The 57,671-nt window shown below is 53.2% G+C and carries 50 protein-coding genes and 3 pseudogenes (1 of these 53 running past the window's edge); 25 read left to right on the top strand and 28 right to left on the bottom strand.

From position 1 onward, the window contains the following. The 5 genes from sapD to pspF all read right to left on the bottom strand — a co-directional run. Positions 1-615 carry the 5' portion of a putrescine export ABC transporter ATP-binding protein SapD gene (gene sapD / locus ACS603_RS01780; protein WP_182061294.1) on the bottom strand. Its footprint begins 378 nt before the window's first position, so the window shows 615 of its 993 coding nt (coding positions 1-615); the start codon lies at positions 613-615; its stop codon lies beyond the left edge, outside the window. Beyond that, positions 615-1,505 carry a putrescine export ABC transporter permease SapC gene (gene sapC / locus ACS603_RS01775; RefSeq protein WP_182061293.1) on the bottom strand — a complete coding sequence of 297 codons (891 nt, stop codon included), beginning with the start codon at positions 1,503-1,505 and terminating at the stop codon, positions 615-617. The genes sapD and sapC overlap by 1 nt, the downstream gene beginning before the upstream one ends. Continuing rightward, a complete protein-coding gene (gene sapB, locus ACS603_RS01770) occupies positions 1,492-2,457 on the bottom strand; it encodes a putrescine export ABC transporter permease SapB (RefSeq protein ID WP_182061292.1) in 966 nt (321 codons plus the stop codon). Before sapB ends, sapC begins: the two co-directional genes overlap by 14 nt. Beyond that, positions 2,454-4,094, bottom strand: coding sequence for an ABC transporter substrate-binding protein SapA (gene sapA / locus ACS603_RS01765; RefSeq protein ID WP_182061291.1), 1,641 nt, complete (start codon positions 4,092-4,094; stop codon positions 2,454-2,456). The genes sapB and sapA overlap by 4 nt, the downstream gene beginning before the upstream one ends. Positions 4,095-4,182: 88 nt before the next feature. After that, positions 4,183-5,160, bottom strand: coding sequence for a phage shock protein operon transcriptional activator (pspF, locus tag ACS603_RS01760; RefSeq protein ID WP_474943646.1), 978 nt, complete (start codon positions 5,158-5,160; stop codon positions 4,183-4,185). Between the two features lie 166 nt (positions 5,161-5,326). Between pspF and pspA the strand changes: the two genes are divergently transcribed. The 7 genes from pspA to tyrR all read left to right on the top strand — a co-directional run bounded on the left by pspA (position 5,327) and on the right by tyrR (position 11,082). Then, positions 5,327-5,995: a phage shock protein PspA gene (pspA, locus tag ACS603_RS01755; RefSeq protein WP_182061289.1), complete on the top strand. Its 669-nt coding sequence runs from the start codon at positions 5,327-5,329 to the stop codon at positions 5,993-5,995. 54 nt (positions 5,996-6,049) lie between these two features. Beyond that, positions 6,050-6,274 (top strand): envelope stress response membrane protein PspB, encoded by a 225-nt coding sequence (pspB, locus tag ACS603_RS01750; RefSeq protein WP_014070476.1) that lies wholly within the window; start codon positions 6,050-6,052, stop codon positions 6,272-6,274. Then, a complete protein-coding gene (pspC, locus tag ACS603_RS01745) occupies positions 6,274-6,633 on the top strand; it encodes an envelope stress response membrane protein PspC (RefSeq protein ID WP_166715505.1) in 360 nt (119 codons plus the stop codon). Before pspB ends, pspC begins: the two co-directional genes overlap by 1 nt. Before the next feature lie 12 nt (positions 6,634-6,645). Further along, positions 6,646-6,864 carry a phage shock protein PspD gene (gene pspD / locus ACS603_RS01740; protein ID WP_014070474.1) on the top strand — a complete coding sequence of 73 codons (219 nt, stop codon included), beginning with the start codon at positions 6,646-6,648 and terminating at the stop codon, positions 6,862-6,864. 115 nt (positions 6,865-6,979) lie between these two features. After that, on the top strand, positions 6,980-8,377 hold the full coding sequence (locus tag ACS603_RS01735) for a YcjX family GTP-binding protein (protein WP_182061288.1): 1,398 nt from the start codon (positions 6,980-6,982) through the stop codon (positions 8,375-8,377). After that, positions 8,374-9,420 carry a TIGR01620 family protein gene (locus ACS603_RS01730; protein ID WP_315685911.1) on the top strand — a complete coding sequence of 349 codons (1,047 nt, stop codon included), beginning with the start codon at positions 8,374-8,376 and terminating at the stop codon, positions 9,418-9,420. Before ACS603_RS01735 ends, ACS603_RS01730 begins: the two co-directional genes overlap by 4 nt. A 120-nt stretch (positions 9,421-9,540) precedes the next feature. Continuing rightward, positions 9,541-11,082: a transcriptional regulator TyrR gene (gene tyrR, locus ACS603_RS01725; protein ID WP_182061286.1), complete on the top strand. Its 1,542-nt coding sequence runs from the start codon at positions 9,541-9,543 to the stop codon at positions 11,080-11,082. 71 nt (positions 11,083-11,153) lie between these two features. Here tyrR and ACS603_RS01720 read toward each other — a convergent pair whose 3' ends face one another. Both ACS603_RS01720 and tpx read right to left on the bottom strand, forming a co-directional pair. Continuing rightward, on the bottom strand, positions 11,154-12,362 hold the full coding sequence (locus ACS603_RS01720; protein WP_315685910.1) for an aldose 1-epimerase family protein: 1,209 nt from the start codon (positions 12,360-12,362) through the stop codon (positions 11,154-11,156). Between the two features lie 275 nt (positions 12,363-12,637). Continuing rightward, positions 12,638-13,144, bottom strand: a complete 507-nt coding sequence (gene tpx, locus ACS603_RS01715; RefSeq protein ID WP_182061284.1) for a thiol peroxidase — start codon at positions 13,142-13,144, stop codon at positions 12,638-12,640. A gap of 108 nt (positions 13,145-13,252) precedes the next feature. Between tpx and ycjG the strand changes: the two genes are divergently transcribed. Then, the gene (gene ycjG / locus ACS603_RS01710) at positions 13,253-14,218 is read left to right on the top strand and encodes an L-Ala-D/L-Glu epimerase (protein ID WP_182061283.1); all 966 of its coding nucleotides are present in this window, start codon (positions 13,253-13,255) and stop codon (positions 14,216-14,218) included. Here the strand turns inward: ycjG and mpaA are convergent. Next, positions 14,209-14,922, bottom strand: a complete 714-nt coding sequence (mpaA, locus tag ACS603_RS01705; protein ID WP_182061282.1) for a murein tripeptide amidase MpaA — start codon at positions 14,920-14,922, stop codon at positions 14,209-14,211. The two genes, ycjG and mpaA, sit on opposite strands and share 10 nt — an antisense overlap. A 181-nt stretch (positions 14,923-15,103) precedes the next feature. Here mpaA and ACS603_RS01700 point away from each other — a divergent pair, with 181 nt between their 5' ends. Beyond that, positions 15,104-16,720, top strand: a complete 1,617-nt coding sequence (locus tag ACS603_RS01700) for a peptide ABC transporter substrate-binding protein (protein ID WP_474943645.1) — start codon at positions 15,104-15,106, stop codon at positions 16,718-16,720. 205 nt (positions 16,721-16,925) lie between these two features. On the opposite strand, the gene ACS603_RS01695 is transcribed toward ACS603_RS01700, so the two are convergent. From ACS603_RS01695 to ACS603_RS01685, 3 genes are all read right to left on the bottom strand, one after another. Beyond that, complete coding sequence (locus ACS603_RS01695; RefSeq protein ID WP_166715499.1) at positions 16,926-17,066, bottom strand: Ecr family regulatory small membrane protein; 141 nt, start codon at positions 17,064-17,066, stop codon at positions 16,926-16,928. A gap of 75 nt (positions 17,067-17,141) precedes the next feature. Further along, positions 17,142-18,374, bottom strand: coding sequence for a GGDEF domain-containing protein (locus ACS603_RS01690; RefSeq protein ID WP_182061280.1), 1,233 nt, complete (start codon positions 18,372-18,374; stop codon positions 17,142-17,144). A 92-nt stretch (positions 18,375-18,466) separates the two neighbouring features. Next, positions 18,467-20,596 (bottom strand): putative bifunctional diguanylate cyclase/phosphodiesterase, encoded by a 2,130-nt coding sequence (locus ACS603_RS01685; protein ID WP_182061279.1) that lies wholly within the window; start codon positions 20,594-20,596, stop codon positions 18,467-18,469. Between the two features lie 613 nt (positions 20,597-21,209). Here ACS603_RS01685 and ACS603_RS01680 point away from each other — a divergent pair. Then, positions 21,210-22,205 carry a methyl-accepting chemotaxis protein gene (locus tag ACS603_RS01680; RefSeq protein ID WP_474943644.1) on the top strand — a complete coding sequence of 332 codons (996 nt, stop codon included), beginning with the start codon at positions 21,210-21,212 and terminating at the stop codon, positions 22,203-22,205. A gap of 34 nt (positions 22,206-22,239) precedes the next feature. Here ACS603_RS01680 and ACS603_RS01675 read toward each other — a convergent pair whose 3' ends face one another. After that, positions 22,240-23,367 (bottom strand): GGDEF domain-containing protein, encoded by a 1,128-nt coding sequence (locus ACS603_RS01675; RefSeq protein WP_474943643.1) that lies wholly within the window; start codon positions 23,365-23,367, stop codon positions 22,240-22,242. 197 nt (positions 23,368-23,564) lie between these two features. Here ACS603_RS01675 and zntB point away from each other — a divergent pair, with 197 nt between their 5' ends. From zntB to dbpA, 3 genes are all read left to right on the top strand, one after another. Next, positions 23,565-24,548, top strand: coding sequence for a zinc transporter ZntB (gene zntB, locus ACS603_RS01670; RefSeq protein ID WP_182061276.1), 984 nt, complete (start codon positions 23,565-23,567; stop codon positions 24,546-24,548). A gap of 274 nt (positions 24,549-24,822) precedes the next feature. Then, a complete protein-coding gene (gene ynaL, locus ACS603_RS01665) occupies positions 24,823-25,005 on the top strand; it encodes a proline-rich small protein YnaL (protein ID WP_435581009.1) in 183 nt (60 codons plus the stop codon). 27 nt (positions 25,006-25,032) lie between these two features. Continuing rightward, positions 25,033-26,406, top strand: coding sequence for an ATP-dependent RNA helicase DbpA (gene dbpA / locus ACS603_RS01660; RefSeq protein ID WP_446493256.1), 1,374 nt, complete (start codon positions 25,033-25,035; stop codon positions 26,404-26,406). A gap of 46 nt (positions 26,407-26,452) precedes the next feature. Here the strand turns inward: dbpA and ttcA are convergent, their stop codons facing one another. The 7 genes and pseudogenes from ttcA to nifJ form a co-directional block, all read right to left on the bottom strand. Next, a complete protein-coding gene (gene ttcA, locus ACS603_RS01655; RefSeq protein WP_182061274.1) occupies positions 26,453-27,388 on the bottom strand; it encodes a tRNA 2-thiocytidine(32) synthetase TtcA in 936 nt (311 codons plus the stop codon). Positions 27,389-27,394: 6 nt separating this feature from the next. After that, a pseudogene (locus ACS603_RS01650) lies at positions 27,395-27,637 on the bottom strand (tyrosine-type recombinase/integrase); the annotation flags it as partial. A gap of 77 nt (positions 27,638-27,714) precedes the next feature. Further along, complete coding sequence (locus ACS603_RS01645; protein WP_474943642.1) at positions 27,715-29,328, bottom strand: mechanosensitive ion channel family protein; 1,614 nt, start codon at positions 29,326-29,328, stop codon at positions 27,715-27,717. Positions 29,329-29,520: 192 nt separating this feature from the next. Then, entirely contained in the window at positions 29,521-29,646 is a 126-nt protein-coding gene (locus tag ACS603_RS01640) for a hypothetical protein (protein ID WP_259349660.1), read from the bottom strand. 34 nt (positions 29,647-29,680) lie between these two features. Further along, a complete protein-coding gene (locus ACS603_RS01635) occupies positions 29,681-29,893 on the bottom strand; it encodes a KTSC domain-containing protein (protein ID WP_474943641.1) in 213 nt (70 codons plus the stop codon). Between the two features lie 201 nt (positions 29,894-30,094). Continuing rightward, a complete protein-coding gene (gene ompC / locus ACS603_RS01630; protein ID WP_182061271.1) occupies positions 30,095-31,204 on the bottom strand; it encodes a porin OmpC in 1,110 nt (369 codons plus the stop codon). A gap of 410 nt (positions 31,205-31,614) precedes the next feature. Continuing rightward, positions 31,615-35,139: a pyruvate:ferredoxin (flavodoxin) oxidoreductase gene (gene nifJ / locus ACS603_RS01625; protein WP_474943640.1), complete on the bottom strand. Its 3,525-nt coding sequence runs from the start codon at positions 35,137-35,139 to the stop codon at positions 31,615-31,617. A gap of 270 nt (positions 35,140-35,409) precedes the next feature. Here nifJ and ACS603_RS01620 point away from each other — a divergent pair, with 270 nt between their 5' ends. After that, entirely contained in the window at positions 35,410-35,676 is a 267-nt protein-coding gene (locus ACS603_RS01620; RefSeq protein WP_182061269.1) for a putative hemolysin, read from the top strand. Here ACS603_RS01620 and hslJ read toward each other — a convergent pair whose 3' ends face one another. From hslJ to ACS603_RS01600, 4 genes are all read right to left on the bottom strand, one after another. Continuing rightward, on the bottom strand, positions 35,677-36,117 hold the full coding sequence (gene hslJ, locus ACS603_RS01615) for a heat shock protein HslJ (protein WP_315685900.1): 441 nt from the start codon (positions 36,115-36,117) through the stop codon (positions 35,677-35,679). A gap of 125 nt (positions 36,118-36,242) precedes the next feature. Beyond that, positions 36,243-36,371: a DUF2474 domain-containing protein gene (locus ACS603_RS01610; RefSeq protein ID WP_182061267.1), complete on the bottom strand. Its 129-nt coding sequence runs from the start codon at positions 36,369-36,371 to the stop codon at positions 36,243-36,245. Beyond that, complete coding sequence (gene cydB, locus ACS603_RS01605) at positions 36,371-37,381, bottom strand: cytochrome d ubiquinol oxidase subunit II (protein ID WP_474943639.1); 1,011 nt, start codon at positions 37,379-37,381, stop codon at positions 36,371-36,373. The genes ACS603_RS01610 and cydB overlap by 1 nt, the downstream gene beginning before the upstream one ends. After that, the gene (locus tag ACS603_RS01600; protein ID WP_474943638.1) at positions 37,381-38,778 is read right to left on the bottom strand and encodes a cytochrome ubiquinol oxidase subunit I; all 1,398 of its coding nucleotides are present in this window, start codon (positions 38,776-38,778) and stop codon (positions 37,381-37,383) included. The genes cydB and ACS603_RS01600 overlap by 1 nt, the downstream gene beginning before the upstream one ends. 432 nt (positions 38,779-39,210) lie before the next feature. Here ACS603_RS01600 and ymcF point away from each other — a divergent pair, with 432 nt between their 5' ends. From ymcF to ACS603_RS01560, 8 genes are all read left to right on the top strand, one after another. Further along, entirely contained in the window at positions 39,211-39,399 is a 189-nt protein-coding gene (gene ymcF / locus ACS603_RS01595) for a cold shock small protein YmcF (protein WP_182061264.1), read from the top strand. A gap of 83 nt (positions 39,400-39,482) precedes the next feature. After that, complete coding sequence (locus tag ACS603_RS01590) at positions 39,483-40,892, top strand: aminotransferase-like domain-containing protein (RefSeq protein ID WP_474943637.1); 1,410 nt, start codon at positions 39,483-39,485, stop codon at positions 40,890-40,892. A 303-nt stretch (positions 40,893-41,195) separates the two neighbouring features. After that, positions 41,196-42,341: a putative ABC transporter substrate-binding protein YdcS gene (gene ydcS, locus ACS603_RS01585; protein WP_474943636.1), complete on the top strand. Its 1,146-nt coding sequence runs from the start codon at positions 41,196-41,198 to the stop codon at positions 42,339-42,341. A 17-nt stretch (positions 42,342-42,358) separates the two neighbouring features. After that, positions 42,359-43,372: an ABC transporter ATP-binding protein gene (locus ACS603_RS01580; protein WP_182061261.1), complete on the top strand. Its 1,014-nt coding sequence runs from the start codon at positions 42,359-42,361 to the stop codon at positions 43,370-43,372. Position 43,373: 1 nt separating this feature from the next. Further along, positions 43,374-44,318 carry an ABC transporter permease gene (locus ACS603_RS01575; RefSeq protein WP_182061260.1) on the top strand — a complete coding sequence of 315 codons (945 nt, stop codon included), beginning with the start codon at positions 43,374-43,376 and terminating at the stop codon, positions 44,316-44,318. Further along, positions 44,308-45,114, top strand: coding sequence for an ABC transporter permease (locus ACS603_RS01570; protein ID WP_182061259.1), 807 nt, complete (start codon positions 44,308-44,310; stop codon positions 45,112-45,114). The genes ACS603_RS01575 and ACS603_RS01570 overlap by 11 nt, the downstream gene beginning before the upstream one ends. Before the next feature lie 24 nt (positions 45,115-45,138). Continuing rightward, complete coding sequence (patD, locus tag ACS603_RS01565) at positions 45,139-46,563, top strand: aminobutyraldehyde dehydrogenase (RefSeq protein WP_474943635.1); 1,425 nt, start codon at positions 45,139-45,141, stop codon at positions 46,561-46,563. Positions 46,564-46,666: 103 nt separating this feature from the next. After that, complete coding sequence (locus ACS603_RS01560; RefSeq protein ID WP_474943634.1) at positions 46,667-47,647, top strand: acyltransferase; 981 nt, start codon at positions 46,667-46,669, stop codon at positions 47,645-47,647. Between the two features lie 41 nt (positions 47,648-47,688). Here ACS603_RS01560 and ACS603_RS01555 read toward each other — a convergent pair. Continuing rightward, a pseudogene (locus ACS603_RS01555) lies at positions 47,689-47,763 on the bottom strand (DUF1869 domain-containing protein); the annotation flags it as partial. After that, positions 47,755-48,010, bottom strand: a pseudogene (locus tag ACS603_RS01550) (TehB family protein); the annotation flags it as partial. The pseudogenes ACS603_RS01555 and ACS603_RS01550, both read right to left, overlap by 9 nt. A 206-nt stretch (positions 48,011-48,216) precedes the next feature. On the opposite strand from ACS603_RS01550, the gene ACS603_RS01545 reads away from it, so the two are divergent. Both ACS603_RS01545 and ACS603_RS01540 read left to right on the top strand, forming a co-directional pair. Continuing rightward, positions 48,217-48,390: a GhoT/OrtT family toxin gene (locus ACS603_RS01545; protein WP_182061256.1), complete on the top strand. Its 174-nt coding sequence runs from the start codon at positions 48,217-48,219 to the stop codon at positions 48,388-48,390. An 86-nt stretch (positions 48,391-48,476) separates the two neighbouring features. Further along, a complete protein-coding gene (locus ACS603_RS01540) occupies positions 48,477-49,235 on the top strand; it encodes an alpha/beta fold hydrolase (protein ID WP_315685893.1) in 759 nt (252 codons plus the stop codon). A 29-nt stretch (positions 49,236-49,264) separates the two neighbouring features. Here ACS603_RS01540 and ACS603_RS01535 read toward each other — a convergent pair whose 3' ends face one another. Genes ACS603_RS01535 through ACS603_RS01525 form a run of 3 tightly spaced genes read right to left on the bottom strand, consistent with a single transcriptional unit; the run spans position 49,265 to position 55,768 of the window. Next, positions 49,265-51,439 (bottom strand): virulence factor SrfC family protein, encoded by a 2,175-nt coding sequence (locus tag ACS603_RS01535; RefSeq protein ID WP_474943633.1) that lies wholly within the window; start codon positions 51,437-51,439, stop codon positions 49,265-49,267. Continuing rightward, positions 51,436-54,417, bottom strand: a complete 2,982-nt coding sequence (locus ACS603_RS01530) for a virulence factor SrfB (protein ID WP_474943632.1) — start codon at positions 54,415-54,417, stop codon at positions 51,436-51,438. The genes ACS603_RS01535 and ACS603_RS01530 overlap by 4 nt, the downstream gene beginning before the upstream one ends. A gap of 4 nt (positions 54,418-54,421) precedes the next feature. After that, complete coding sequence (locus ACS603_RS01525) at positions 54,422-55,768, bottom strand: SrfA family protein (RefSeq protein WP_182061252.1); 1,347 nt, start codon at positions 55,766-55,768, stop codon at positions 54,422-54,424. A gap of 283 nt (positions 55,769-56,051) precedes the next feature. On the opposite strand from ACS603_RS01525, the gene ACS603_RS01520 reads away from it, so the two are divergent. Further along, positions 56,052-57,650 carry an ABC transporter substrate-binding protein gene (locus tag ACS603_RS01520; RefSeq protein ID WP_182061251.1) on the top strand — a complete coding sequence of 533 codons (1,599 nt, stop codon included), beginning with the start codon at positions 56,052-56,054 and terminating at the stop codon, positions 57,648-57,650. The last annotated feature ends 21 nt before the right edge of the window (positions 57,651-57,671 follow it).

The following is a 57,671-nucleotide window of genomic DNA, read 5'->3' as shown; positions in this document are numbered from 1 at the left end:
ATTAAGACGCGTCAGCAGGCGGAAAATCTGTGCCTGGGTGGTGGGTTCCATCGCGTTTGTGGGTTCATCGGCAATCAGCAGACGCGGCTGGTTCGCCAGGGCGATGGCAATCATCACTTTCTGGCATTCGCCGTCGGTCAGTTCGTAAGGGAAACTGCGCATCGCATCTTTGTGATCTTTGATGCCGACCCTGTGCAGCAGTTCGATGGCACGGCGCTTGCGCCAGCCAACGCGTTGCCACCAGCGGCCCTTGTACGTCCAGCCGGGGATATTTTGCATCAGCTGTTTACCCACACGCTCGGAGGGATCAAGACAGGATTGTGGCTCCTGAAAAATCATCGACACGTTATGTCCCACCAGCTTGCGGCGTTCACGCGGAGAAAGACGTAGCAGGTCAATATCATCAAAACGCATACGGTCAGCGGTAACGCGCCAGTTGTCTTTCGCAACACCACAGATGGCCTTCGCAATCAGGCTTTTACCGGAACCGGATTCACCCACCAGCCCCCGGATTTCACCTTCCGCAAGCGTGATGCTGATGCGGTCAACGGCTTTTACCCAACCTTCACCGGTCTTGAATTCAATCGTCAGGTTGCGGATATCGAGTAACGGCATTATTGCACTCCCGCATTAATTGCCCGGCGAATACCATCCCCAAGCAGGTTGACCAGTAACACACTGACCATAATCGCGGCTCCGGGTAACATCACGGTCCAGGGGGCGACGTAGATAAGTTCCAGCGCGTCGCCCAGCATTGCTCCCCATTCGGGTGACGGAAGCTGAGCGCCAAGATCGAGGAAGCCCAGCGCGGCGATATCGAGAATCGCCATCGACAGGGCGCGGGTGATCTCCGTGACCAGCCCGGACGCAATATTTGGCAGCACGGCAAACCACAAGATATTGAATGTGGTTGCACCATCCAGACGCGCGGCTACCACATACTCTTTTTCCAGCTCGTCATGCACCATGCTATAGACCGAACGTACCAGACGCGGAAGGATAGCCAGCCAGACGGCGAACATGGCATGAGTCAGATGCGGGCCAGCAAAGGCCACGACGATAATGGCCAGCAGCAGGGAAGGAATAGAGAGCAGCGTATCCAGAATGTGATTCATCACGGCGGAGCGCAAGCCGTGGGTTGAACCGGCAAAAATCCCCAGCGCCAGGCCGCAAATGGTTGCAGCCAGCGTAACCACAAACGCACCACCCACCGTTGGTGCTGCGCCGCTCAGCAGGCGGCTTAATACATCGCGGCCCAGATCGTCAGTGCCTAAAAAGAAGGACACTTCACCATAACGCGACCAGGAAGGCGGTAAAAGCTGATAACCGAGAAACTGCTGGTCGATTCCATAAGGCGCAAACCACGAACCAAAAATGCACAACAACACCAGAGCGCCACAGCCATACAGGCCAATCATAGCTGTGGTGTCACCATAGAATTTACGCCACACGGTACGCAGCACACCGGGTGTGCGCTTTTCGCTGTATACGTTATCGTAAGGCATACCATTCCTTATGCTTCAGTGGGTTAGCCATTGCACCCAAAATATCGGAAATAACGTTAACGATGATGACCAGCGAGCCAATCACCATGACGCCTGCGGAAATAGCCGCATAGTCTTGCTGACGAATGGCGTTAATCAGCCAGCGGCCAAGTCCTGGCCAGCTAAAGACCATCTCTGTGATCATCGCCAGGGTCAGCATGGTCGAAAATTGCAGCCCAAGACGCGGGATGACCGGCGGCAGGGCGTTATGCAGTACGTGACGGCGCAGGATCGTCAGACGAGACAGCCCGCGAGTGGCCGCCGCTTTAACGTAGTTTTGATCAAACACGTCGATAGTGCTGATACGCATAAGGCGGATCACTTCGGTTGTGGGCGCAACGGCCAGCGTCAACACCGGCAGCACCATATGGCGCAGAGCACTGATGATCATTTCATGGCGCCAGACCGAATCTGAAAGCCAGGCGTCAATAATCGCGAACCCGGTCACCGTTTTTACCGTATAGAGCAGGTCGAAACGACCCGACACCGGCAGCCAGCCCAGAGTCAGCGAAAAGAACAGGGTCAGCAGCAGCGCCAGCCAGAAGATAGGGATCGAGAAGCCAAGCAGGGCGAGGGCGCTGATAAATTTGTCCTGCCATTTATTGCGATAAATCCCCGCCAGCATCCCCACCGGAATGCCGACCAGCAGGGCAAATCCGAAGGCCAGAATACACAGCTCCATGGTGGCCGGGAAAACCTCTTTCAGCTGTTCGGAGATCAACTGCCCGTTGATGCTGGATACACCAAAGTCCCAGTGCAGCACGCCGTTAAACCAGAACGACCAGGCATCCCACAGTGAGGAACCCTGAAGCGGCGCGTGCGGCGTGAAATAACTCAGGCTGAAGCCCACAAAGGTCAGGAAGAAGAGGGTTACCAGCAACAGTAACAGGCGACGCAAGGTAAAAATAATCACGGTTTTTTCACCTCTTGTTCTTTTTCACGCGAGACGCCCGCGAAGGAGGCGTTACCAAACGGACTCAGCACCAGCCCTTTGATGTCATAGCGATAAGCCTGAAGGCGCAGGGACGAGGCGAGCGGCAACACGGGAAGTTCATTCGCCAGAATGTTTTGCGCTTCATCGTAGGCGTCGATACGGGAGGCCAGTTGTTGTGACGCGAGGGCCTTTTGCAGCACGGCATCAAATTCGCGGTTACACCAGTGGGCATAGTTGGTTTGCGAGTTGATCGCCGCACAGCTCAGGAGCGGGCGGAAGAAGCTGTCCGGGTCATTACTGTCGGTCGCCCAGCCTGCCAGCGTTAAATCATGGTTCATGTCCATCAGTCGCGCCTCCTGGAAACGCCCCTCGACCGGCACGATCACCACTTTGACGCCCACCTGAGCCATATCGGCCTGGAGCAGTTCAGCGGTTTTCAGCGGGCTTGGGTTCCATGCCTGTGAACTGGTTGGCACCCAGAGCTGGAGCGTCAGGTTTTCTACCCCCAGAGCTTTTAGCTGCTCACGCGATTTTGCCGGATTGTATTCCGTAATTTTAGCTTCACCGTCATAGGCCCAGGAAGCTCGCGGTAAAATAGAAGCCGCAGTCTCTGCTGTACCGTAGTAAATCGACTGCATCAGGCGCTGGTTGTTAATCGCTAAGGCCAGCGCATGACGCACGGCCGGGTTATTGAGCGGTGGTTTATCCGTATTAAAGGCCAGATAGGCGATATTCATGCCCGGACGCAGTGTTAAACGCAAACGCGGGTCGTCACGCAGAATGGTTAACTGGCTGGCGGCAGGCCATGCGAGCACGTCGCATTCGCCGGTAAGCAGTTTAGAGAGTCGGCCCGTACCGCCGGAGCCGAGGTCCACCACCACCTGAGGCATCAGCGGTGTGCCGCGCCAGAAGTGTTCGTGGCGTTGCAGGCGAATGTACTGACCCGAACGATACTCCGCCATCTGGAATGGCCCTGTTCCGACGGGCTGCCTGTCGAGCAGCTCCTGACGATCCTGACTGGTGAGTTTCGCCGCGTATTCTGCCGACATCACTGAGGCATAGTGAGTTGCCAGGTGCCATAAGAAAGAGGCATCCGGGCGCGCCAGGCTAAATTCAACCGTTCTGTTGTCGAGCTTACGTACGCTTTTGACGGTATCGGCAAACTGCAAACTGTCGAAATAGGGGAAGCTCCCGCCATTAACGTTATGCCACGGATGATTGCGGTTAAAGATGCGCTGGAAGGTAAAGACCACATCATCCGCGTTCAGTTTGCGTGTTGGCGTAAACCAGGGCGTGCGCTGGAAAGAGACATCGTCGCGCAGATGGAAGCGGTAGGTCGCGCCGTTATCAAGCACTTCCCAGCTTTCGGCCAGTTCCGGCACCAGGCGGTAAGTATAAGGGTCGACATCCAGCAGGCGGTCGTAAAGCTGTGCGGCAAGGGTGTCGACAATCAGGCCGCTGCCCGCTTTTTGAGGGTTAAAGGTGTCAACTTGCCCGCTGACACAATAGACAAAGCCGCTATCGCGAATATCAGGGAGCGTAGCACGCTCAGGCGCAGCAAAGACCGTATTGCTGAACAGGCCGAGCGCAAACAGGGACGATAAAACCAGACGCATAATTTTTAAGGTTTTTAGGTTCGATCTGCAAAGTGTATCGCACTTACGCCTGCTTCGTAAAAATGTCTGCGGGTAAGTGCTGATATTGTCAGCGCATTTGATGCTTTTTGAGCAATGCCCTTAATTGATGGTAGGTCAGACCCAGCAGTTCAGCCGCTCGTTTCTGGTTATATTTTGCCTGTTTCAGGCTCTGTTCCAGCAACTGTTGTTCCTGATGATGCTGGAACTGACGCAGATCCAGCGGCAGCGTCGGTGAATTGTTGCTGATGGCAGGCGTTATGTGTGCCGGTTCCGCGTGCTGGAAAGGATCGAGAATAATGTTATCCAGCTCCATTTCACTGCTTCCATGGCGATAAACAGACCGTTCCACCACGTTTTTCAGCTCACGGATATTCCCCGGCCAGTGGTATCCCAGCAGCGTTTCCCGGGCGTAATCGCTAAAACCGGGGAACAGTGGCAACCCAAGTTCACGACACATCTGTATGGCGAATTGTTCAGCCAACAACATGATGTCGCTTTGGCGCTCACGCAGTGGCGGCAATTGCACAACATCAAACGCCAGCCTGTCCAGCAGGTCGGCGCGGAATTTGTCCTGCGCAACCATCTGCGGCAGGTCAGCATTGGTGGCACAGACCAGACGCACGTTGACCTGTAATGGCTGGCTCCCGCCAACACGCTCCAGCTCACCATATTCAATAACGCGCAGCAGTTTTTCCTGTACCAGCATTGGCGCAGTTGCCAGCTCATCCAGAAACAGTGTGCCACCATCCGCACGCTCAAAACGGCCGGGGTGGCGCTTTTGTGCGCCGGTAAATGCCCCGGCTTCGTGGCCGAACAGCTCTGAATCCAGCAGGTTTTCATTCAGCGCTGCGCAGTTCAGGGAGATAAAAGGGCCATCCCAGCGTCCGGATAAAAAATGTAATCGGTTGGCGATAAGCTCTTTACCCGTTCCGCGCTCCCCAATGATGAGCACCGGTTTATTGAGTGGTGCCAGGCGCGATACCTGCTCCAGGACCTCAAGAAAGCTGTTTGCTTCACCAAGGAGGTTATCTTTAAATTCGGCCATAGTTAAATTCACCACTCGTTAGCGATATTCACCAGGTGAGAGTAGAGTGTTGTTGGTTTCAAATCAAACAGAATCAGTTAAATCAACAAGATAAAAAGTTGGCATGGGATTTGTATTATCTGTTCAGCAGGGCATTGCCCGATAACAGAACTATGAGGATCGAATTATGGGTATTTTTTCTCGTTTTGCCGACATCGTGAACGCCAACATCAACACTCTGCTGGAGAAAGCAGAAGATCCGCAGAAGCTGGTGCGCCTGATGATTCAGGAAATGGAAGACACGCTGGTGGAAGTCCGCTCAACGTCTGCACGCGCGCTGGCTGAGAAAAAACAGCTGACACGTCGTATTGAACAGGCTACCGCGCAGCTCAATGAATGGCAGGAAAAAGCCGAGCTGGCACTGCGTAAAGATAAAGAAGACCTGGCTCGCGCCGCGTTGATTGAAAAGCAGAAACTTGCGGATCTCATCACCGCGCTTGAGCATGAAGCTACGCTTGTCGACGACACGCTTACGCGTATGAAGAAAGAGATTGGCGAGCTTGAAAACAAGCTCAGCGAAACCCGAGCCCGCCAGCAGGCGCTGACGTTACGCCATCAGGCGGCCAGTTCATCACGCGATGTGCGCCGTCAGCTGGACAGCGGCAAGCTGGATGAAGCAATGGCTCGTTTTGAATCCTTCGAACGTCGTATCGATCAGATGGAAGCGGAAGCCGAGAGCCACGGCATTGGCAAACAAAAGACGCTGGACCAGCAGTTTGCAGATTTGAAAGCGGATGACGAAATCAGCGAGCAACTGGCGGCGCTTAAAGCCAAAATGAAGCAAGACAACCAATAATAAATTATGCGGCACATGAGTGTGCCGCCACGCATCATAAAAAAAGGAGTACCTATGAGCGCGCTTTTTCTGGCCATTCCCCTGACTATTTTCGTGCTGTTTGTTCTGCCGATTTGGTTATGGCTGCACTACAGCAACCGTTCTTCTCGTGGTGAGCTTTCCCAGAGTGAACAACAGCGTCTGGTGCAGCTTTCGGCAGACGCAAACAAAATGGGCGAACGCATTCAGGCGCTGGAAGCGATCCTTGATGCGGAACATCCAAACTGGAGGGATCGTTAATGTCCGGGCTGAACCTGAATAAAAAATTGTGGCGAATCCCCCAGCAGGGCATGGTTCGCGGTGTATGTGCCGGGCTGGCTCATTATCTCGATGTGCCAGTGAAACTGGTGCGTGTGGTAACGGTACTGTCGATTTTCTTTGGCCTGGCGTTTATTACGCTGGTGGCGTACATCATTTTATCGTTTGTGCTCGACCCGATGCCGGAAGGTGAGCTGGCAAGCGAAAATGCGCCAACCACCAACGATTTGCTCAATGCGGTGGATGCCCAGTTGGCCGCCGGTGAGACGCGCTTGCGCGAGATGGAGCGCTATGTCACGTCTGATACCTTTACGTTGCGAAGCCGTTTTCGTCAGCTTTAAGAGAGAATACGAATGAATCACTCCTGGCAACAGGCGGGGCAAAAGGTGAAACCCGGCCTGAAGTTAGCAGGGAAGCTGGTTTTGTTTACTGCCTTACGTTACGGCCCGGCAGGTGTGGCTGGCTGGGCGGTGAAATCCGTGGCCCGCAGGCCGGTCAAAATGTTACTGGCCGTGGCGCTGGAGCCGTTGCTGAGAAAATTAGCCGGGCGGCTCTCAGGAAAACTGAAATAATCTCCAGACGGCACGCTGACTGGCGTGTCGTTTTGCTCTAAGGTTTTATTCCTTTCATTTTGTCCCCATGTCATATTTTTAAGAATATAAACGCCTTCAGGCAAAAAGGACGGCGATGAAGCGACTTAAAAACGAACTCAACTCACTGGTGAACCGTGGCGTCGATCGCCATTTGCGACTTGCTGTGACAGGACTCAGCCGCAGCGGCAAGACGGCTTTTATCACGGCGATGGTAAACCAACTGCTTAACCTGCACGCGGGTGCACGGCTACCGCTGCTCAGTGCGGTACGGGAAGAGCGGTTGCTTGGCGTAAAGCGTGTTCCGCAGCGAGATTTTGGCATCCCGCGTTTTACCTACGACGAAGGGCTGGCGCAGCTGTATGGCGACCCTCCCGCCTGGCCGACGCCCACGCGCGGGGTCAGTGAAATTCGTCTCGCGCTGCGTTTTCGTTCGAATGATTCCCTGATGCGCCACTTTAAGGATACCTCCACGCTGTATCTCGAAATTGTGGATTATCCGGGCGAGTGGCTGCTGGATTTACCCATGCTGGCCCAGGATTATCTGAGCTGGTCACGGCAAATGACCGGTTTGTTACAGGGTCACCGCGCGGAATGGTCGGCAAAATGGCGGCAGCTTTGCGAAGGGCTCGATCCACTGGCGCCTGCGGATGAAAACCGCCTGGCGGTAATTGCTGAAGCCTGGACCGACTATCTGCACCAATGTAAGCAGGAAGGGCTGCATTTTATTCAGCCAGGGCGTTTTGTCCTGCCGGGCGATCTGGCGGGTGCGCCGGCGTTGCAGTTTTTCCCATGGCCGGATGTCGACGCAAGCGGGGAGTCGAAACTGGCGCAGGCCGATAAACACACCAATGCCGGGATGCTGCGCGAACGTTACAGCTACTACTGCGAAAAAGTGGTGAAAGGTTTTTATAAAAATCACTTTTTACGTTTCGACCGCCAGATTGTGCTGGTGGATTGTCTTCAGCCGCTCAACAGCGGGCCGCAAGCATTTAATGATATGCGCCTGGCGCTGACGCAGCTGATGCAAAGTTTCCATTACGGACAACGCACGCTGTTTCGTCGGCTGTTTTCACCGGTTATCGACAAGCTGCTGTTTGCCGCCACCAAGGCCGATCATGTCACTGTCGACCAGCACGCCAATATGGTCTCGTTGTTGCAGCAACTGGTACAGGATGCGTGGCAAAACGCAGCGTTTGAAGGAATTAGCATGGACTGCCTGGGGCTTGCGTCGGTTCAGGCGACCCAGAGTGGATTAATTGACGTGAATGGCGAGAAGATCCCGGCGCTGCGCGGCAACCGCTTAAGCGATGGCGAGCCGCTGACGGTCTATCCCGGCGAAGTGCCTGCGCGTCTGCCCGGGCAGGCGTTCTGGCAAAACCAGGGATTCCAGTTTGAAGCGTTTCGCCCGCAGGCAATGAACGTTGACCAGCCATTACCGCATATTCGTCTTGATGCGGCGCTGGAATTTTTGATTGGAGATAAATTGCGATGACGGAACCGTTAAAACCGCGCATTGATTTTACGGGCCAGCTAGAGAAAGAGCCGCTCGACGCATTCAGGACCGCGCAAACATTCAGCGGGACTCAGGCCGATAATTTTGCGCCTGTGCTGTCGGAAGAGCCGCTTGCTGATGAAGGGCAGGCAGAAGCAGTCGTTGAATCCGCGCTGCGCCCTAAACGTAGCCTGTGGCGCAAAATGGTGACCGCCGGGCTGGCACTGTTTGGTGTCAGCGTGGTTGGGCAGGGTGTCCAGTGGGCTGTAAATGCCTGGCAAACCCAGGACTGGGTGGCGATGGGCGGCTGCGCTGCGGGAGCGCTGATCATCGGTGCGGGCGTCGGCTCGCTGGTCACAGAGTGGCGTCGTCTGTGGCGCTTACGCCAGCGCGCACATGAGCGCGATGAGGCACGGGATCTGCTGCACAGCCACGCCACCGGTAAAGGGCGTGCATTTTGTGAAAAACTGGCAAGCCAGGCGGGTATCGATCAGTCACATCCGGCGCTCCAGCGCTGGTACGCCGCTATCCATGAAACCCAAAACGATCGGGAAGTGGTCACACTCTATTCCCATATGGTGCAACCGGTACTGGATGCGCAGGCCCGTCGGGAAATCAGCCGGTCGGCCGCGGAATCCACACTGATGATTGCCGTCAGCCCGCTGGCGCTGGTGGACATGGCGTTTATTGCGTGGCGCAATTTGCGCCTGATTAACCGTATCGCCACGCTTTATGGCATTGAGCTAGGGTATTACAGCCGCCTGCGTTTATTCCGCCTGGTCTTGCTGAATATTGCCTTTGCCGGTGCCAGCGAACTGGTGCGGGAAGTCGGTATGGACTGGATGTCTCAGGATCTGGCCGCGCGCTTGTCGGCACGAGCCGCGCAGGGGCTGGGGGCCGGTTTACTGACGGCACGTCTGGGGATCAAAGCGATGGAAATTTGTCGTCCGCTGCCGTGGATAGACGGCGACAAACCCCGGTTGGGTGATTTCCGCCGCGAGTTAATTGGCCAGCTTAAAGATACGCTGAGCAAAAAAGCGTAATTGGCTCACATCATCGGCTAATTAACCAACAGGCTGTCAATATTTGTTGACAGCCATCTTCCCGATCACCGCTTTCTGACATATTATTTTAATGTTATTGGCTTAAACGGTGAATTTCCCATGCGTCTGGAAGTCTTTTGTGAAGACCGACTCGGTCTGACCCGCGAATTACTCGATCTGCTTGTTTTACGTAGTATTGATCTGCGTGGCATTGAGATCGATCCTATCGGGCGAATTTACCTCAACTTTGCCGAAATTGAATTCAATACATTCAGTAGTCTTATGGCTGAGATCCGCCGTATCGCTGGCGTTACGGATGTCCGAACCATTCCGTGGATGCCATCAGAGCGTGAACACCTGGCGCTGAGCGCCTTGCTTGAAGCGATGCCAGAGCCATTCTTATCCCTGGATCTGAAAAGTAAGGTCGAACGTGTAAACCAGGCCAGCTGTCAGTTGTTTGCACAGGGCCAGGAGAAGCTGAGCACTCATCATGCAACGCAGCTTATCCCCGGCTTTAACTTCCAGCGCTGGCTGGAAAGCAACCCGCAAAACACCCACAGCGAACACGTGGTGATCAACGGGCAGAATTTCCTGATGGAAATCACCCCCGTGTACCTGAAAGGGGAAAACGATGCCCGCGTGCTGACCGGGGCGGTGATCATGCTGCGTTCTACCGTACGGATGGGCCGTCAGCTGCAAAATCTCTCAAGTCAGGATGTTGGCGCGTTTAGCCAGATAATCGCTGTCAGCCCGAAAATGCGCCATGTGGTCGATCAGGCGCGCAAGCTTGCGAATCTGACGGCTCCGCTGCTGATTACCGGGGATACCGGAACCGGGAAAGACCTGCTGGCTCATGCCGTGCATCTGTCCAGCCCGCGGGCAGCAAAACCATATCTGGCACTGAACTGCGCCTCAATTCCTGAAGATGCGGTTGAGAGCGAGCTTTTCGGTCATGCGCCTGAAGGTAAAAAAGGTTTCTTCGAGCAGGCAAATGGCGGCTCGGTTCTGCTGGATGAGATCGGCGAAATGTCGCCACGGATGCAGGCTAAACTGCTGCGTTTCCTCAATGACGGAACCTTCCGTCGCGTAGGGGAAGATCATGAAGTCCATGTGGATGTGCGCGTGATTTGCGCCACGCAGAAAAACCTGGTGGAGCTGGTGCAGAAAGGGGTATTCCGCGAGGATCTCTACTATCGCCTGAACGTGCTGACTCTCAATATTCCGCCGCTGCGGGATTGTCCTCAGGATATTATGCCGCTGACCGAGCTGTTTGTGGCACGCTTCGCCGACGAACAAGGTGTTCCGCGCCCGAAACTGTCCGCCGACCTGGGGACAGTGCTCACGCGTTACGGCTGGCCGGGTAACATTCGCCAGCTTAAGAACGCCGTTTATCGCGCGCTGACTCAGCTGGAAGGGTACGAGCTGCGTCCACAGGATATCTTATTACCGGATTATGATGCCGGGACGGTGTCGGTAGGTGAAGAGGCGATGGAAGGCTCTCTGGATGATATTACCAGCCGTTTCGAGCGTTCGGTGCTGACGCAGCTTTATCGCAGTTACCCGAGTACACGTAAACTGGCGAAACGTCTTGGCGTCTCGCACACCGCGATTGCGAATAAGCTCCGTGAGTACGGTTTGAATCATAAGAAGGGTGACGAATAACAAAAAGCCTCTGTAATGGACTGTCCAACTTTGTGGGGGTCAGTCCATAAAGAGGCTTTTTTACTTTATGCTTATTCCTTCGCCAGAGGCGTGGTCACGATTTCTGTTTTTGTCTCTCCCTGAATCGACGCAATCCTGCTTTCGACGTCTTTTACCTGCTGCGGGCTGTGAAGCAGGGTATACGTCAGGTCAAACTGCGCGCTGGCACCAGGCTGTAGCTGCTTAACGCGCTTCTGCTCGCGTTCAATCGTGACGGGGTAGGCGTAACTTGTACCTGGCTCAATACCCGTGACATACCCCTGCTTCAGCGTGTCGGTATTTTTCCATAATGTCAGCACGGGCAGCTGGCGGGTATCAAACTGGATTGACGCGCCTTTATCTCCGGCTTTATTGACTACTGCCGCGAGCGTTTCATGGTTATTGTCCGCAAGCGGTTTGATGTTAAAGACCATCTCATCAAAGCCTTTTGTCGGCCCGGCATAGGTTTGCCAGTCGTTAACGCCTGCTTTGGCGTAGTCATTGAACGGGCTAACGCTCACCGCCGGCGCAAGGAAACGAGCGCCTTCTTCGAGGATCGGCGTTCCGAAGTTGCTGTGATAGATTATCTGGTAATCATGAGGGTAATCTGCATGGTTTGTCAGCACATCGTGCAGGCTGAACTGGTTGGTTCCAGGAACGTAGCGCAGTTCGGTCATGGTTTGCAGATCCGCTTTTTTAAACGTGCTCTCTTTGATTAAACCCCTAACGCGGATTTCATAAGGGGCGGTGTCTGCGACCTCGACTTCTACCTGCGATACAGGGGTATTACCGGCCTTGCCGTGAAGGGTGTAAATTTGCCCGTCCGCAGTGACCGGGTGTCCTGTCCACTCGTAGCCGCAGCGCACCATCATCTCGTTGAAACCATCCAGCCAGCCAAGACCGTTTCGACTTTCCAGATTAATATAAGCCGGGTTCACAACTTCTTTGACGGGAGAATTCCACCCCAGTCGGGTGCCAAAACCTTCAACGTGCAGAAGGTTCATTCCGCGCGTCGGGCTCAGGGTTATGGTCAGGCCATCTTTGCTGCTAATCACGATGATTTTACTGCCTTCCTGTTTACCGCCGTGCAAGACCTTTTGCTCAATGCTGAACGGGTGAGTCTTAACGTTCAGCTCATCACTGGAAATCTTCCAGTTTCCTTTTTCTACGCTGCTTTCAGCGTTTGTCAGCACCCAGGTTTTAGCCACTGCATTGCCAGAAATCAGTACCGCAAGGAGCGTGAAAGCGAATTTAATCTTCATATTTTATCCTTTTTGCTGAAACGATTATTGTCTTTCACAAGAAAATTTAATGTTTAGGGAAAAAGGGAAATGTGATGTGCTTCACTTGGGACAAAAATAGGGATTTTTAACGATTATAATGTGCTAAATATCACGTTAATGTTGCGCATTACATTTTTTATTGCATCATTAATGTGATTTATGACTATTGTTGCTTTAACGATTCAGCTTTTGATTAATAAAAAACCCCGCTGTGGCGAGGTTGATAAATAATTGTATAGAATGCTCAGTACTTATTATGCTTTCAGCACATCAAGCGCAGCGGTGTAATCTGGTTCGGTGGTGATTTCGTTAACCAGTTCGCTGAAGACGATGTTGTCATTCTCATCGATAACCAGCACCGCGCGTGCTGCCAGGCCTTTCAGAGCGCCTTCAGAAATACCCACGCCGTATTTCTCGAGAAAGTCCGGGCTACGCAGGGTTGAAAGGGTGATCACGTTGCTCAGGCCTTCTGCACCGCAGAAGCGAGACTGGGCAAACGGCAGGTCCGCAGAAATGCACAGCACAACGGTGTTGTCCATTTCGGTTGCCAGTTGGTTGAATTTGCGCACAGACGCGGCACAAACACCGGTATCAATGCTTGGGAAAATGTTCAGGACTTTACGTTTGCCAGCAAACTGGGCCAGCGTGACGTCAGACAGATCTTTAGCCACCAGAGTGAATGCCTGTGCTTTGCTACCAGCCTGCGGAATGGAACCTGCAACAGCAACCGGGTTGCCCTGGAAATGAACGAGTTGTGACATAGATATCTTCCTGTTTACATATAGTTAACGTCAGGGCTAGTGTATGCCAACTGCGGACAGCACGGCAAACCAAATTTAGCGCCTCACCGGGCCGAAAGGAGACAGTCAATGAGAAGCGTGAAAGTCTATGAAGAAGCCTGGCCATTGCATTCCCCATTTGTCATTTCACGTGGCAGTCGCAGCGAAGCCTGCGTTGTGGTGGTTGAAATAGAAGAAGACGGGGTGAAAGGCGTGGGGGAATGTACCCCGTATCCGCGTTATGGAGAGAGCCTTGCATCTGTGATGGCTCAGGTGATGGCGCTGGTTCCTGAGCTGCAAAAAGGACTAACCCGAGCGGCATTGCAACAGCATCTGGCGGCGGGGGCTGCGCGTAACGCGATTGATTGTGCACTCTGGAATCTGGAGGCTGCGCAACAGCACCGCTCTTTGCCATCGCTTCTGGATATCACGTTACCGGCATCAGTTGTTACGGCGCAAACGGTAGTGATTGGTGAGCCAGAACAGATGGCTGCCAGCGCAAAAGCACTGTTCGCCTCCGGGGCAACCTTATTAAAGGTGAAGCTTGATGACCGGCTAATCAGCGAGCGAATGGTTGCCATTCGCGCTGCCGTGCCGGACGCCACGCTGATTGTCGATGCGAACGAATCCTGGCATAGCGAAGGGCTGGCAGCCCGCTGTCAGCTGCTGGCAGATCTGGGTGTGGCCATGCTGGAACAACCGCTTCCGGCAAAGGACGACGCCGTGCTGGAAAACTTTATCCATCCGCTGCCCGTATGTGCCGATGAAAGCTGCCATACGCGCGAAAGCCTCGCAGGCTTAAAAGGCCGCTATGAGATGGTGAATGTTAAACTCGATAAGACGGGTGGGCTGACCGAAGCGCTGGCTCTGGCGAAAGAGGCGCGTGCGCAAGGGTTCTCGTTGATGCTGGGCTGTATGCTGTGCACATCACGGGCAATTAGTGCCGCGTTACCTTTGGTTCAACAGGTGAGTTTTGCCGATCTGGATGGCCCGACATGGCTGGCGGTGGACGTCTCGCCAGCCCTGCATTTCACCACCGGCACGCTTCATCTCTGAGGCTGCCAGCGGAGAAGACCGACCATCGCTTTGAGGTACTTTTCGCTCGCTTCGTCGGATGAGATTGGGGGGAATTCTGCAGTGATGCAGTGTAACCCCAGATCGGCACACCAGCTCCCAAACGAGCCGGGCGTCTCATAACCCACGCTCGTGACCAGCGGAAGAGCAAAGGCATCGGCCAGCCACTGCCCAAGCGCGGTGTGGCGGGGATCTTCGATGCAGGCAAGCGGATCGTGAAACGAAACGACCCAGGCCGGATGTAATCGATGGATCAACTGACACAGGGCGTGTGTTTCCGGCTCTGAACCCGGCTTTTCTCCCGTCAGTAACACCACGTCGCGCTCTTCTGCGGAGCTGTTCCAGCGATACACCGTTTCTCCCGCGCGCCAGTTAGCCGCCGGGAAATTACGATTTAAGTCGATGCCTCGCGCATTTGCCCGAAGCCCAAGCTGACAACCATCCGGGTTAACGGTCAAAATGACGTGATGGCGGCGTAATTCAGGTGCCAGGGTACGTAGCGCACAGGACAACGTCACAATCGAGGAGTTCTCGTCACCATGCGTGCCTGCGATGATTAACCCGCTATTGCGGTCGGCCTCCGGGGCGGGAAACCAGATTAACGGCGCGCCTAAAAATGAATGGCCATAGTGTTCGGTTCCTGGCGGGAAAGCGCCACGTTCCGTTCTTGGTCGGGTGAGTGACATAGGAAATCCTGATGAAGAAGTCTCTACTGGCAGTGTTGTGCAAAACTCGCGGTTAATCAAATAGTTTCCGTCGCTGTGGAAAATTGCCAGATATCAACTTTCCGATTTAAGGTATTTGCATTTCTCCGTTTCGAAACAAATAATTACGCATCTGTGTTACCTGACATCTTAAGGGGATCTCATGAAGCATCCTGTTTCGCTGCTTTGTTCTGCACTTTGGCTGTGCGGACTTTCTTCACTTTCTTATGCTGCTGACATCCCAAAGGGAACCGTTCTGGCACAAAAGCAGGAACTTGTACGTCATATAAAAGATGAACCTGCCTCGCTTGATCCCGCAAAAGCCGTGGGTTTGCCCGAAATCCAGGTAATTCGCGATCTCTTTGAGGGGCTGGTCAATCAAAATGAAAAAGGGGAGTTAGCGCCGGGTGTCGCGACGCGCTGGCAGAGTAACGACAACCGCGTCTGGACGTTCAGCTTGCGTGATAATGCAAAATGGTCGGATGGCTCCCCCGTTACCGCACAGGATTTTGTTTATAGCTGGCAGCGTCTGGTTGATCCGAAAACCACATCGCCTTTCGCCTGGTTTGCGGCCCTGGCGGGCATTAACAATGCCCAGGCCATTATTGATGGTAAAGCGGCACCCGATACGCTTGGCGTAACGGCCGTCGATGATAAAACCCTGCGCGTACAGTTGGATAAACCGCTGCCGTGGTTTGCCAGCCTGACGGCGAGCTTTGCGTTTTATCCGGTGCAAAAAGCAAATGTTGAAAGCGGGAAAGAGTGGACTCGCCCGGGTGCCCTGGTGGGTAACGGTGCCTACGTCCTGAAAGACCGCGTGGTGAATGAAAAGCTGGTTGTCGAACCTAATACGCACTACTGGGATAACGCCAAAACGGTACTGAAAAAAGTCACCTTTGTGCCCATTAATCAGGAGTCTTCCGCGACCAAGCGCTACCTGGCAGGTGATATCGATATCACTGAATCTTTCCCGAAAAACATGTACCAGAAACTGCTGAAAGATATTCCGGGACAGGTTTACACCCCACCTCAGCTCGGGACCTACTATTACGCCTTTAATACCCAAAAAGGGCCAACCGCAGATGCACGCGTGCGTCTGGCGCTGAGTATGACCATCGATCGCCGAATCATGGCAGAAAAAGTGTTAGGCACGGGTGAGAAACCGGCCTGGCACTTTACACCTGACGTGACCGCCGGGTTTACCCCGGAAGCGTCCGTGTTTGAACAGATGTCGCAGCAGGAGCTGAATGCGCAGGCGAAGATGTTGTTGCAGGCGGCAGGTTATGGACCTCAGCGCCCTCTGACCCTGAATCTGCTGTACAACACCTCAGAGAACCATCAGAAGATAGCGATCGCCGTGGCGTCGATGTGGAAGAAAAATCTGGGTGTTGACGTCAAACTGCAAAACCAGGAGTGGAAGACCTACATTGATAGCCGTAATACCGGGAATTTCGACGTGATCCGTGCGTCCTGGGTTGGGGACTACAATGAGCCGTCCACTTTCCTGTCGCTACTGACCTCTAAACACAGCGGCAATATCTCCCGGTTTAACGATCCGGCGTACGATAAGATAATCAATCAGGCGACGCTTGAGACAACCGAGAAAGCGCGTAATGCGGATTACAATAAAGCCGAGAAGATCCTCGCCGAAAAAGCCCCTATTGCGCCGATTTACCAGTACACCAATGGCCGTCTGATTAAACCGTGGGTCAAGGGCTATCCTGTTAATAACCCGGAAGATGTTGCTTACAGCCGTACGATGTATATCGAGAAACATTAATTAATGTCGGGCGGGACATAACCTAAATTACTGTTCCGCTCATCAAAAAAATAAAAAAAGCCCGTCAGAGAACGGGCGAAATAAGCAAATGATTTATTGATTCGTTATCCGCCATCACGGTGGCTAACAGCGCGTATATTACGCGTCAGTTATGTTTGCGTGTAGCTGACAAATTCGGTAGGTGAAACAAAGCATTAAACATGCGTTACGGGGCTTCAATGGACGGGTACACACTGTTTTCAAGATATTCTACAAGCTGCCAAATCTCACCGCTGAAGATAAACCAATAGCCAAAAATAATAAGGCTTAAAATAATTAAGATGAGTATTAATTCTGTCTTTCCCATTGCTGGATACTACCCACCTGAAGTCTGTTTCTTCGAGGCGGGCATTGTAGCGAGGCTTGAATAAATACTCCAGTTTCACGCAGCCAGCACCTTATTGCGCCCATTGTTCTTGGCGCGGTACAGCGCATCATCGACACGTTTAAACAGGTCGTCGATACTCTCTCCCGGATTATGGCGCGCGACGCCGATACTGACCGTGAAGCGCGGAAGCCCCGGGATGGTAATGTGCGCAACGGCGGCGCGGATCGTTTCGGCGACCTGCATGGCGGCATCAAGCGAGGTTCTGGGTAGCAAAATCACAAACTCCTCACCCCCCCAGCGAAAAACAAAGTCGTCTTTACGGCTACAGGCCTCCAGCGTACGGGAGAGCGAGATCAGGACTTCATCACCTTTGAGGTGGCCAAAAACATCGTTGATATTTTTAAAATGGTCGGTATCCACCAGCAACAGGCTGAACTGCTCCTGAGCGGGCAGGTGAGAAGGGTTTGTTTGTTCGGTGATAATGTAAAACTGACGACGATTAAGCAGACCTGTCATGGAATCTCGCAGTGCCGCATGTTCCAGTTCCTGTTCTAACCGCTTTTGCTCCGTAATATCGTGAATGATGCACAGCATCAGCTTATCGCCGTAAATTTCAATTGGCCCGGCATATGTCTGCACATGCCGGGTTGAGCCATCGGCGAGTCGGTGGACAAAGTTAAGCGGTTTATGCCCACCAGGCAGGCTCGCTATCTCTGTCATTACCGGCATGATGTCACGACCGAGGGTATTAATTTCCCAGGTATGTTTGCTGCACAATTCATCGTGCTGATAACCGTAAAAATTCAATGCGGCCAGGTTCGCATCCACAATTTGACCATCCCGCGCCGGATCGATAAGCAGCATTGGCGCGCTGTTCGTCAGGAAAAATCGTGCGTAAAAACCCTGTTTTTTTCGTTGATAGGTTGCCGAGCGACTGGCTTTAAGGCCCGCTGTGGTTTGCTGGGCGAGCCCCTCAAAAATGATGACATCACCGTAAGGCTCACACTGGATGAGTGACAGGCGGCAGATTAATGTTGATTCTTGCTCATTACGCCAGACCGTCCAGATTTCGATTATTTCCTGGTCGGTTTTGAGATCCGGAACATACATTGAAAGTGCGGATTGCGCATTAGCGGAGTAGACCCCCGTACGCATTTCATTGACTGTTTTAGTCCGCATGACATCGGTAGCTGCGGCGTTTGCAAATATAATTTGTTCTGAGACGGGGGAAATCAGCCACACTGGCGTTTTTATGTAATTCAGTGCATCGAAGCAATTTAGCGACATAGGGAATTCCTATCCATCGACACTGTGTGCCTGACGATCACGACGGAATTGACTCGCGTGGGCTCCTTTGAAACATACTCTACTTCACCACATCAGGCATGATTTTTTTGTGAAACAAATGGGGATTCCGTATGAATTTTACCGATTGGTATAATCTGTTTGGCGGATTTTTTTTGTAACAACAACCAGGGGACTTGTTCCGCAGGTAACGGGCGAGAGAAAAGAAAACCCTGAAGGAAATCACAGCCTAAATCGGTAAGCGCTGCCTGTTGTTCTTCTGTTTCAATTCCTTCCGCCACGACATTCATCTCCATCGTGCGCGCGATATTTATGATGGTTTCCACCAGTTTCCGGCTTTTCTCATTTTCCAGCATTGAGCTCACAAAACTTTTATCGATTTTAAGTTCTTTCGCAGGAAGCACGCTGAGCATCAGCAGGTTTGAATAGCCTGTGCCAAAGTCATCGATAGAAACCGTTATTCCGGCATGGTTAAAGGCGGTGAGTAACTCAATACTGCGATCGAGATTTTTGAGCGCGGTGCTTTCGGTCACCTCAAGAATCAATCTGGACGGTGCCAGATTGTATTTTTCCAGCATGGACGAAATAACATGGAATATATCCTGTTGCTCAAACTGGATTGGCGACAAGTTAAAGGATAACGTCCACTGACTGAAGCCTTGTTCTGTCCAGAAATTGAGCTGACGGCACGCTGCTTCAATTGCCCAGTTTCCCACCGGGATAATTAAGCCGGTTTGCTCAAGAGAAGGTAAAAACACATTCGGCAGTAAAACACCTTGTTCCGGGTGGCGCCAGCGAATAAGCGCCTCAAAACCGTGGATGGTATTCTCTTCGGCGATATAGGTCGGCTGATACCAAAGTTCAAACTGATCGCGTTCGAGGGCCTGGGTCAGCTCCTGCAAGAAACCCGGCTCTGCTGGCGCGGTGGTGGACATCTCACGGCGGTAGACGGCCCAGTCATTGCGTCCTTCTTGCTTGACGTACTGCATGGCGGCATCAGCCTTGAGCTTGAGCTCATGCAATGTTTCACCGTGTTGAGGATAGAGACTGACACCTACGCTGAGTGTGGTACTCAGCGCGTGTCCGCAGATCGGCTGGCGACGGCGCATATCTTCAACCAGCGTCGATAGCAGGGTGTTTAATTTATCGTCATCGCATTCCGGGACCAGCAACATAAACGAATCGCCACCCAGCCTCGCCAGCGTCATTTCGCGGGTCAGCCTGGCCGTAATACGCTGGGCAACGTTAATCAGCAGTTCATCACCAACCTGATGTCCCCAGGTGTCATTCACCCGCCTGAAGTGGTCGACATCGAAGAAAATCAGCGCAAATTGCTTCTTGTTCAGTAATGAACTGCGCAAACAATCCTGTAACCGAATATCCATCTGATGCCGGTTAGCAAGCCCGGTGAGGGTATCAAAACGCGCCTGCAACTCTAGCTGGCGGTTAAGCTGGCGCAGATTGTCCGTCAGCCGCGTTGTACGCCAGTGGGAATCCACCAGGGAGATAATAAGCATCAGACCAAGCAGGCACAGGGTCGTGACCGACACCCAAATCGACAGCCCCAGCTCGCTGACCCCGCCTGACCGGGTCTGTTCCATTTCATGAATATGGGCGGCACTCATCCCGGTGTAGTGCATGGCACAAATAGCGACAGCCATCACCAGCGCGGCCATTACGCGATTAATAAAGATACCTTTGCGATTTTCCCGCAGGTGGAATGCTAACCACAGGGCAACACCTGAGGCGATAACGGCAATCACCACCGACAACAGCACAATACGATGATCCCAGATAATTCCGTCTTCAAGCATCAATGCAGCCATGCCGATATAGTGCATGGAAGCCACGCCTGCGCTCAGGATGAGCGTGGCAAGGATCAACCGGAAAGGGGAAAGGGTTTTAGCGGTGACGGCAATATAAATGGCTACGGTAGAAGCCAGGACGGCAGCGCCCATTGAGGCGAGTGTGAGCCACAGGTCATAGCTCATGGTCATCGGCATTTCCATCGACAACATGCCAATGAAATGCATTGACCAGACCCCGATACCCAGCGTTACGCCTCCGGCAATCCGCCAGAATAACGCGGCTTTTCGGCTGGAAAGGGGGATTTTACCCGCGCTGTCCAGTGCAACAAATGAGGCGATAAACGCCACCAGAAAAGAGATGGCAATTAACACTGGGTCCCAAGATACATTGAGCATTATGCAATCCCAAGCCAAAAAGGTTACTGAGGTCGCCTGCGGACGCCCTGCATCAGCTAGCTGCGAACTCGTTCAAACAATATTAGTTATTAATCGCGAAAAAAGACCAGGGGCATTGCTTTTTTCACTCATATCAAAGAACAGAATATATTCTTTTATTATTTAGTTAAGTTTCGCTAAACACTGATGCAGTAGAGCAATACTGTTCCTTAAAATACGAGTGCGATCATATTAGTTCACAAAAAAAGATGCTATCGCTTTAGTGTCATAAAAACCAGTGTTTCGGGATGAAGTTCATAACATTTATCATAATATGGGTTTTTATATCAACTTAAGTGAAATTACTGACCGCAAGATGCAAAACAAAAGGAGTTGGGGGATAGTGATGAAAAAGTGCTGAGGCAATGCTATATATTTTAATGCCGACAAAAATATCAAGTAGTGGGAAAAAAACATGCTAAAAAATATTAGTGTCAGAACTTTTATTATCTATTTTCTGGCGAGCACTTTTTTGTTAATTGATGGTTTGATTGTGTTGTTATCTCATAACACTACTCTTTTTGTTTCTGTAATTATTGTTAATTTACTTGCATTGTTTTTACTTTGGACCTACATGACAAAATATCTTGTGACGCCCATCAACACGGTGAAAAAAAGTATTGAAGAAGTGATGTCAGGCAATCTTGCCATCTCTATCCCCGAGTTTGGCAATAACTGTGCCGGGCGTCTGATCCCGGGTATTAATACATTGTCGAGCAACATCGCAACGCTGGTGCGGGAAATTAGGGCATCGTCCGAATCGGCTATGACGTTGTCCGGGCAGCTTTCAGAGCGCAGCGCACAACTTTCTGTGAAAACAGAACAGCAGTCAGCCTCGCTGGTGCAAACTGCAGCCAGTATGGAACAGATGGCCGCAAGCACGAAAAACAACGCCGATAACACCCGTTTAGCCAGTGAGCAGGCTAATGCCGCAACGTTGCAGGCGCGTAAGGGCGGAGAGCTGATGGGGCAGGTTGCCCACAACATGCAATCCATCACCGAATGCGCGCAACAAATGAAAGAGATTATCACGCTGATTGACGGTATTGCGTTCCAGACCAATATCCTGGCTCTGAATGCAGCCGTTGAAGCGGCACGCGCAGGTGAACACGGTAAAGGTTTTGCCGTGGTGGCCGGTGAGGTCAGAAATCTGGCGCATCGCAGTGCAGAAGCGGCGAAAAACATAAAATCCCTGATCGACGAGACAAGCTCTAACGTCACGCAGGGCGTTACCGTGGTTGCACAAGCTGAAAAAAACATGCACGAAATTGTGGCGGGTTCGGGCCAGGTGAGCAGACTGATGGACGATATCTCTTCATCAACATCAGAGCAGGAGAAAGGGATCTCGCAAATTACGCTGGCACTTTCTGAGCTTGAACAAGTTACCCAGAGTAACGTTGCGATGGTGGAGGAGCTGAGTGGTTCATCAGATGTGCTGAAAAATCAGGTCATTGAATTACAGGCCCGGACACGAAATTTCAGGCTCGAAGAGGGATTCCAGAAACCCCTGTACTCGCCGCAACCTCACCATTCCCCGATGTTTGCACCGCATGCTAAGCACTCCCTCTAACCGTAAAAAAGAGCCTGGATCCCAGGCTCTTTTTTTATTGCGCCAACACCCAGCGATTTCGTCCCTGCTGCTTAGCGCTGTAAAGCGCCTTGTCAGCCCTTGCAATTACCGACTGGGCCGTTTGCCCAACTTTCCATGTCGCTAACCCCTGGCTTACTGTAACAAGTGAGCTGACCGGGGAAAGGGCATGGGCTTGTGCCTGAGATTGCAGCGTATTGGCTATCGCCGCCGCTGTGCTCTGCAACTGGCCGGGATCGGGCAATAGCACTATAAACTCCTCGCCGCCAAAACGCCCGACAACGCCGTGGCTATCCTGCGTGGCGCTTTCAAGTACGCGGGCAATCATCATCAGGCAGCGGTCACCGCCCTGGTGACCGTAATAGTCGTTGTAAAGCTTGAAATGATCGACATCGAGCATAATCAGCCCGAATTCGGTGCCGTCACGCTGGTGGCCGATAATTTCCTGATCCATGCGTGTTTCAAATGTGCGGCGGTTTGCGATACCGGTTAAGGGGTCTTTGCTGGCAAGCTGCCCCAGTTGTTGAATGAGATCCGCATTTTCCTGCTCGCGGCGTAGTGCGAGGATAAACCAGCTGTTGAGGATCCGGCGGCCGGATTCAATCATCCCTGCCAGCAGTATCCACAACAGCGCGTTCAGCACGGTAAGGTTGGAGGGATGAAAAAGGCTGGTGACCAGGATGGTAAGCCACACTGGCGCGATAAAGCTCAATAACACTTTCGGGTCGAAATAGAGCGAAATAAGCGCAGTAAAAAGCAGCAGGGCAGCAAACGGAAATATTAAACGCATATCTCCGCTGGCAATCAGAACGTAAAAACAGACCGACCAACAGAGGCTTATCCCGACGACGACGCCTTTTGCCAGATTTCGAAGCCAGGACGCGTTCTGCAGTGGCGCCATTCTCAGGATAAAAAGGACCCCTGCTGAAAGCGTAAGATCAATAACCATCATGGTTTCCAGCAATCCGGCTGGATTCAGGGGCGTAGTTAAGGTATCGAAAGTAGAAAAATAGCGCCGTCCCAGCAGGAACAACGAGAATAAAATGTTCACCCACAGGAACCAGGTCATGCTGGTTTTGATCGCAATTGCACGCATTTCAGCCAGGCGTACATCGAATGCAGCACAGGTCTTTTTTGTTGTCACCAGCTCACTCCGGGATACATTTAGATCAAAACGGCAGCATTTCATTAACTCTAACGATTTACATGTACCTGTCTACTGAAACCTGAAGGATAATGAGCAATTCCTGAGCTAATTCAGCGCGATGCTGGACATAGTTATTGCTTAACGTTAGGCGAAAGCTAGACTGACAACCAAAGAGTCAAAAAGGTGGAGGTGCTGTGGATAGCATTAAAGGGTCTGAGGTTAACGTTCCTGACGCGGTTTTTGCGTGGCTGCTCGATGGTCGCGGCGGCGCGAGGCCGCTGGAAAACGGTGATGACATCGACAATGAGCATCCTTGCTGGCTGCACCTGAACTACACCCACCCGGATAGCGCTCAGTGGCTGGCGACGACCCCGTTGTTGCCGAACAACGTGCGGGATGCTCTGTCGGGAGAGAGTCTGCGTCCACGAGTCAGCAGGATGGGCGAAGGTACGCTGATTACGCTGCGCTGCATTAACGGCAGTACCGATGAACGCCCCGACCAGCTGGTGGCGATGCGCGTGTATATGGATGAACGAATGATTGTCTCTACGCGCCAGCGCAAAGTGCTGGCGCTGGATGATGTGGTTAACGATCTGAAAGAGGGCACTGGTCCGGCGGATTGTGGTGGATGGCTGGTAGATGTCTGTGATGCCCTGACCGATCACGCCAGTGAGTTTATCGAGGAACTGCACGATAAAATTATCGACCTGGAAGATAATTTGCTCGATCAGCAGATACCCCCGCGCGGTTTTCTCGCGCTGCTGCGAAAGCAGCTGATTGTGATGCGCCGCTACATGACGCCCCAGCGAGATGTCTACGCGCGTCTGGCCAGCGAGCGCCTTAACTGGATGAACGATGATCAGCGCCGCAGGATGCAGGATATCGCTGACAGGCTAGGGCGAGGTCTGGACGAAATTGACTCCTGTATCGCCAGAACGGCGGTGATGGCCGATGAAATCGCACAGGTGATGCAAGAATCCCTGGCAAGAAGAACCTATACGATGTCGTTAATGGCGATGGTCTTTTTGCCGAGTACCTTCCTGACCGGGCTGTTTGGTGTGAACCTGGGCGGGATCCCCGGCGGCGCCTACCCGTACGGATTTATTACGTTTTGCATCATGTTAGTCGTTTTGATAGGCGGTGTTGCGTGGTGGTTGCATCGTAGTAAATGGTTGTAAAATTACGTTTTTTCGCTTCGTTGAGCGCCTCAAAACGCTATTTTATTTGAGCGAAGTCAATAAACACATACCCCGTAAGGTGCAATATTACTCCCGCAGGTGAATGCAACGTCAAGCGATGGGCGTTGCGCTCCATATTGTCTTACTTCCTTTTTTGAATTACTGCATAGCACAATTGATTCGTACGACGCCGACTTAATAGTCGGCTTTTTTTTGCCTCCTGTTCTTCAGCGTCTACCCTAAAAAGGGAGAACGCCCAAACCTGGAGGGAAAGATGAGCATCCTACCCACACTTCAACGATTAAATTCCATTCCGATTGGCCCTGAACCTAACGATCCTATACCGATGCCGGACCCCATCCCACGTCCGCAGCCGATGCCAGACCCGCCACCCGATGAAGAACCGATTAAAATGTCGCATCAAACCCCGAGATCTGCGAGGATACGCGCCATCTGACTGCAAAGATGACCGCGAGAGTATATTGTGACCGCATTTTCTACCCTGAATGTTCTGCCCGCTGCCCAACTCGATAACCTTAACGAGTTGGGTTACCTCACTATGACCCCTGTTCAGGCGGCTGCGCTGCCCGCCATTCTTGAAGGCCGTGATGTACGCGTACAGGCAAAAACGGGCAGTGGAAAAACGGCTGCATTTGGTCTTGGGCTGTTGCAGCATATTGATGTCGCACTGTTTAAGACCCAGTCTTTAGTGCTGTGCCCGACCCGTGAACTGGCGGATCAAGTCGCCGGTGAACTGCGTCGACTGGCGCGTTTTCTGCCGAACACTAAAATTCTGACGCTGTGCGGTGGACAACCTTTCGGTGCCCAGCGCGATTCGCTCCAGCACGCTCCGCACATTATCGTGGCAACCCCGGGGCGTTTACTGGATCACCTGCAAAAAGGCACCGTATCCCTTGATGCGCTGCAAACGCTGGTTATGGATGAAGCCGATCGTATGCTGGATATGGGCTTTAGCGACGCCATCGATGAGGTTATTCGCTTTGCGCCTGCCGATCGTCAGACGCTGCTGTTTTCTGCGACCTGGCCTGAAGCTATTGCGGCTATCAGCGGCCGGGTACAGAAAAATCCATTAACCATTGAAATTGATAGCGTCGATGCGTTGCCCGCTATTGAGCAACAGTTTTTCGAAACCTCGCAGCAGGGCAAAATTTCGCTACTGCAAAAGCTGCTGAGCCAGCATAAGCCTGCGTCCTGCGTGGTGTTCTGTAATACCAAAAAAGATTGTCAGTCCGTATGCGATGCACTGAATGCTGCCGGGCAGAGTGCGTTATCGCTGCATGGCGATCTTGAGCAACGCGACCGCGATCAAACGCTGGTGCGTTTTGCCAATGGCAGTGCGCGCGTGCTGGTGGCGACCGATGTTGCGGCTCGTGGCCTGGACATCAAATCACTGGAGCTGGTTGTTAACTTTGAGCTGGCCTGGGACCCTGAAGTGCATGTACATCGTATCGGACGTACTGCCCGCGCCGGGAACAGTGGCCTGGCAATCAGCTTCTGCGCGCCGGAAGAGGCGCAGCGCGCAAACATTCTGTCTGAAATGCTGCAGCTGAAGCTGAACTGGGTCAGTGCGCCGGGCAATGTCAGCATTGTGCCGCTGGATGCTGAAATGGCTACGCTGTGCATTGATGGCGGTAAAAAAGCCAAAATGCGTCCGGGTGATGTGTTGGGTGCGCTGACCGGGGATATTGGTCTGGACGGGGCTGATATCGGGAAGATTGCCGTGCATCCGGCACATGTCTATGTCGCTGTTCGCCAGTCAGTGGCGCACAAAGCCTGGAAGCAGTTGCAGAACGGCAAAATTAAAGGCAAAGCCTGTCGGGTTCGCCTGCTTAAGTAAGCGGCAGAAAGATAGCGTCCCGAAACCTGTTCGGGACGCTAACGGATTACTTCACTTCGACGACGTTCAGACGCAGTTCATCAAGCTGGGCGTCATCTTCTTCCGGTTGCCAGCCAGCAGGCTGCATTGGGATCTCTTCACGATCAAAGGCCAGATCGCCGCCATTCACCACTTCTGACTCGTGGTTAATCCCTTTAAAGTCAAACAGCTCTATGTCCGCCAGATGCGAAGGCACAACGTTCTGCATGGCGCTGAACATGGTTTCGATACGGCCAGGATAGCGTTTGTCCCAGTCACGCAGCATGTCGCCAATCACCTGACGTTGCAGGTTTGGCTGTGAACCACACAGATTACAAGGGATTATCGGGAACGCTTTCGCCTGTGAGAAACGCTCGATGTCCTTCTCGCGGCAGTATGCCAGAGGGCGGATAACGATGTGTTTCCCGTCATCGCTCATCAGTTTTGGTGGCATCCCTTTCATTTTGCCACCGTAGAACATGTTCAGGAACAGCGTTTGCAGGATGTCATCGCGGTGATGGCCCAGCGCAATTTTGGTTGCGCCCAGTTCGGTTGCCGTACGGTAGAGGATCCCGCGGCGCAGACGAGAGCACAGAGAGCAGGTGGTTTTGCCCTCAGGGATCTTCTCTTTCACGATGCTGTAGGTATTCTCTTCGACGATTTTATACTCGACGCCCAGCTTCTCCAGATACTCAGGAAGAATATGCTCCGGGAAACCCGGCTGTTTCTGGTCGAGGTTTACCGCCACCAGTGAGAAATTCACCGGCGCGCTCTGCTGAAGATTGCGCAGGATCTCCAGCATGGTGTAACTGTCTTTCCCCCCGGAGAGGCAGACCATGATGCGATCGCCTTCTTCAATCATATTGAAGTCAGCAATAGCTTCGCCTACGTTACGGCGCAGACGCTTTTGTAATTTGTTCAGGTTGTATTGTTCTTTCTTGTTAATATCTTGATTTTGTTGCATTTATTACTACCTATGGAACCAGAATGGGCATTTATTCAATTCTTTAAACCACGCATCGCAGACGTCATAAACCATTTGCGCGTTTTCATGCCCTGTCTGGCTCACGATGAAAGAGGGGTTAGCGCCAGCGGATAAAAGCCAGCAGGCAAAAGTATGTCGCGTATGGTACGGATTCCGGCGACGAATTCCAGCACGTTTTACAGCGGCGTTTGATCTGGCATCAGTACTTGATAAAGCGTAGTCGGCTTTTTAGGTGCCTTACGCAGCGCAGGCACGGAAACAGAAGGCATTATTTGATACTCCAACGCAGTGCTGACTACGCCGTTTTACCCTTCACGCTTTGGTGGCTCTGCGGGGGCTGCATACCAGTTTTCTTGCGCGACCATGATGTTCCCTTCAGGCTGCATAACGAAATTCGGCGACATGATCTGAACGTTGAATTCATTGAATACATCCTGAATGTTGCTGTACAACTCGTTGCGCGCGATGGCCAGGGACTGCCCGGGAAACAGTCTCACCTGTAGCTCATAGGCTATGTACCAGTCCATCAGTTCCAGCTGGCGTACAAGCGGTGGATGCGTCAGATCGACACACCGTGCTCGCTTGGCTGCCAGCTCAAGCATTGCGTGAACCTGCCGCCACGGGGTGTCATACCCTATGGTCACGCCGACGGTTAAGTTGATGCTGCCATCTTTATTTTGCGCACTGAGGTTAACAATCTTGCCGCTCACCACAACCGCATTGGGTACCGTCACCACGTAGTTTTCGCGTGTGATAATTTTGGTGGCGAGCATCCCGATTTCGCTGACCTGGCCTTCGTTATCCGCTACCCGAATAACATCCCCTTTTCGCAGCGCTCGCGAATAAATAAGCACCAGGCCACTCATGGCATGATTCATCACCCCAGCCGAACCCAGCGTTAACATCAGGCCAAAGAAGACGCTAATGCCTTTAAAGGCCAGGGAATTTGCGCCAGGAAGGAAAGGGTATGCGGCGGAAAGAGCAAATAACCACACCATCACGGAGATAAGCTTGCGGGTCGCCCCGACAGTCTCAGGGTGAAGCCCCGGAAACTGTAAACGACCAGCTTCAACCTGGCGGAGCACCATTTTGAGCAACTTCAGAATAAAGGCGGTGATGATGAAAATAATCAAAACAATCATCAGGCCCGGTAACGCAGAGACGATAGACAGGGCTATCTGACGTACGACACGCAGTGACCAGTCACCCAGCGACGTAGCCCAGACCCGCGTCCAGGGGAACAAACTTAATGCCCAGCTTAACCAGACGTAAAAAGCTAAAATCCCCAGTAATATCATTAGTAAGCCATACAGGCGTGCTTCAATTGCCCCCGTATAACGGCGCCAGCTTTTGGGGAGCCAACCCCGGTTTTCAGCAATCTGGCGGCGATAATATTGCCGCACCCGGCGCCATGAGCGCCACGCAACATAGCCAAAGAGCAAAAAGACTGCCAGACCTGCAACCGTCTTCACCGAAGAGAGGACAAGCCAGCCGGTATTGAATTGATCGCGAAGTGCGGTGCGCTGTGCTTCAAGGCGTACCAGCACACGTTGCGCAGCCTGATCCAGGGTAAGATCATCCCCCTCATCCAGATCCGCCTGCGCCAGAAGCATGACAGGTTTGCCATTCATAACGAACAGTCTTCCCGGCTGGTTATAGCGGGTGACAGGGACGATTTTCAGGGGTTCGAGCAGATCCGCATGTTCGAAATGACGCAGCGTGTTGCGGATGCGTAGCACGCGCTCTTCTGGCGTAGTGAGCCCGAATTTCGCCTGAAGCATAACAATGGGATGATGGAAGATATAAACCGTGCGGGCTTGCTCCTGGCCAGTTGGCTCCTGACGCGGTTCCGCCGCAAAAGAACTAAAGGTGAAAAGCGATATCACACACGCCAGAAAAACGAGCACTCTCTTATTCATACTCTTCACCCGATAACGCGAAATTATCATTATTTTTCAGGCAACCAGCTAACCGGCAGACATGAACTTTCTGAGCATAGACCAGTTGCCCGGTTGTGCAACATTCACCTCAAGCGATGCTATGACCGCCCGGATGTACATCGACAATGATGCAGGAGGGTAAGAGTGCGTCAGGCAGGTAAAGGCAGAGGGTTAATAGCTGTCTAAATGGTTCAGAAGGTTGCCAAGATGGCTAACGATATCGCCAATATCAAAAATTAACGCCATCCACAGGAAGGCGAGGAGGGCGAGCACAACAACAGATATACGACTAAACAATGTGAATGTCCTTATTCATGCTGAAAGGTCCGGCTCAATATACTTTGACCTCTTTAAACTTACCTTTAACGACGCCGTCGTAAAAGCGACCTTTAGACACTACACTCAGAAAATCCTGAAAAATGCGAGCGGGGACACGCTGATACTGGAAAGCGGAACGATCATGGAACCGTATTTCGAGGGTGGCACTGCCTTCATCATAAGCAATCGACGAGATGCGTGATGATCTTACTGGGTGATGGGTCATGATGGGCTCTCCCTGACGGCGTAACGGGGAGAGACATCATCCTCCATTAGAGGTGCAGGGCGCAATAAGTAAATTCAAATCAGTGATGCAAAGAATCAGATATCAGGAAAAATAAGAAATGATAATGAGGAGGGCGTGATTTCAATTAAACACTTTGCGATGATAAATTAATAGCCCGCGCTTGCACGCGGGCCAGACAAATTAGAACTGGTAAACCAGGCCTAACGCTACGATATCATCCGTACCGATACCGTTGTTTTTGTAGAATGCATCATCTTCGTCCAGCAGGTTGATTTTATAATCAACATAGGTGGACATGTTTTTGTTGAAATAATAGGTTGCGCCTACGTCAGCATATTTAACCAGATCTTTATCGCCTTCGCCGTTACCCAGGTCTTTACCTTTGGATTGCAGGTAAGAAATGGCCGGGCGCAGGCCGAAATCAAACTGATATTGTGCAGTGATTTCGAAGTTCTGCGTTTTGTTAGCAACCGCGTTTTCGTTGTCACCGTATGGGGTCATATTACGGGTTTCGGAATACATGGTTGCCAGGTAGATATTGTTGGCATCATATTTCAGGCCAGCAGTCCAGGCATCGGCTTTATCGCCGCCCGCCGTTGTGTAACGCACCTGATCGTTGGAACGGTCAGAAGAGGCGTAAGCTGCACCGGCGCTAAAGCCCATGCCGAAGTCATAGGTAGTGGAGATACCGAAACCGTCGCCGTTCTCATGACGCGTGTCGCGACCGTTGTTCGTCCCTTCCTGATTGTTGCTGGCGCTCTCATTTTTGCCCTGGTACTGCAAGGCAAAGTTCAGACCCTGTACCAGACCGTAGAAGTCAGTATTACGGTAGGTTGCAACACCATTCGCACGGCCGGTCATGAAGTTGTCTGCTTTGGTATAAGAGTCGCCACCGAACTCTGGCAGCATATCGGTCCAGCCTTCCACGTCGTACAGCACGCCATAGTTACGGCCGTAGTCGAATGAACCGTAATCACCAACTTTGACCCCTGCGAACGCCAGACGCGTCCAGGACTGGTTGTCAGAGCTTTCAGTGTTGTTAGCCTGAACGTTGTATTCCCACTGCGCGTAGCCGGTCATCATGTTGTTGATCTGGGTTTCACCCTTGAAGCCCAGACGCATGTACGTCTGATCGCCATCCGCACCTTTATCGTCAGAGAAGTAATGCAGGCCATCTACTTTTCCGTACAGATCTAATTTGTTGCCATCTTTGTTGTAAATTTCAGCTGCATTCGCTGCGCCAGCCATTAAAAGGGCCGGAATCATAAGAGCCAGTACTTTTCTTTGCATTGTGATATTCCTTTGCAGTTGTTTTTATTTAATTACTGATTGAACTTTCCTGACTGGAAAGATGTCCCATGCTAAATCACTCTGAGTTGAGAGTAATAAAATATAATTGTTACTGATTAAGTAAAATATCAACAGAATAATGCTGCTGAAATGACGATAACCTTCATGAATATATGAGTGTAAAACATACAAAATCAAAATTATTAATGTGATGGGAAAAAGGGTAGGCTCTACGCCGTTATATGCCTTTAAGATGTTTTATTCATTATTTCGGTGAATCCTTTTTACTTAAATAAAGAGTTTTCGGAAATAAACTGGATACGCCCGATGCGAATGCATCGGGCATTTTTTTGCGCAGAATAAAAAAAGCCCGGACATATGGGGTCAGTCCACATACCGGGCTTGTGTGGTTAGTCGTTGGTAGATTTTTCCGCTTTACCTGCCATCTGGGCCAGGAAGTCATAGCGTTTTTGCAGGTCGACTGCCGCATCTTTCCAGAGCTGCTCTGCCACTTCAGGCTGCTGCGCATTCAGGCGACGGAAACGCTGCTCCTGCATTAGTGTCTCGGCCAGCGCATCTGACGGCGGACGCGAATCCAGCGCCAGAGGCAATTTGCCTTCATCAGCCCGACGCGGATCGAAGCGATACAGCGGCCAGAACCCGGTGGCTGTGAGCTGGCGCATCTGATCGTGGCTGAGCGCCAGATCGTAACCATGCTCTTCACAAGGGCTGTAGGCGATAATCAACGACGGGCCTGGATAGGCCTCCGCTTCCTGAATGGCTTTCACCGTCTGGTTAAGCTGTGCCCCCAGTGAAATCTGGGCGACATAGACATGGCCATACATCATCATGCTGACGCCCAAATCTTTACGCGCTTTGCGTTTCCCGTGTTCGCCAAACTTCGTGACCGCACCCAGTGGAGTGGCTTTAGAGGCCTGGCCACCGGTGTTGGAATAACACTGTGTATCCAGCACCAGAATATTGACGTTTTCGGTCAGGCTCAGCACATGATCCAGGCCGCCAAATCCAATATCGTAAGCCCAGCCGTCACCACCAATCAGCCAGATAGATTTCTCAACCAGCGCATCGGCATCAGTCAGTAACTGTTCTGCACCGTCAACGCCCTGGAGTGCACTGCGCAGCGCTGCAACCTGCTCGCGGCGCACGTCTGGTGTCGCGTCAGCATGCAGGGCATCGTTCAGCTCCGCCGGGATCTTATCGGCAAACTGTTCCAGAAGGCGCATCACGCGGGCACGATGCTGATCGACTGTCAGACGGAAGCCCAGGCCGAACTCTGCGTTGTCTTCAAACAGGGAGTTCGCCCATGCCGGGCCGCGCCCGTTGGCATCCGTGGTGTACGGCGTTGATGGCAGGTTGCCCCCGTAAATAGATGAACAGCCGGTGGCATTGGCAATCAACATGCGATCACCATACAACTGGGTCAGCAGTTTGATGTACGGGGTTTCACCGCAGCCAGAGCAGGCGCCGGAGTACTCGAACAGCGGGGTAATCAGCTGCGAAGTACGGATGTCGATACGTTCCAGTGTGCTGCGATCGATTTCTGGCAGGTCCAGGAAGAAATCATAATTCACTTTCTCTTCTTCCACGTGCTCCAGACGCGACATCATATTGATGGCTTTTATTTCCGGGTTCTGACGATCTTTCGCCGGGCAAACTTCCACGCACAGGTTACAGCCGGTGCAATCTTCCGGTGCCACCTGGAGAACATATTTCTGTCCGCGCATATCGCGGGATTTTACATCCAGAGAATGCAGGCTGGCTGGTGCATTTTCCATCGCTTCCGGAGGCACCACTTTGGCGCGAATGGCAGAATGCGGGCAGGCAGCAACGCAGTGGTTACACTGAGTACACAGCTCTTCTTTCCAGATGGGGATCTCTTCGGCGATGTTGCGTTTTTCCCAGCGCGTGGTGCCCATCGGCCAGGTTCCGTCTGGCGGCAGCGCCGAAACTGGAAGGGCATCACCCAGACCTGCCAGCATTGCAGCGGTAACGGTTTTAACAAAGTCAGGGGCAGCGTCAGACACTACTGGCGGCCGGTTCGGGCTGGCGGCGTTCACCTGCTGTAACGGTACTTCGAACAATGATTCGCGTGCCAGCGCCAGCGCCTGCCAGTTACGTTCCACCAGCTCCTGGCCTTTGCTGCTGTAGCTTTTGGCAATCGCACCCTGCAACTCCGCCAGCGCGCTGTCGCCCGGCAGGATGTTGGTCAGGTGGAAGAAGGCCATCTGCATGACGGTATTAATACGCGCTGCAAGCCCGCACTCACGCGCAATTTTTGCCGCGTTGACTACAAAGAAGCGGGCTTTTTTCTGATTAAGAACCGCCTGCACTTCCTGCGGCAGGCGCGACCAGACTTCATCTGCGCTGTACGGCGTATTGAGCAGGAAAATACCGCCAGGTTTGAGGCGTTCGGCCATCTGGTATTTATCGATAAACTGCAACTGATGGCAGCCGACAAAATCTGCCTGCGACACCAGGTACGCCGAACGAATCGGGTGTTCGCTGACGCGCAGGTGAGAAACGGTCAGCCCACCGGCTTTTTTCGAGTCATACACGAAATAACCCTGCGCGTACCACGGCGTCGAGTTACCGATGATCTTAATATTGTTCTTGGTTGCCGAGACGCTACCGTCACTGCCTAAGCCATAGAACAGCGCTTCAAGTTTCGCTTTTGATGGCAGCGTGTTTTCCGGTAACACCAGCGAAAGGTTAGTAACGTCATCATAAATGCCGACCGTAAAGCGCGGTTTTGGCTTCGCTTCAGCCAGTTCATTGAACACCGCAAACACGCAGTCAGGGCCAAATTCTTTAGAGGAAAGACCGTACCGGCCGCCAATGACACGCGGTAAGGTTTCACGTTCACCGCTGTTGAAGGCTTCCGCCAGGGCGGTCATCACGTCCAGATACAGCGGCTCGGCATGTGCGCCTGGCTCTTTGGTACGGTCGAGCACCGCAACGCTACGGGTGCTTTCCGGCAGGGCAGAGAGCAGGTGTTTTGCTGAGAACGGGCGATAAAGGCGCACTTTCAGCACACCAACTTTTTCGCCACGCGTCAGGAGCTCGTCCACAACTTCTTCACAGGTACCGATTGCAGACCCCATCAGCACGATGACGCGTTCTGCCTGCGGGTGACCATAGTATTCAAACGGTTTGTATTCACGCCCGGTAGCGGTAGCAAAGTCGTTCATCGCCTGTTCAACGTGGTCGTAAACGGCGTTGTACCATGGGTTCGTCGCTTCACGTGACTGGAAGTAGGTGTCCGGGTTGGCGGACGTGCCGCGAATAACCGGGTGTTCCGGGTTCAGGGCGCGGGCGCGATGGGCGTCAATCTCCGCCTGCGGCAGCAGGTTCAGGATAGTGTCATCCGCCAGAGGAACAATTTTGTTGATTTCATGCGACGTGCGGAAACCATCAAAGAAATGAATAAACGGTACGCGGCTCTTGAGGGTGGCGATATGGGAAATCAGCGCGAAGTCCTGTGCTTCCTGAACGCTGCTGGCACATAGCATGGCGCAGCCGGTCTGTCGTATGGCCATGACATCAGAGTGATCGCCAAAAATAGATAGCGCGTGCGTGGCAACGGTGCGCGCCGCCACGTGCAATACAAAGGGAGTCAGTTGTCCTGCCAGCTTGTACAGCGTCGGGATCATCAACAGCAAGCCCTGGGAGGAGGTGAACGACGTAGAAAGAGCACCGGTCTGCAGTGCGCCATGCACGGCAGCAATGGCCCCGGCTTCTGACTGCATTTCTACCACTCTGGGAACATCGCCCCAGACGTTTTTTAACCCGTTTCCCGCCCAGGCATCTGCCTGTTCAGCCATCGTAGAACTTGGCGTAATTGGGTAGATGGCGATAACTTCGCTGGTACGGAACGCGACTGACGCGACAGCACCATTACCGTCAATAGTTTGCATAAGACGACACCCTTACATTGCGCAAAAAAGGGGACCCGCGAAACCGCTACGGGTCTGATAATTATTCCCTTATTTTAGCAAAGGTCGGGTTTTTCGATTTTCGCTTTTGTGTCCTCGGTATTCTGCGCATCAATGAGTAGATCAACTTTTTGGCAAAAAAAGCGTGAGCATTTGTTTCCTGAGTGCATAAATACGCATTCTGGCTCTCGACGCAACGCGGTGGGATGCCTATTATGCTTAGGTTTCGTTACCGTTGATGGGGGAAAAAGTATGCGTTCAGCGTTATGGGTAGGATGTGCCGCATTATTGTTGTCGGCGTGTAGCAGTGAACCTGTGCAGCAAGCTACTGCCGCGCACGTGACGCCAGGGATGAAAGCGGCAATGTCCAGCTCAGGACAGGCTAATTGTGCGATGATTGGCGGATCGCTATCCGTTGCCCGTCAGCTAGACGGCTCCGCGATAGGGATGTGCGCACTGCCTAACGGCAAACGTTGCAGTGAACAGTCGCTTGCCGTTGGAACATGCGGAAACTACTGATTATTCTGCCCGCTTAAAGGTCAGCGTTTTATCAGCCGTTGCCAGCGTTAACTGGTCTTCAGTCAGGTCGACCTGCGCCCCTTTGCGCAGCATGTTGCCGATCGCCTGATCCAGCTCGTTAAGCTGCGGCTCTGTACATAATTTGCGGGTCATGGCCAGCGTCTTAACCTTAAGCTCGCCTTCGGCCAATTTCCCCTCGCCGTTAAAGCGATTACACATCACGCCGGAAACAGTCATGTTTTTGGTAAGACTAATATCTGACTGCGCACCACTGAAACTAATTTCAGGCCGCGTTGCTGTGGTTGTCACGGCTTTACCGTCCACATTTTCCAGAATAAAGCGATGGTTTTGGAGTTGATCTGCCTGAACGGAGGCTTTGCCGGGATTAACACAGCCGGCGAGGACCAGGCTGAACAGACTTAACGCAACGAGCTTTTTCATATTTATTCTCAAACTATCAATGCTGTGAATCAATTACAGTGTAACGATACTCCTGCGTGAGTTAATGGGGTTTATCTGAAAGTGCGAGAAGAAACCGGGCCGCAGGATGCAACCCGGTTTACCGGTTAGTGTGACTTAAACCCAGCGGCAGCCATCAGTAGGCGAAAGACCATACTCACACCCGCCAGTGCCAGGACGCTGCCACCCCAGATGAGTACCAGCCACATCAGGCGTTTCCAGACCAGTTGTTGCATCAATGATAACCCTCCCCATGCTGAACTTTTCCACGAAAGACGTAGTAGCTCCAGAATGTGTAGACCAAAATAACCGGGATAATCAGCAGCGCGCCCACCAGCATAAAGCCCTGACTTTGCGCTGGCGCTGCGGCCTGCCACAGGGTAATTGATGGCGGAATAATGTGCGGCCAGATGCTGATCCCAAGCCCGCTAAAGCCGAGGAAAATCAGCCCCAGCGTCAAAACAAACGGCAGATTATGGCTCGCCGGGTTATTCAGGCTGCGCCACTGGAACAGACTAAACACCACGACCAGCACCGGTACAGGCAGCAGGAAAAACAGGTTCGGCAGTGTAAACCAGCGCGCGGCAATGTCGGAGTGCGTCAGTGGAGTCCAGGCGCTAATCACAGCGATAATCACCAGCAGCGCCAGCAGCAGGCGTTTCGACACCTGTCGCATCCGCTGCTGAAGCGCGTTCTCACTTTTCATCACCAGCCACGTTGACCCTAGCAGGGCGTACGCCACCACCAGACCCACGCCACAGAACAGATTAAACACCGTGAACCAGTCGAATGGCCCGCCGGTGTAGGTGCGCCCGGTTACCGTAAACCCATTGATCACCGCACCCACCGTCACGCCCTGGGTGAAGGTTGCCAGAATCGACCCGCCAATAAAGGCTTTATCCCAGAAAGGACGGTGCGCGGGCGTCGCTTTAAAACGAAACTCAAAGGCAACGCCGCGGAATATAAGTCCGATCAGCATTAATGTCAGCGGGATGGTCAGGGCATCAATAATCACCGCATAGGCCAGCGGGAAAGCACCAAACAACGCCGCGCCGCCAAGCACCAGCCAGGTTTCGTTGCCATCCCAGACCGGCGCAACGCTGTTGACCATCACATCACGATCGTCGGCGTTTTGCGTTGCCGGGAACAGAATGCCAATCCCCAGATCAAAGCCGTCCATCACGATATACATCAGCGTGGCGAAAACGATGATGACAAACCAGATAACGGAAAGATCGATACCCATTATGGTTTCTCCTTCGGTTCAGTAACCGCAGAAAGCGGGCGCGCAGGGCGGCCATCGGATTCTGTGGCAAAGGTTTCGTGCGCCTGAGGGCCTTTCTTAATCAGCCGCACCATATAGCTGTATCCCACGCCAAAGACGGAGGTATAGACCACAAAGAACGCCAGCAAACTGATGCTCATATGCAAATCGCCGTGCGCGGAGACTGCATCTTTTGTGCGTTGAAGCCCGTACACGACCCACGGCTGGCGACCCACTTCAGTCGTCACCCAGCCCGCCAGAATGGCAATCAGCCCGGACGGCCCCATCAGCAGGGCAAACCACAGGAAGGGGCGTGAGGAATAAACGCGTTTCTTGTAACGCAGCCAGACGGCCACCACTCCGAGCAACAGCATCAACATGCCCAGCCCGGCCATAATGCGGAAAGACCAGAACACGATTGTGGCGTTAGGGCGATCTTCTTTCGGGAACTCTTTCAGCGCCGGAACTTGTTTATCCAGGCTGTGCGTGAGGATCAGGCTGCCCAGCGCCGGGATCTCAAGCCCAAAGCGCGTGCGTTCCTGCTCCATATCTGGCAGGCCAAACAGTAACAACGGTGTTGGCTCGCCGGGTAGATTTTCCCAGTGACCTTCAATGGCCGCGATTTTCGCTGGCTGATGCTTAAGGGTATTCAGACCGTGCATATCGCCAATCATCGCCTGAATGGGGGCAACAATCAGGGTCATCCACAGCGCCATCGAGAACATGGTGCGGATAGCCGGCGTATTGTTGCCGCGCAATAAATGCCACGCCGCAGACGCGCCGACAAAAAGCGCGCTACTCAGAAATGCCGCTATCGACATGTGCAGCAGGCGATACGGGAAGGAAGGGTTAAATACCACCGCAAACCAGTCGACGGGTACAACCTGCCCATTAACGATTTCATAGCCCTGCGGGGTTTGCATCCAGCTGTTCGAGGCCAGGATCCAGAAGGTTGAGATGATAGTGCCGAGCGCCACCATACAGGTTGAAAAGAAGTGCAGCCCCGGCCCGACTTTGTTCCAGCCGAACAGCATCACCCCGAGGAAACCCGCTTCAAGGAAGAAGGCAGTCAATACTTCGTAGGTGAGCAGGGGGCCGGTAATGCTCCCGGCAAACTGGGAAAATCCGCTCCAGTTGGTGCCAAACTGGTACGCCATCACCAGGCCTGAAACCACCCCCATGCCAAAGTTAACGGCGAAGATTTTTGACCAGAAATGGTAAAGCGAACGCCAGACCGGGTTTTTCGTTTTCAGCCATAACCCTTCCAGCACGGCGAGGTAGCTCGCCAGGCCAATGGTGATTGCCGGGAAAATAATGTGAAAGGATACGGTAAATGCGAATTGTATCCTCGCAAGATGAAAAGCATCTAAACCAAACATGCACAGCCTCAATGTCAAACGGTGTGCTGTTATGGTATGGGGTTGCGAGGAAGAGTATCAGACGCAGAAAAATGAAATTTATGTATAACAGTTTGCTAAAGGTATGTTTTTTCGGCATCTGATATAGCCGGTGTGTTCAGAGGGGCATCCCACGCAGAGAAGACATAATTCGATGGATTATAAAAAGATTATTCTTATGCATTTTATTTATTAATTAGCTTGCTTTATGGTCATCGTCGTGCGTTAATGTCCCTCTGGTTTTGATTTCAAATAAATATCTGACGTAGTTTTATAAAGCAGTTCTCATCACGTTGTGCCTCTCCGCAGCCTCTCTTGGGTCTTTTTCTACACTCCGATAAGTTTTGTTTCATACCACTATCGCCTGAATGGCCCATTAGCAATTTACGTTTTTTACGTTTACAGGAGAATCTTATGACTTCTTATATCCATTTCCGCTGCCCATGCTGTCATGGCTCGCAGTACCGTACCTCAGTCTTTGACGTGTCGGAAAAAAATCCACACGGTGCGAAATGCATTTTCTGCAAATCGTCCATGATTACGCTCGATCATTTAGCGGCTGCTCGCTTTACCCAAAGCGCAGTCACTGAGTACCGCAAGTAATTACACCGTTAAACCATAACAGTTAGCAAAATCTTCTCTTTTTCTTCTTCTGATATACACTGTTGTTCAGCAAGGAGAATCTGATGAAAAAATACCAGCGTCTGGCGCAACAAATTATCTCGCAAATAGAGCTTGGCGCATGGCTGCCGGGCGATAAATTGCCTTCCCTGCGTGAGCAGGTTGCGAGCAGCGGCATGAGTTTTATGACCGTTGGCCATGCCTATCAGATGCTGGAAAGCCAGGGAAGGATTGTCGCAAGACCGCAGTCGGGCTATTACGTTGCCTCGCGCCCGACGCCATCACAGCCTTCGCCGCCCGCTCAGGTGATGCGCGATGAAGTGGTGGACATCAACACCTATATCTTCGACGTGTTGCAGGCCAGCCGCGATCCTTCTGTGGTGCCATTTGCTTCAGCGTTCCCTGATCCCCGGCTCTTCCCGCTCCAGCAACTCAACCGTTCACTTGCTAACGTCAGTAAAACAGCCACCGCCATGAGTGTGATTGAAAACCTGCCGCCGGGAAACGTCGATTTACGTCATGCCATTGCCCGTCGTTACGCTCAGCAGGGGATGAACATCTCACCGGAAGAAATTGTCATCACCGCCGGGGCGCTTGAGGCGCTCAACCTCAGTTTGCAGGCGGTGACCGAGCCTGGCGACTGGGTGATTGTCGAAAACCCCTGTTTTTACGGCGCGCTTCAGGCGCTCGAACGCCTGAAATTAAAAGCCCTGTCCATTGCCACTGACGTCCGCGAAGGGATCGATCTGAACGCGCTTGAACATGCGCTGAATGAGTATCCGGTCAAAGCCTGCTGGCTGATGACCAACAGCCAGAACCCGCTTGGATTTACGCTAAGCGCGGAGAAAAAAGCGCATTTAGTGGCGCTGTTGACCCGACACAACGTCACCCTGATTGAAGATGACGTCTATAGCGAGCTCTATTTTGGCCGTGAAAAACCGCTTCCGGCCAAAGCGTGGGACACCCAGGACATGACGCTGCACTGTTCCTCATTTTCAAAATGCCTGGTGGCTGGCTTTCGTATCGGCTGGGTGGCCGCCGGAAAACATGCCCGGCGCATTCAACAGTTGCAGCTGATGAGTACGTTATCCACCAGTTCACCCGTGCAGCTGGCGCTGGTGGATTATCTGGCGACAAAACGCTATGACGCCCATCTTCGCCGCCTGCGGCGTACGCTGGCCGAACGTAAACAGCTGGCATGGCAATCGCTTTTGCGCCATATGCCGGCGGGGGTGAAAATCCACCACAACGACAGCGGCTACTTCTTATGGCTGGAACTACCTGCGCCGCTGGATGCCGGGGTACTGAGCGAGAGAGCGCTGGAGAACCATATCAGCATTGCGCCGGGCAAAATGTTTTCAACCTCTGACGCCTGGACACCTTTTTTCCGTTTTAATACCTCATGGGCGTGGGGCGAGCGAGAGGAGCAGGCGGTAAGTCAGTTGGGGAAATTAATAAGCACGATGATGAAATAATAATTATCGCCAGATTTCCGGGGGAATAATGTCCCCTCAAAAATAAACAATCCTTATCTCACGTAAAGCACTGCGAATATCCCGCGGTGCTTTTTCTTTTGCATCATAGGAAATCTGCATACAGCCTCTCACTGCTAACCCCTTGTCTATAATCCAGTTAACGGGGAATGCGCCCTCGGTCACAACCTGATGAAATTTCCTTAAGCCGCAGGGTGAGGCCCATTTGCGCGGTCTACGTTTAATTAGGGAGATATTTTTACGGCACGGCTGCCGCTAAATTTCATTGCGACAGGAGTAAATCTAATGAGCAAAAAATTTGCCCGCAGCAGCCTGTGCGCGCTCGGTATGACTATCATGACAGCGCAAGCCGCTGAGCCACCCAAGGCGATCGGCGAAGGTGAAGGTCGACTGGATATTATTGCCTGGCCGGGATACATCGAGCGCGGTCAGACCGATAAAAATTACGACTGGGTAACACAGTTCGAAAAAGACACCGGCTGCGTGGTGAACGTCAAAACTGCTGCCACTTCTGATGAAATGGTCAGCCTGATGGCGAAGGGCGGCTATGACCTGGTTACCGCATCCGGTGACGCCTCGTTACGTCTGATTATGGGGAAACGCGTACAGCCGATTAATCCTGATTTGATCCCGAACTGGAAAACCATCGACCCGCGAATTGTAAAGGGTGAATGGTTTAACGTGGGCGGCAAAGTGTATGGCACACCGTATCAGTGGGGGCCGAACCTGCTGATGTACAACACCAAAACCTTCCCGACGCCGCCGGATAGCTGGAATGTGGTCTTCGTGAAACAAGACCTGCCGGACGGTAAAACCAACCAGGGCCGCGTACAAGCCTATGACGGTCCGATTTACATCGCTGACGCCGCGCTGTTTGTGAAAGCCACCCAGCCGGCATTGGGGATCTCCGATCCGTACCAGTTGACGGAAAAACAGTATGCCGCGGTCCTGAAAGTGCTGCGCGATCAACATGCGCTTATCCACCGCTACTGGCATGACACCACGGTTCAGATGAGTGACTTCAAAAACGAAGGTGTGGTGGCATCGAGCGCCTGGCCGTATCAGGCGAATGCCCTGAAAGGTGAAAACCAGCCTATTGCCACCGTCTTCCCGAAAGAAGGCGTGACCGGGTGGGCGGACACCACCATGCTTCACGCGCAGGCGAAACACCCGATGTGCGCTTATAAATGGATGAACTGGTCTTTGACGCCGAAATTGCAGGGGGATTTGGCGGCATGGTTTGGCTCGTTACCGGTTGTTGCTGAAGGCTGTAAGGCCAGCACATTGTTGGGTGATAAAGGCTGCGAAACCAACGGCTATAACTATTTCGATAAAATTATGTTCTGGAAAACGCCGATTGCAGAAGGGGGCAAGTATGTTCCGTACAGCCGCTGGACGCAGGATTACATCGCCATCATGGGCGGCCGTTAATCGCCCGGGAGCAGAACATGACGTACGCAGTAGAGTTCAATGATGTTTCCCGTCTGTACGGTGACGTGCGGGCGGTGGATGGTGTCACCATTGGTATTCGTGACGGGGAATTTTTCTCCATGCTGGGGCCTTCGGGCTCCGGCAAAACTACCTGCCTGCGCCTGATTGCGGGGTTCGAGCAGTTAAGCGGTGGCGCGATAAAAATCTTCGGTAAAGAGGCCAGCGAACTACCCCCGTGGGAGCGTGATGTGAACACCGTGTTCCAGGATTACGCGCTGTTCCCGCATATGTCTATTCTCGATAACGTCGCCTACGGGTTGATGGTCAAAGGTATCGATAAGAAAAAACGTCATGCTCAGGCGCGCGAAGCGCTGGACAAGGTCGGGTTGAGTTTTGCCGTCGCCCGTAAACCTTCGCAACTGTCCGGTGGGCAGCGTCAACGCGTGGCGATTGCGCGTGCGCTGGTCAATGAACCGCGGGTGCTGCTACTGGATGAACCCTTAGGCGCGCTCGATCTCAAATTGCGCGAGCAGATGCAGTTTGAGCTTAAAAAGCTCCAGCAGGAGCTGGGTATTACCTTTATTTTTGTCACCCACGATCAGGGTGAAGCCCTGTCGATGTCTGACCGGGTGGCGGTCTTCAATAATGGCCGCATCGAGCAGGTCGACACACCGCGTGAGCTGTACATGCGCCCACGTACACCGTTCGTGGCGAGTTTTGTCGGCACCTCAAACGTATTTGATGCCGGTATCGCGCACCGCGTTTGCGGTATGGAAGGCATGTATTCGCTACGCCCGGAACATATTCGCCTTAATGAAAGCGGTGAAGTGCAGGTGAAGGGGGTGGTACAGGCGATACAGTATCAGGGGGCGGCAACGCGTTTTGAACTTAAACTGGCCGACGGTGAAAAACTGCTGGTGAGCCAGGCAAACCTTAGTGATGCAACGGTGCCTGCGGGCGTGGAGCCGGGACAGCAGGTACTGGCGTCGTGGTCACGCGAGGCTATGGTCCTGCTGCATGAGGAGAGGTGAAATGGATATGAGCGTTTCACACACTCCGTCACACCACGGCAGGTTAAGCCGCATTACCGCGCTGTTCTGGCGCAAACCGTCACTCGGGCTGTTCCTGCTCTTGCTTGCTCCGTTGATGTGGTTTGGTATCGTCTATTTAGGATCGCTGCTGACATTGCTGTGGCAGGGGTTTTATACCTTTGACGACTTCACCATGTCGGTTACGCCGGATCTCACTTTTGCGAACCTCCAGGCACTTTTCAACCCCGCCAACTACGACATCATTGTGCGGACGCTGGTCATGGCGATCGCGGTCACCCTTGCCAGTGCTGTGCTGGCGTTCCCGATGGCCTGGTATATGGCCCGTTACACCAGCGGTAAGTGGAAGGCGTTTTTCTATATCGCCGTGATGCTGCCGATGTGGGCGAGCTATATCGTTAAGGCCTACGCGTGGACGCTGCTGCTGGCAAAAGACGGGGTGGCGCAGTGGTTTCTCAGCCATATGGGGCTGGAGCCAATTTTAACCTCGATTCTCACGCTGCCTGCGATTGGCGGCAATACGCTCTCGACCTCCGGGCTTGGGCGTTTTCTGGTGTTTGTCTACATCTGGCTGCCGTTTATGATCCTGCCAGTGCAGGCGGCGCTGGAACGGTTACCTGCTTCTTTATTGCAGGCGTCTGCCGATCTCGGTGCCCGACCGCGCCAGACCTTCCGCTATGTGGTGCTGCCGCTGGCGATCCCTGGCATTGCCGCTGGGTCGATTTTCACCTTCTCGCTGACGCTGGGTGACTTTATCGTTCCGCAGCTGGTGGGGCCTCCGGGCTACTTTATTGGCAATATGGTCTATTCCCAGCAAGGGGCCATTGGCAATATGCCAATGGCGGCCGCGTTCACGCTGGTTCCTATTGTTCTTATTTCACTCTATCTGGCGTTCGTGAAACGTCTGGGAGCGTTCGATGCACTCTGAACGCGCACCATTGTTCCTGAAAGTGGCAGCCTGGGGTGGGGTTATTTTCCTGCACTTCCCGCTGCTTATCATCGCAACCTATGCGTTTAATACTGAAGATGCTGCGTTTAGCTTTCCCCCGCAGGGGCTAACGCTGAAGTGGTTTAGCATCGCGGCCGCGCGTGGGGATATTATTGAATCCGTGACATTGTCACTTCAAATCGCGGCGTTATCGACGGGTATCGCGTTGATACTTGGCACGCTTGCTGCTGCGGCGTTATGGCGCAGTGAGTTTTTTGGCAAAAATGCCATCTCGCTGTTACTGCTGCTGCCAATAGCGCTGCCGGGGATCATAACCGGCCTGGCGCTGCTGACCGCATTTAAAACCATCAATCTTGAACCGGGCTTTTTCACCATTGTTGTCGGGCACGCCACTTTCTGTGTGGTGGTGGTCTTTAACAACGTGATTGCCCGCTTCCGGCGCACCTCGTGGAGCCTGGTGGAAGCGTCGATGGACTTAGGTGCGGATGGCTGGCAAACCTTCCGTTATGTGGTGCTGCCCAATCTTGGGTCGGCGCTGCTGGCGGGGGGAATGCTGGCGTTTGCGCTGTCGTTTGACGAAATCATCGTCACGACATTTACGGCGGGACACGAGCGCACGTTACCGCTGTGGTTGTTGAACCAGCTTGGTCGCCCACGTGACGTACCGGTTACCAACGTGGTGGCCCTGCTGGTGATGCTGGTGACAACCATTCCTATTCTGGGAGCCTGGTGGCTTACCCGCGACGGCGAAACGATTGCCGGCAGCGGGAAATAACTCCGATTTCAACAGGACAACGCTATGCAAAATCAACTGCTCATTAATGGTGAACTGATTACGGGCGAAGGCGAGAAACAGCCCGTGTTTAATCCTGCCACCGGAGAGGTACTGCTGGAAATCGCCGAAGCCTCTGCCGCGCAGGTTGATGCTGCCGTGCAGGCAGCCGATCGTGCTTTTGCTGAATGGGGGCAAACCACGCCGAAAACCCGTTCAGAGTGTTTGCTGAAACTTGCAGACGTTATTGAAGAACATGGAGAAACCTTCGCCAGGCTGGAATCCCTTAACTGCGGGAAGCCGTTGCACTGTGTGGCGGGAGATGAAATCCCGGCGGTGGTTGACGTGTTCCGCTTCTTTGCCGGCGCGGCGCGCTGCCTGAACGGGCTGGCCGCCGGAGAGTATCTTGATGGCCACACCTCAATGATCCGTCGTGACCCGGTCGGCGTCGTTGCGTCCATTGCGCCGTGGAACTACCCGCTGATGATGGCCGCGTGGAAACTGGCACCTGCCCTGGCGGCAGGGAACTGCGTGGTGATTAAACCCTCTGAAATCACCCCGCTGACGGCCTTAAAACTGGCAGAGCTGGCAAAAGATATCTTCCCGGCAGGCGTTCTGAACGTACTGTTCGGGCGGGGCAAAACCGTGGGTGATCCACTGACCGGGCATGAAAAGGTACGCATGGTGTCGCTGACCGGTTCGATTGCCACCGGGGAACATATCATCGGCCATACGGCATCGTCGATTAAGCGCACTCACATGGAACTGGGCGGCAAAGCGCCGGTTATCGTTTTTGATGATGCCGACCTGGATGCGGTCGTGGAGGGCGTGCGTACCTTTGGTTTTTACAACGCCGGGCAGGACTGTACCGCTGCCTGCCGCATCTATGCTCAGAAGGGCATTTACGCCGCGCTGGTGGAAAAACTCGGTGCCGCAGTTGCCACTCTGAATATGGGCGCACCGGAGGATGAGTCTACAGAGCTTGGCCCGCTGAGCTCAGCGGCGCATCTGTCACGCGTCTGTAAGGCGGTGGACGAGGCAAAATCCCAAAGCCATATCCGCGTTGTCACTGGCGGCAGTAAAAAAGAGGGGGCAGGATATTACTTCCAGCCAACCCTGCTGGCGGGGGCAAAACAGGACGATGCCATCGTGCAGCGTGAAGTTTTTGGCCCGGTTGTCAGCGTGACCGAATTTGACGACGAAGCGCAGGTGCTGGGCTGGGCGAACGACTCTCAGTATGGCCTGGCGTCATCCGTGTGGACCAAAGACGTGGGGCGCGCCCACCGTCTTAGCGCGCGTTTGCAGTATGGCTGCACCTGGGTCAATACCCACTTTATGCTGGTCAGTGAAATGCCGCATGGGGGGATGAAGCTGTCAGGCTACGGGAAAGATATGTCGGTGTATGGGCTGGAGGATTATACGGTTGTGCGGCATGTGATGATTAAACACTAAAAATCTGATATTCGGGATTTTGCGTGGTGTGTGGTGGCCGTGCTGTAGATGGGTGCCAGCTTGAATGGTATGATTTTGGAAACTTTCAGGCTGGCGCTTTTTAATGAGAAACAACACCTTAGACTTCGCTAAGTTTTTTGCGAGCTTCTTTGTTATCGTCGTGCATTCCGGGTCTTACCCTGAAATGTCACCGGCAAATGCTGACTTATTCCGTGCTGCGTCGCGCTGGGCCGTCCCGTTTTTCTTTTTGGCATCCGGGTATTTAATGGGGGGCGCGGGAAACATCGATGTTGGCAAAAAATTGAATAAATTATTCGGCATTTTATTTTATTCATCACTTCTGTACGTTCCGATTATCTACCTCAGTGTTAATAGTGATATTACGACGCTAATTATCCGTGTATTTTCGTTTGACACCTTACGGTCAGGAACCTTTTTCCATCTGTGGTTTATCACCGCGCTTATGTCAGGTGTAATGCTCACCAATTACATGATTAAGAATGTAAAAACAGCAACGGGGCTGGTGATTGCGCTGTTACTTTTAGCCGGGTACTGGCTCAGTGATATAGGGCAGGCGTTTAACATCCCGGCTGAACGAAACTACATGTTCTATGTGTTCAGAAGCCTGTTGGGTATTCCGCTGGTGTACATGGGATACCTTCTCGCTAAAGAGGGTTTACTGAGTAAGATAAGCAACACAATGGCATGGACTCTTTTCATTGTGGGGATAATGCTGATGATGCTTGAGGTTCCCCTGTGCCGGTGGTTCATTGAAGGGTATGCACGTGAAAGGCAATTCCCTCTGTTCAGTGTACCTGTAGCAGTGGCTCTGCTGGCGATTTGCGCGAATACCGCAACCAAAGAAAACCTGATTTCCAGAGCAGGGCGAGATTTTTCATTGGGTATTTATCTCATCCATCCATTCCTGCTTTACTTCATCGTTCCCTGGCTTGAATCGAAGGGGGTGAAAGTATCAACGGTGAATTTGGTTTCAGCTTTTATTTTGTCATGGTTCATTTTTGCCATCATGAAAAAATGGGTACCGGCGCTGTACGGTAAATTTAACGGAATGGGTATTAAATAACGCGACGAAAATCTGGCCGGGTTGTTCACCCGGCCAACAAATTACCAACCACAAACCTCATGCTCATTTTCCGTATCGTAAGCACGTACGGTATTCACCAGGTCTTTAACCACTTTTCCGATGCCCGCGCCCTGGAGGGTGACCGAAAAAGTCGTTATTAAACCAGCTATCGTCGGTCAACAGCTCAATACGATGCCATTTTAGGGGTGGGGAAATACCAAATGAACCGGCTTCAATTATCAGCTCCAGATCGGGTTCGGTGGCGTTACCATCCGGGAAGCCGAAATAGCACACGGTGCCCTGCATCACAGACAAACGGCCGTAAACACCCGCTTTCGTATTGTGATGAGTGAAGAGCGTTTTCTGCGACTTAGAATTTATAAAAATGTGCATTTATAGTGCATGTTATCAAAAAAGATGTTCTCTCATCCTCATGAGATGTAACGCAAAATACCTAATTGTTATTACCCGTTATTTTTAAGTGGTTATTATGTAACGAAAAAACTTGATCTGTATCAACATATGACGCATATTGCGTGCGGTTATTTTTGACAGTTTGGGTAAGCAGGATGACGTTGTATCAAAAAATGTTGGTTTTTTACGCAATCATGGCATCCATCAGTGCGCTCATCACCTGGTTCCTGTCTAAAGACCGTAAACGCATCCGCCTCCTGAGCGCTTTTCTCGTGGGTTCTACCTGGCCGATGAGCTTTCCTGTCGCGCTTCTGATATCGCTTTTCTGAAGCAAGCTTCCAGTTTTAAAAGATGAACATAGCATTCCGCTACTGGTGCCTGTATAAATAAACAGTGCATTGAAAAAGGAGTGCTCATGAACAGTTTCTACTCTCGGCGCGCGGGTTGCAGTGTGCGCTGGCAAGACCTCCCTGGTTTTGGTGATCCCGTCGTGTTTATCCACGGCCTGGGGTGCGCCTCGTCCTATGAATATCCGCGAGTTGTCTGTGACCCGAATTTTGGTGCGCGCAGAGCCATTCTTATCGATCTCCCCGGCAGTGGATACAGCGATAAACCCGAGCACTATCGCTATCAGACAGGCGATCAGGCCCGGGTGGTTACTGAATTGCTGGACAATATTGGTATCAATACTTTCTGGCTTTACGGGCACAGTATGGGCGGCAGCATTGCCATCGAAACCGCGGTTTTGATGCAGACGCGCCTCAACGGTTTAATGGTATCTGAGCCTAATTTTCATGCTGGCGGCGGTATGTTCAGCCGTAGCATTGCCGCACAGTCGGAAACGCAATTTGTTGAACACGGTTATGATCAGTTACTTGCCGCCGAAACCTCTGCATGGGCCGGTAGCCTGCAAAGTAATGCGCCTTACGCTGTGTGGCGCGGTGCCACGAGTCTGGTTGAGGGCACTAGCCCTGACTGGGAAGCGCAGTTCCTGTCATTACGTTGCCCGGTTACGCTTATTTTTGGGGAACACTCATTGCCTGATAAGGATGTGGATTCGCTCAAAGGTAAAGGTGTTGCGGTGAAAATCATCCCTGCGGCGGGGCACTCGATGTCGTGGGAAAATCCTTCGGCGCTGGCCCTGGCGTTATCTGACTGCATGACGGGTAAATAGCAGCCCGCATGACTGCGGGCTGACGAGGGCTAGCATAATATGGCCTGTAAGGCCCGGCGGGCGCTGGCCTGAACATCGTGCGGGCTCTGGTAATCGATGTTCTCGGTGGCCCGGCTGTACAGAGCAACCAGCCAGTCGTAAACGTAGACGGTTGCAGCGTGAACGGGTTGTTCACCCAGATGTGTCAGGCGCGGTGTCGCGCTGTTAACCACTGGCGTGACAAAGATGGGCTGGCCTTTGCGCACGCGGCTGGCAGGACGGTCTGTAACAGGTGTCTGCTCGTAACCAAGCCAGCCGATGAAATTCCCCAACACGGCATGTAACTGCGCCGCGCTGCTTTTATCTGCCTCGACAATACGCTGAAGTTGTTGCGCCAGATCCAGACGGTAGCTGCTGGTGACCAGAACATCCGCAATTTGCTGCAACACCGCAGGCTCCAGACCTAAGCGGGCGGCAGCGGCTTCATTCCTGCTCCACTGGCGCAGATGATTGATCCACACCTTGTGTGCCAGCCTGGCTTTGTCTTTTGTCTGGTACGGGCTGCTATTCTCCTGGGCATTTTCTGCGAACAGGTCAATCACATCGGTAAACAACCCGTTGACTTGCTCCTCACGAGGTTGCTGAACGGCTAACAGCGTTTCGAAGGCTTTTAGCGGCGGCAGAAGGCCTTCCAGCAACTCGCCGTGGCGCGCGGCACTGGCCTGGAGCATTCGTACCATGTTTTCCGCCTGAGCGCGTCTTGCTCCTGGCTCCAGCGTCACAGGCGCCAGATAGCTTTGCATCAAGGCGGATAACTCCTGCTGCAACAGCGTTTTCAGGGTGCGAAGACGGGTCTGACGCTGTGCTGGCAGTGTTGCCTGAGACAACCACTCAACTACGCGCTGTAGACTGTGGCTGTCCAGCGCCTGTAATGTGCCCCAGCGCTGACCTGGTTTGCCAAGCAATTGCTGGACCGCTTCGTCGAGGTTTTGTTTGGTGGTAAAGCGGGCATCATGCGGGGTAATCGCCCAGACCAGCCCCGGCAGGGCGGATTCAACGGACGGCTGCGTCTCCTTAACCCAGTTAAGAAGCAATTTTGCGGTTTTTGCCGTCTGCTCATGTTGCGCTGTGGCATTACAGATAACCAGCACATCCGGCTGAAGCTGCTGACGATAATGCTCCAACAGCCACAGACATTTTGCCTGAGTCAACAGTGGGCTACTGCTGTCTGAGAACGCCGGGATATCAATGATATCCACGTTATCCAGAACCGCGTTTTCGACCGGGAGCACCAGTTCGCGGGTCAGGAAGGCGAGCACATCCACGGGAATACTAATAGCGTTGAGTATCTCACCGTTGTTAAGCGGGTGAAGCAGCGTTTCCTGCGACTCAGGTGACGTCAACGCGCCGTGAGTCAGAAAACCCTCGCTCGGCAGACCGAAATTATCCACCAGCAGGCTGAGCGGCGCGGCAAGCTCGCTGGCATGGCTGGTTTGATGCAGTACATGAGCCAGTTTCAGCCACTGCTGAGTCAGCTCTTGTTGCTCGCCCCACAGCAATGACCAGACGCTTGCGCGGGTGCTTAAATCAAGAGACGGCACCAGAAGGGCAAACTGATGCCACAGCGCATCATCCATTTGTTGTTTAGCGCCTGGCACCGTACTTTGCCAGAAGCGTGCAATGGCGCCCACTTCCTGAGCGGTAATGCCCGGCACGCCCTGAGGCTGGCGAAGTGCGCGCCATTTTTCCAGGCGTGTCTCAATAACGGATTTATCGACGGGGCGGATCTGCGGGTGCAGCGTGGTGCGGGCAATAAACAGTTGCACCAGCTCTGCCTCTGTCACCAGACTCAGACGTAGCGGAAACGCCTCATCGGCGATGTCGCGGCTCTCTCTGGTGAAGCGCACGGCCATATTGGTCAGCGCGTGGCCTGGGTTGATATGCGTGAAATAATCAAAGGTACGTTGTCCCGGAACGACATTCAGGCGGGCGTTACCGCTACCACACAGGGAGGCCAGCAGATGCGCTTTTGCCGCCTGGGAATGCCCGTAAAGCCCGATGCTGCTGCGGCTTGCCAGCGCACGATCGATAGCCTGCTCGCGTGCCTGGGCGGCGTTTACCCGCGCCAGCAGTGCGTCTGCATCGTTATCCAGAACAGGAGCGTGCTGGCGCGTGTCGTTAATCCACTCGATTATGGCCTGAGTGGTGGCAGTCATCGCAGTCATTTCAGGTATACGCTCCCGCTGTCGATCCAGTAGTGGCTTCCGCTATGACGGCGATCGGCCAGGGTATTCAGTTTAAACGTTAAGGCATCAGCAGGAACCGGGGTGCCATCCTGGAGCCAGGCGTCGCTCAGCTCAAAGGATTCTGGCCCTTCGTGCTTACTCCCTCCGCGAAGTTTCAGACGTACATTCAGCACGCCATCTCCTGCAATGGCTTTTGCCAGCTCGGCAGAGTTGATGCTCAGGGTATACAGAGGTGTTGCTGGCCAGCGCGCGTTCGCCAGTTGACGGAAGCCCAGTGTCACGTTCCCGCGCAGCGGGAAGTGCAGGCGAGCGTCCAGTTTCGCCCCCGGTTTGTCGAGGTCGATATCCTGATACCAGACGTTTTCCTCGCGCAGCGTGTTCACCGTGTTATCCAGCACACCCAGATACCGCACGGTGGAGTAAGCACCAATGTCGGCCGCTTTGAAATTAAAGCGTGGCAAGCGCAGGTCAAGCGCCAGGCTACACAGCATCGCGCCCACTGCGGCGGTGGATTTCGGGTTACCAATACGACCCTGCTGGCTGAACGGATACCACTCATGTACCTGGTACTTGTCCAGCCAGACAATGCGGTTAACCGGCACAGGTTGCAGGTGGCGAATCAACGCCTGAACACCTGGCAGGCAGCCCGGACGGCCCGTGATCAGCAAAATATCGCAGCTGTAATGCGAAATAGCTTCGCAAACGGCATGGAGCGGGGCCGCCAGCGTAAACTGGCCTGCCAGCATCGCATCCTGCATTTCGCGGAAATTAACGTGCAGCGGCACAGCGAACAGATCAAATTCCGCCGAGCCCGCAGGCAGGGCGTGGTCAATGGCCTGTTGCAGATAACCCATCACGTTCCGGGTGGGTTTCTGGTTCAGCAAATCGCCAAATGTTGCGTGCAGCCCTGCAAGCGGATCGTCGATATCGCTGCTTTCCCAGGCGGCAAGAATGGCGTGGCCGATCGGCATAAACAGCTGGAGCGCGGTTTGCTGGCGTAACACCGCCTGCGTGTCGATACGCCCGGAGTCACCAAACAGCGACGCCATCAGCATAGAGGCATCAGCGATGCCGGATTTCTGAAGCTGAGTTTGCAGGGCAGGTAAGACATAGCGCTGGATAACATCCAGCAGGGTGTCATCACCCGCCACTTTAAAGCCTTCACGGAACAGCAGTTGTGGCGTGATTTTGACGTTGTTACCCGAGCCATCGTCCAGCGCATAATGCGTGATCGCCATATCCGTGGTGCCGCCGCCAATATCAATGGACGCAACGCGTAAGGAGCGGCCGGGATCCACGCCGGGTTCTGGCGCTCTGTCCGGGCGAGCAAGAGAGGCGAAGAACGCTTCAGTTTGCCCGCCGAAATGGGAGATAGCTTCGTTGTAGAGCCACACCAGCTGGCCGCAGCTGGCTTCGTCCCACTCCATCTGGATCTCAGGGACCGGAACAACGCTCTTTTCTTGCTGCTTACGGCTGGCAAAATCTTCGTCCTGCGGGTGCCAGCCCATTGCCTTCCACACAATTGCGATGGCTTCAAACATGCGGCGGCGGAAAATCTCGCGCTCCTGTTTTGGCATCGCGGAAGGCAGTGTCAGGATCAGGGTGCGAAGCTGGCGAGGAGATGCCGGGAATCCCAGGCGCAGACGCGTTGCCACGCTGTTGATCTGCCCCAGGGCCTGGGCCAGCAGTTCGCACAGCATGTGCGTCATCAGGGTGCTGCGGCTGTACTGCGGCGAAAACACCGGCAGACGCTCATCCTGTGGCAGGGTAAAGAGCGGCTCGCCGTCGTCGTTCATCAGATTCATCAGCGGGAAAGCGGTGGCTAACGGTTCACGCTGGGTTTTGCTGTTCATCTGGCTAAAGCGCCAGTCCTGTACCACCGGGGTTTCATCCCACAGGTAGCGACGCGGGCTGGAGATCCCGCTGTTGCCCTCGGTTCCCAGGCGCTGCATCGCCAGTTTGCGGGCTTCATCACCCACGCGCACGATAGAGGGCCAGACAAAAGCATCTTCACGGCCGCTTTCAACCGAGAAATGCTGCTTGCCGAAACGCGCTTCAGAAAACTCAAGGCGGCTGGTGAAAAGCGGTTCATTGAGGAACTGCGGTTCGCTCAGGGAACGCACCTGGAGCTCTGCGGTCTGGCGCAGTCCGTCGTTGGCATCGCCGTGATCTTCAATGATAACGCCGCAGGTATGGGTGTTACCGACGTCCAGGATCAGGTCGACCGGAATGGCTGGCGTGCTGAGAGTGTGGGTAACAAACTTCACTTCTGGCACGGTGATCTGCTCACCGAGCATGGTCAGCAGGTTCAGCCAGTGGGCCTGGTATTCAAAGCCGCGCATCGCCTGTTGCAGGTCGCGTTCAGAACGGTTTTCCACGCCGGTCGCGAACTGACTAAACGCTTCACGCAGCCAGCCGTCAATCCAGGTCTGGTCGAGGAAACTGTCTACTTCGCCATCGCGCCAGGCCAGCGCAAAGCGTGTGCCGTTCAGGATATCGTTACCGACGGGTGAAAGGGCGGATGTTGCGTGTTCCGCAATCTGACTGTCGAGTGCGAAAGTCACCCGGTGGGTATTACCGGCGCTGTCTGGCTCATCAAGCTTACGTACCTGCACGCGCGCCCAGTTATCCGGGCCATCAACAAAGGTACGCGGCGGGTTAAAGCGCAGGAAAGGCACCGGAAGCCACACGCCATCCAGAACCGTCAGGGACTGATGCAGTGGGATAGTACTTTCCGGCTTGACCACTTCAGGCTGAGCGCCCCCTGTGCCTGGCAGCGTGTAGCGGCCATTAACCAAATCGAAGTCCAGACGCAGCAGGGGACCATTGGCCGTCTTGCGGACAAACCGACCGTTGCTGGCGGTGTCCTGCGGGGTCAAGCCGAAATCAAGGAATTGCACGCCGCTATTGGCAATAAGCGTAACGCTTTGTTTATAGTCGCAAAGATTTACCAGCATAGGGTCATGCACCTGCTTTCTTGAACGTCAATGGAACGACGGTTTTGGCATCGTAACGTGCACTGCATTCCGCCACATCGCTGGTCCCGGCTTTACAGGCGATCTCAGGCATCGGATAGCGCGAGCCATCGGTGCAGCGCGCGTTGCCACGGCTTTTGATCATCAGCTCGCCATTACTGTGTAACCCGGAAAATACGTCAGTCCGACACACAATATTGTCGCCGTGTACCACACGGGCAAAGCCCTTGTTGTTCTGGATCTGGAAGCGCAACGACGGTGGTTTACCCGTAACCGGATCTTTTACATCCAGAATGGCGCGCCAGCTCCCGTTGAGGAAACGGGTTGAACCGGCTTTCACCTGGTTGGCGTCCATCACCATGGCATCTTTCGGGATAGCGGCAATCACCACCGTGGCCTGCACCGGAGCAGGCTCTGGCTCTTTGACCTTTGCCACCAACACTTCAGCCTGATGCAGAGGCAGATTCATTGCCAGCGGCTCAACAGCTTTCACCGGCTGCGGGGCGATAGCCACAGGCACCGGCGCAGGCGCAGGTTCAGCCGGTGCAGATGGCGCCTGTTTTGGCCATAGCAGCGGAGCGGCAACTGCGGCAACCAGCACTGCCGCAACCGGGAGTGACCACAGCGGGACACGGCGCTTTTTGCGTACGATTTCCGGCGCTGGCTGGGCTTCCTCGACGTCAGGAATAACCACCCGTGCTGGCTCCGGCTCATACAGATCTTCTGGCGTAATACGTACAACCGTCGCCGGTGTCACCAGCGGCTCATCGGCCTGTTCGAACGTGATGACCGGCGCGGGTTCAGGCTCGGGTTCTGGATCCTCAATCACCACGGGTGCAGGCTCAGGAATAAGCGACTCGCGCAGGCACTCAAGAACGTCATCGCGGGCGTTCTCGTTAAGATTCACAAAGCCCCAGAACGTGATAACCGGTTTGCCATCAATCAAAAACAGGAAGTTTTCACCAGGAAACTGAAAGGCTTTAGAAAGCAGGGAGCCAAAAAGCTGTTGCGCAGTTTTAGGCGACTGGAGGCACTTTTTACTCAGCGATTCAACGCTCGCGAGGGTGTTTTCCAGGTAGCGCAAGGCGCGGAAGCGGGTATCTTCGTCGGCAGCTTTCCAGCTGGTGACCATTCCGTCAACCGGTGAGTACCAGTCGACGCGGTCGCCGCCATCATTGACCTGAGGGATAGCCAGACAATCGACAATGGCCTGCTGTTTGCGCAGGCGAAGTGCTTCACGGATTTGCAACGCTGATTCAAAAACGGCCTGTCCGCCGCCGCCAACGGCCTGAAAGTCATCCAGATTACCGCTGCGTAAAAGAGTTTTTGCCACGATTTGGTCCCATATACTTCTTCACACCGTTACTTTAACGAAACTGCTCATCAAGCAAACGGGGGAAGAGAGGCTAAAAGGGGGGATTTCTTGCGGCATTGATCGTGACGGTTGTGCTTGACGAATAATGGCACTTAAGGCAAATCAATTTCAGAGCCAGTGGCTGTAAAACCAGCGAAATGCACTGCTTTAGAATAACCTGATAGTTTTTCGTTATTTGCCAGGCATTCCGGGCTGTGCTGTTATTACTGTTCTATATAATAAAATCGAAAGGGTTATAACCATGTCTACAGGGAAAACGCTGCTCGCGCTTGTCTTGAGCACACTTTTACCGGCAAGTGCCGCCTGGGCGGCGAATAACGATACCATTATTTACTGTTCTGAGGCGTCGCCTGAGTCGTTCAACCCACAGATTGCCAGCTCCGGCCCCTCCTTCGTGGCCAGCTCTCAGGTGCTGTATAACCGCCTGATCAATTTTGACCCGGTAAAAAATACCCCGGTTCCGTCACTGGCGGAGTCATGGACCATTTCCCCGGACGGCAAGACCTATACCTTTACGCTGCGTAAAGGGGTCAAGTTCAACAGTAATAAATACTTCAAACCGACCCGCGATTTTAATGCCGATGACGTTATTTTCTCCGTTATGCGCCAGAAAGACCCTAAACACCCGTATCACGATGTGTCGAAGGGCAATTACGAATACTTTAATGACGTGGGTCTGGATAAGCTGATTCAGGACGTCAAAAAGATTGATGATTACCACGTTCAGTTCACCCTGAGTGAGCCTAATGCAGCATTCCTGGCAGACTGGGGGATGGATTTCGCCTCTATTCTGTCTGCGGAATACGCGGATGTGATGCTGAAAAAAGGAACGCCAGAGAACGTGGATACCTGGCCGATTGGTACCGGGCCATATGTGCTCCAGCAGTACAAAGTGGACTCGCTGATCCGCTACATTGCTAACCCGAACTACTGGGATGGCGCAGTTCCGACAAAACACCTGATTTTCTCCATCACGCCGAATGTGGAAACGCGACTGGCGAAGCTGCAAACCAACGAGTGCCAGATTATCCCTGCGCCATCGCCGGTGCAGTTTGATGTTATCAAAAACAATAAAGATCTGACCCTGCATTCCGTCGATGCGCTGAACGTGGGTTATCTGGCGTTTAACACCGAGAAAAAGCCGTTTGATAACGTGCTTGTGCGTCAGGCACTTAACTATGCGACTGACAAAAAAGCGATCGTTAATGCCGTCTTTATGGGTTCCGGTACGGTGGCAAAATCACCTATTCCGCCAAATATGATGGGCTATAACAAGGATCTGAAAGATTACAGCTACGACCCTGAGAAAGCGAAAGCGTTGCTGAAACAGGCCGGGCTGGAGAAGGGCGCCGAGGTGACGCTGTGGTCGATGCCGGTACAGCGTCCGTATAACCCGAACTCTCGCCGTATTGCGGAGATGATCCAGGCCGACTGGGCGAAAGTGGGCGTGACGGCGAAAATCGTCTCTTACGAGTGGGGCGAGTACCTCTCCGGAATGCGTAAAGGCGAACACGATTCTGCGTTGTTTGGCTGGATGTCTGATAACGGTGATCCGGATAACTTTGCTGACGTGCTGCTGGGTTGTAACAGCATCAAGACTGGCTCAAATGCCGCGCGCTGGTGCGACAAGGGTTATGATGACCTGGTACAGAAAGCCAAGCTTGCCAGCAACCCGGGCGAACGCGCGAAGCTCTACAGCCAGGCGCAGGAGATCTTCTACCAGCAGGCGCCGTGGATTGCGCTGGCAAACGGGAAGACGTTCTATGCTACCCGTAGTAATATTACGGGATACAGCGTGAGCCTGATGGGAAGCGATTTCTCGAAAGCGAAGCTGAACTGATCTTATGCCCGGTGGCGCTGC

The organism is Enterobacter sp. Li2LvB3 (genome assembly GCF_056156645.1).
This window is presented reverse-complemented; position numbering and strand designations above follow the sequence as displayed.

Coding starts and splice junctions, on each gene's coding strand:
- sapC (WP_182061293.1), bottom strand. CDS start 1,505: ATGCCTTACGATAACGTATACAGCGAAAAGCGCACACCCGGTGTGCTG.
- sapA (WP_182061291.1), bottom strand. CDS start 4,094: ATGCGTCTGGTTTTATCGTCCCTGTTTGCGCTCGGCCTGTTCAGCAAT.
- pspF (WP_474943646.1), bottom strand. CDS start 5,160: ATGGCCGAATTTAAAGATAACCTCCTTGGTGAAGCAAACAGCTTTCTT.
- pspA (WP_182061289.1), top strand. CDS start 5,327: ATGGGTATTTTTTCTCGTTTTGCCGACATCGTGAACGCCAACATCAAC.
- pspB (WP_014070476.1), top strand. CDS start 6,050: ATGAGCGCGCTTTTTCTGGCCATTCCCCTGACTATTTTCGTGCTGTTT.
- pspC (WP_166715505.1), top strand. CDS start 6,274: ATGTCCGGGCTGAACCTGAATAAAAAATTGTGGCGAATCCCCCAGCAG.
- pspD (WP_014070474.1), top strand. CDS start 6,646: ATGAATCACTCCTGGCAACAGGCGGGGCAAAAGGTGAAACCCGGCCTG.
- ACS603_RS01735 (WP_182061288.1), top strand. CDS start 6,980: ATGAAGCGACTTAAAAACGAACTCAACTCACTGGTGAACCGTGGCGTC.
- ACS603_RS01730 (WP_315685911.1), top strand. CDS start 8,374: ATGACGGAACCGTTAAAACCGCGCATTGATTTTACGGGCCAGCTAGAG.
- tyrR (WP_182061286.1), top strand. CDS start 9,541: ATGCGTCTGGAAGTCTTTTGTGAAGACCGACTCGGTCTGACCCGCGAA.
- ACS603_RS01720 (WP_315685910.1), bottom strand. CDS start 12,362: ATGAAGATTAAATTCGCTTTCACGCTCCTTGCGGTACTGATTTCTGGC.
- tpx (WP_182061284.1), bottom strand. CDS start 13,144: ATGTCACAACTCGTTCATTTCCAGGGCAACCCGGTTGCTGTTGCAGGT.
- ycjG (WP_182061283.1), top strand. CDS start 13,253: ATGAGAAGCGTGAAAGTCTATGAAGAAGCCTGGCCATTGCATTCCCCA.
- mpaA (WP_182061282.1), bottom strand. CDS start 14,922: ATGTCACTCACCCGACCAAGAACGGAACGTGGCGCTTTCCCGCCAGGA.
- ACS603_RS01700 (WP_474943645.1), top strand. CDS start 15,104: ATGAAGCATCCTGTTTCGCTGCTTTGTTCTGCACTTTGGCTGTGCGGA.
- ACS603_RS01695 (WP_166715499.1), bottom strand. CDS start 17,066: ATGGGAAAGACAGAATTAATACTCATCTTAATTATTTTAAGCCTTATT.
- ACS603_RS01690 (WP_182061280.1), bottom strand. CDS start 18,374: ATGTCGCTAAATTGCTTCGATGCACTGAATTACATAAAAACGCCAGTG.
- ACS603_RS01685 (WP_182061279.1), bottom strand. CDS start 20,596: ATGCTCAATGTATCTTGGGACCCAGTGTTAATTGCCATCTCTTTTCTG.
- ACS603_RS01680 (WP_474943644.1), top strand. CDS start 21,210: ATGACAAAATATCTTGTGACGCCCATCAACACGGTGAAAAAAAGTATT.
- ynaL (WP_435581009.1), top strand. CDS start 24,823: ATGAGCATCCTACCCACACTTCAACGATTAAATTCCATTCCGATTGGC.
- ttcA (WP_182061274.1), bottom strand. CDS start 27,388: ATGCAACAAAATCAAGATATTAACAAGAAAGAACAATACAACCTGAAC.
- ACS603_RS01645 (WP_474943642.1), bottom strand. CDS start 29,328: ATGAATAAGAGAGTGCTCGTTTTTCTGGCGTGTGTGATATCGCTTTTC.
- ACS603_RS01635 (WP_474943641.1), bottom strand. CDS start 29,893: ATGACCCATCACCCAGTAAGATCATCACGCATCTCGTCGATTGCTTAT.
- ompC (WP_182061271.1), bottom strand. CDS start 31,204: ATGCAAAGAAAAGTACTGGCTCTTATGATTCCGGCCCTTTTAATGGCT.
- nifJ (WP_474943640.1), bottom strand. CDS start 35,139: ATGCAAACTATTGACGGTAATGGTGCTGTCGCGTCAGTCGCGTTCCGT.
- ACS603_RS01620 (WP_182061269.1), top strand. CDS start 35,410: ATGCGTTCAGCGTTATGGGTAGGATGTGCCGCATTATTGTTGTCGGCG.
- hslJ (WP_315685900.1), bottom strand. CDS start 36,117: ATGAAAAAGCTCGTTGCGTTAAGTCTGTTCAGCCTGGTCCTCGCCGGC.
- ACS603_RS01610 (WP_182061267.1), bottom strand. CDS start 36,371: ATGCAACAACTGGTCTGGAAACGCCTGATGTGGCTGGTACTCATCTGG.
- cydB (WP_474943639.1), bottom strand. CDS start 37,381: ATGGGTATCGATCTTTCCGTTATCTGGTTTGTCATCATCGTTTTCGCC.
- ACS603_RS01600 (WP_474943638.1), bottom strand. CDS start 38,778: ATGTTTGGTTTAGATGCTTTTCATCTTGCGAGGATACAATTCGCATTT.
- ymcF (WP_182061264.1), top strand. CDS start 39,211: ATGACTTCTTATATCCATTTCCGCTGCCCATGCTGTCATGGCTCGCAG.
- ACS603_RS01590 (WP_474943637.1), top strand. CDS start 39,483: ATGAAAAAATACCAGCGTCTGGCGCAACAAATTATCTCGCAAATAGAG.
- ydcS (WP_474943636.1), top strand. CDS start 41,196: ATGAGCAAAAAATTTGCCCGCAGCAGCCTGTGCGCGCTCGGTATGACT.
- ACS603_RS01580 (WP_182061261.1), top strand. CDS start 42,359: ATGACGTACGCAGTAGAGTTCAATGATGTTTCCCGTCTGTACGGTGAC.
- ACS603_RS01575 (WP_182061260.1), top strand. CDS start 43,374: ATGGATATGAGCGTTTCACACACTCCGTCACACCACGGCAGGTTAAGC.
- ACS603_RS01570 (WP_182061259.1), top strand. CDS start 44,308: ATGCACTCTGAACGCGCACCATTGTTCCTGAAAGTGGCAGCCTGGGGT.
- patD (WP_474943635.1), top strand. CDS start 45,139: ATGCAAAATCAACTGCTCATTAATGGTGAACTGATTACGGGCGAAGGC.
- ACS603_RS01560 (WP_474943634.1), top strand. CDS start 46,667: ATGAGAAACAACACCTTAGACTTCGCTAAGTTTTTTGCGAGCTTCTTT.
- ACS603_RS01545 (WP_182061256.1), top strand. CDS start 48,217: ATGACGTTGTATCAAAAAATGTTGGTTTTTTACGCAATCATGGCATCC.
- ACS603_RS01540 (WP_315685893.1), top strand. CDS start 48,477: ATGAACAGTTTCTACTCTCGGCGCGCGGGTTGCAGTGTGCGCTGGCAA.
- ACS603_RS01535 (WP_474943633.1), bottom strand. CDS start 51,439: ATGACTGCGATGACTGCCACCACTCAGGCCATAATCGAGTGGATTAAC.
- ACS603_RS01530 (WP_474943632.1), bottom strand. CDS start 54,417: ATGCTGGTAAATCTTTGCGACTATAAACAAAGCGTTACGCTTATTGCC.
- ACS603_RS01520 (WP_182061251.1), top strand. CDS start 56,052: ATGTCTACAGGGAAAACGCTGCTCGCGCTTGTCTTGAGCACACTTTTA.